This is a genomic window from Empedobacter sp. GD03865, assembly GCF_029840775.1.
Taxonomy (GTDB): domain Bacteria; phylum Bacteroidota; class Bacteroidia; order Flavobacteriales; family Weeksellaceae; genus Empedobacter; species Empedobacter falsenii_B.
This window is the reverse complement of the sequence record NZ_JAOCDF010000026.1, coordinates 1-52,693: the sequence shown is the minus strand read 5'-3', so window position 1 is coordinate 52,693 and position 52,693 is coordinate 1. Positions and strand designations below refer to the sequence as shown.

Annotated in this window: 50 protein-coding genes and 2 pseudogenes; 33 read left to right on the top strand and 19 right to left on the bottom strand. The window is 31.2% G+C overall.

From position 1 onward, the window contains the following. Window positions 1-500: 500 nt before the first annotated feature. The 3 genes from N5D46_RS10515 to typA all read left to right on the top strand — a co-directional run bounded on the left by N5D46_RS10515 (window position 501) and on the right by typA (window position 3,780). Window positions 501-905: a hypothetical protein gene (locus N5D46_RS10515; RefSeq protein ID WP_038334505.1), complete on the top strand. Its 405-nt coding sequence runs from the start codon at window positions 501-503 to the stop codon at window positions 903-905. Between the two features lie 6 nt (window positions 906-911). After that, the gene (locus N5D46_RS10510) at window positions 912-1,883 is read left to right on the top strand and encodes a hypothetical protein (protein ID WP_038334506.1); all 972 of its coding nucleotides are present in this window, start codon (window positions 912-914) and stop codon (window positions 1,881-1,883) included. 94 nt (window positions 1,884-1,977) lie between these two features. Then, window positions 1,978-3,780 (top strand): translational GTPase TypA, encoded by a 1,803-nt coding sequence (gene typA / locus N5D46_RS10505; RefSeq protein WP_221854374.1) that lies wholly within the window; start codon window positions 1,978-1,980, stop codon window positions 3,778-3,780. A 56-nt stretch (window positions 3,781-3,836) separates the two neighbouring features. On the opposite strand, the gene N5D46_RS10500 is transcribed toward typA, so the two are convergent. The 3 genes from N5D46_RS10500 to N5D46_RS10490 form a co-directional block, all read right to left on the bottom strand. Then, the gene (locus tag N5D46_RS10500) at window positions 3,837-4,157 is read right to left on the bottom strand and encodes a hypothetical protein (RefSeq protein WP_125348788.1); all 321 of its coding nucleotides are present in this window, start codon (window positions 4,155-4,157) and stop codon (window positions 3,837-3,839) included. Next, window positions 4,157-6,448, bottom strand: coding sequence for a choice-of-anchor L domain-containing protein (locus N5D46_RS10495; protein WP_280049920.1), 2,292 nt, complete (start codon window positions 6,446-6,448; stop codon window positions 4,157-4,159). Before N5D46_RS10495 ends, N5D46_RS10500 begins: the two co-directional genes overlap by 1 nt. A 93-nt stretch (window positions 6,449-6,541) precedes the next feature. Further along, a complete protein-coding gene (locus N5D46_RS10490; protein ID WP_280049919.1) occupies window positions 6,542-6,940 on the bottom strand; it encodes a hypothetical protein in 399 nt (132 codons plus the stop codon). Between the two features lie 41 nt (window positions 6,941-6,981). Between N5D46_RS10490 and N5D46_RS10485 the strand changes: the two genes are divergently transcribed. The 5 genes from N5D46_RS10485 to N5D46_RS10465 all read left to right on the top strand — a co-directional run bounded on the left by N5D46_RS10485 (window position 6,982) and on the right by N5D46_RS10465 (window position 9,402). Further along, window positions 6,982-7,578 carry an NUDIX domain-containing protein gene (locus tag N5D46_RS10485; protein WP_125348791.1) on the top strand — a complete coding sequence of 199 codons (597 nt, stop codon included), beginning with the start codon at window positions 6,982-6,984 and terminating at the stop codon, window positions 7,576-7,578. An 11-nt stretch (window positions 7,579-7,589) separates the two neighbouring features. Beyond that, on the top strand, window positions 7,590-8,156 hold the full coding sequence (locus N5D46_RS10480; RefSeq protein WP_280049918.1) for a DUF4920 domain-containing protein: 567 nt from the start codon (window positions 7,590-7,592) through the stop codon (window positions 8,154-8,156). 54 nt (window positions 8,157-8,210) lie between these two features. Beyond that, window positions 8,211-8,660 (top strand): hypothetical protein, encoded by a 450-nt coding sequence (locus N5D46_RS10475; protein ID WP_280049917.1) that lies wholly within the window; start codon window positions 8,211-8,213, stop codon window positions 8,658-8,660. A gap of 53 nt (window positions 8,661-8,713) precedes the next feature. After that, window positions 8,714-8,908 carry a hypothetical protein gene (locus N5D46_RS10470; RefSeq protein ID WP_280035537.1) on the top strand — a complete coding sequence of 65 codons (195 nt, stop codon included), beginning with the start codon at window positions 8,714-8,716 and terminating at the stop codon, window positions 8,906-8,908. A gap of 107 nt (window positions 8,909-9,015) precedes the next feature. Beyond that, window positions 9,016-9,402: a hypothetical protein gene (locus tag N5D46_RS10465; protein ID WP_038334515.1), complete on the top strand. Its 387-nt coding sequence runs from the start codon at window positions 9,016-9,018 to the stop codon at window positions 9,400-9,402. 49 nt (window positions 9,403-9,451) lie between these two features. Here N5D46_RS10465 and N5D46_RS10460 read toward each other — a convergent pair whose 3' ends face one another. Together N5D46_RS10460 and N5D46_RS10455 are read right to left on the bottom strand one after the other, a co-directional pair. Beyond that, window positions 9,452-10,054 carry a hypothetical protein gene (locus N5D46_RS10460; RefSeq protein WP_280049916.1) on the bottom strand — a complete coding sequence of 201 codons (603 nt, stop codon included), beginning with the start codon at window positions 10,052-10,054 and terminating at the stop codon, window positions 9,452-9,454. Window positions 10,055-10,058: 4 nt separating this feature from the next. After that, complete coding sequence (locus N5D46_RS10455; protein WP_280049915.1) at window positions 10,059-11,285, bottom strand: DUF1343 domain-containing protein; 1,227 nt, start codon at window positions 11,283-11,285, stop codon at window positions 10,059-10,061. A gap of 74 nt (window positions 11,286-11,359) precedes the next feature. Here N5D46_RS10455 and N5D46_RS10450 point away from each other — a divergent pair, with 74 nt between their 5' ends. The 4 genes from N5D46_RS10450 to N5D46_RS10435 all read left to right on the top strand — a co-directional run bounded on the left by N5D46_RS10450 (window position 11,360) and on the right by N5D46_RS10435 (window position 15,686). Then, window positions 11,360-12,589: an FtsX-like permease family protein gene (locus N5D46_RS10450; RefSeq protein WP_280049914.1), complete on the top strand. Its 1,230-nt coding sequence runs from the start codon at window positions 11,360-11,362 to the stop codon at window positions 12,587-12,589. A gap of 33 nt (window positions 12,590-12,622) precedes the next feature. Continuing rightward, complete coding sequence (locus tag N5D46_RS10445) at window positions 12,623-13,984, top strand: pyridoxal-phosphate dependent enzyme (RefSeq protein ID WP_280035549.1); 1,362 nt, start codon at window positions 12,623-12,625, stop codon at window positions 13,982-13,984. A 30-nt stretch (window positions 13,985-14,014) separates the two neighbouring features. Continuing rightward, the gene (gene lptB, locus N5D46_RS10440; protein ID WP_125348857.1) at window positions 14,015-14,743 is read left to right on the top strand and encodes an LPS export ABC transporter ATP-binding protein; all 729 of its coding nucleotides are present in this window, start codon (window positions 14,015-14,017) and stop codon (window positions 14,741-14,743) included. 163 nt (window positions 14,744-14,906) lie between these two features. Next, window positions 14,907-15,686, top strand: coding sequence for a polysaccharide deacetylase family protein (locus N5D46_RS10435; protein WP_038334520.1), 780 nt, complete (start codon window positions 14,907-14,909; stop codon window positions 15,684-15,686). 31 nt (window positions 15,687-15,717) lie between these two features. Here the strand turns inward: N5D46_RS10435 and N5D46_RS10430 are convergent, their stop codons facing one another. The 3 genes from N5D46_RS10430 to N5D46_RS10420 form a co-directional block, all read right to left on the bottom strand. Continuing rightward, a complete protein-coding gene (locus N5D46_RS10430) occupies window positions 15,718-15,957 on the bottom strand; it encodes a hypothetical protein (RefSeq protein ID WP_038334521.1) in 240 nt (79 codons plus the stop codon). A gap of 127 nt (window positions 15,958-16,084) precedes the next feature. Then, window positions 16,085-16,603, bottom strand: coding sequence for a nucleoside 2-deoxyribosyltransferase domain-containing protein (locus tag N5D46_RS10425; protein WP_125348795.1), 519 nt, complete (start codon window positions 16,601-16,603; stop codon window positions 16,085-16,087). A 127-nt stretch (window positions 16,604-16,730) separates the two neighbouring features. Then, window positions 16,731-16,865 carry a 30S ribosomal protein THX gene (locus N5D46_RS10420; protein WP_084106891.1) on the bottom strand — a complete coding sequence of 45 codons (135 nt, stop codon included), beginning with the start codon at window positions 16,863-16,865 and terminating at the stop codon, window positions 16,731-16,733. 153 nt (window positions 16,866-17,018) lie between these two features. Between N5D46_RS10420 and N5D46_RS10415 the strand changes: the two genes are divergently transcribed. The 3 genes from N5D46_RS10415 to N5D46_RS10405 are packed head-to-tail and all read left to right on the top strand — an operon-like array spanning window position 17,019 to window position 21,423. Continuing rightward, window positions 17,019-17,174 (top strand): hypothetical protein, encoded by a 156-nt coding sequence (locus N5D46_RS10415; protein WP_185144078.1) that lies wholly within the window; start codon window positions 17,019-17,021, stop codon window positions 17,172-17,174. A 2-nt stretch (window positions 17,175-17,176) separates the two neighbouring features. After that, window positions 17,177-18,382 carry an exonuclease subunit SbcD gene (sbcD, locus tag N5D46_RS10410; protein ID WP_280049922.1) on the top strand — a complete coding sequence of 402 codons (1,206 nt, stop codon included), beginning with the start codon at window positions 17,177-17,179 and terminating at the stop codon, window positions 18,380-18,382. Then, on the top strand, window positions 18,382-21,423 hold the full coding sequence (locus N5D46_RS10405) for an SMC family ATPase (protein ID WP_280049912.1): 3,042 nt from the start codon (window positions 18,382-18,384) through the stop codon (window positions 21,421-21,423). The genes sbcD and N5D46_RS10405 overlap by 1 nt, the downstream gene beginning before the upstream one ends. 73 nt (window positions 21,424-21,496) lie before the next feature. Here N5D46_RS10405 and N5D46_RS10400 read toward each other — a convergent pair whose 3' ends face one another. Further along, a complete protein-coding gene (locus N5D46_RS10400; RefSeq protein WP_280049911.1) occupies window positions 21,497-22,576 on the bottom strand; it encodes a TerC family protein in 1,080 nt (359 codons plus the stop codon). A gap of 111 nt (window positions 22,577-22,687) precedes the next feature. Between N5D46_RS10400 and N5D46_RS10395 the strand changes: the two genes are divergently transcribed. The 4 genes from N5D46_RS10395 to lon all read left to right on the top strand — a co-directional run bounded on the left by N5D46_RS10395 (window position 22,688) and on the right by lon (window position 29,370). Further along, complete coding sequence (locus tag N5D46_RS10395) at window positions 22,688-24,436, top strand: glycoside hydrolase family 3 protein (RefSeq protein ID WP_260391930.1); 1,749 nt, start codon at window positions 22,688-22,690, stop codon at window positions 24,434-24,436. Between the two features lie 2 nt (window positions 24,437-24,438). Further along, window positions 24,439-25,569 (top strand): serine hydrolase, encoded by a 1,131-nt coding sequence (locus N5D46_RS10390; RefSeq protein ID WP_125348799.1) that lies wholly within the window; start codon window positions 24,439-24,441, stop codon window positions 25,567-25,569. Between the two features lie 23 nt (window positions 25,570-25,592). After that, complete coding sequence (gene bshA, locus N5D46_RS10385; protein WP_280049910.1) at window positions 25,593-26,729, top strand: N-acetyl-alpha-D-glucosaminyl L-malate synthase BshA; 1,137 nt, start codon at window positions 25,593-25,595, stop codon at window positions 26,727-26,729. Window positions 26,730-26,931: 202 nt separating this feature from the next. Continuing rightward, window positions 26,932-29,370, top strand: a complete 2,439-nt coding sequence (lon, locus tag N5D46_RS10380; RefSeq protein WP_280049909.1) for an endopeptidase La — start codon at window positions 26,932-26,934, stop codon at window positions 29,368-29,370. A 60-nt stretch (window positions 29,371-29,430) separates the two neighbouring features. Here lon and N5D46_RS10375 read toward each other — a convergent pair whose 3' ends face one another. The 4 genes from N5D46_RS10375 to rlmD form a co-directional block, all read right to left on the bottom strand. Further along, window positions 29,431-29,712 carry a GIY-YIG nuclease family protein gene (locus N5D46_RS10375; protein ID WP_125348802.1) on the bottom strand — a complete coding sequence of 94 codons (282 nt, stop codon included), beginning with the start codon at window positions 29,710-29,712 and terminating at the stop codon, window positions 29,431-29,433. Window positions 29,713-29,917: 205 nt separating this feature from the next. Continuing rightward, on the bottom strand, window positions 29,918-30,604 hold the full coding sequence (locus N5D46_RS10370; protein WP_280035559.1) for a DUF6048 family protein: 687 nt from the start codon (window positions 30,602-30,604) through the stop codon (window positions 29,918-29,920). Then, window positions 30,558-31,175 (bottom strand): DUF6452 family protein, encoded by a 618-nt coding sequence (locus N5D46_RS10365; RefSeq protein WP_280049908.1) that lies wholly within the window; start codon window positions 31,173-31,175, stop codon window positions 30,558-30,560. Before N5D46_RS10365 ends, N5D46_RS10370 begins: the two co-directional genes overlap by 47 nt. A gap of 17 nt (window positions 31,176-31,192) precedes the next feature. After that, window positions 31,193-32,611 (bottom strand): 23S rRNA (uracil(1939)-C(5))-methyltransferase RlmD, encoded by a 1,419-nt coding sequence (gene rlmD, locus N5D46_RS10360; RefSeq protein ID WP_221856669.1) that lies wholly within the window; start codon window positions 32,609-32,611, stop codon window positions 31,193-31,195. A gap of 419 nt (window positions 32,612-33,030) precedes the next feature. Here rlmD and cysD point away from each other — a divergent pair, with 419 nt between their 5' ends. The 6 genes from cysD (at window position 33,031) to N5D46_RS10330 (ending at window position 41,016) form a co-directional block, all read left to right on the top strand. Continuing rightward, window positions 33,031-33,939, top strand: coding sequence for a sulfate adenylyltransferase subunit 2 (cysD, locus tag N5D46_RS10355; RefSeq protein ID WP_280049907.1), 909 nt, complete (start codon window positions 33,031-33,033; stop codon window positions 33,937-33,939). 51 nt (window positions 33,940-33,990) lie between these two features. Next, a complete protein-coding gene (locus N5D46_RS10350; RefSeq protein WP_280049906.1) occupies window positions 33,991-35,226 on the top strand; it encodes a GTP-binding protein in 1,236 nt (411 codons plus the stop codon). A 196-nt stretch (window positions 35,227-35,422) separates the two neighbouring features. Then, window positions 35,423-36,235 carry a uroporphyrinogen-III C-methyltransferase gene (cobA, locus tag N5D46_RS10345; protein ID WP_280035564.1) on the top strand — a complete coding sequence of 271 codons (813 nt, stop codon included), beginning with the start codon at window positions 35,423-35,425 and terminating at the stop codon, window positions 36,233-36,235. Next, a complete protein-coding gene (locus N5D46_RS10340; RefSeq protein ID WP_280049905.1) occupies window positions 36,225-37,883 on the top strand; it encodes a flavodoxin domain-containing protein in 1,659 nt (552 codons plus the stop codon). The genes cobA and N5D46_RS10340 overlap by 11 nt, the downstream gene beginning before the upstream one ends. An 18-nt stretch (window positions 37,884-37,901) precedes the next feature. Further along, a complete protein-coding gene (locus tag N5D46_RS10335) occupies window positions 37,902-39,554 on the top strand; it encodes an NADPH-dependent assimilatory sulfite reductase hemoprotein subunit (RefSeq protein WP_280049904.1) in 1,653 nt (550 codons plus the stop codon). A 19-nt stretch (window positions 39,555-39,573) separates the two neighbouring features. Beyond that, window positions 39,574-41,016, top strand: coding sequence for a TSUP family transporter (locus tag N5D46_RS10330; RefSeq protein WP_280049903.1), 1,443 nt, complete (start codon window positions 39,574-39,576; stop codon window positions 41,014-41,016). Window positions 41,017-41,074: 58 nt separating this feature from the next. Here N5D46_RS10330 and N5D46_RS10325 read toward each other — a convergent pair whose 3' ends face one another. Then, on the bottom strand, window positions 41,075-41,857 hold the full coding sequence (locus N5D46_RS10325) for a hypothetical protein (protein ID WP_280049902.1): 783 nt from the start codon (window positions 41,855-41,857) through the stop codon (window positions 41,075-41,077). A 574-nt stretch (window positions 41,858-42,431) separates the two neighbouring features. On the opposite strand from N5D46_RS10325, the gene N5D46_RS10320 reads away from it, so the two are divergent. Then, window positions 42,432-44,132, top strand: coding sequence for a tetratricopeptide repeat-containing sensor histidine kinase (locus tag N5D46_RS10320; RefSeq protein ID WP_280049901.1), 1,701 nt, complete (start codon window positions 42,432-42,434; stop codon window positions 44,130-44,132). 14 nt (window positions 44,133-44,146) lie between these two features. Continuing rightward, window positions 44,147-44,812, top strand: a complete 666-nt coding sequence (locus N5D46_RS10315; RefSeq protein ID WP_219035053.1) for a response regulator — start codon at window positions 44,147-44,149, stop codon at window positions 44,810-44,812. On the opposite strand, the pseudogene N5D46_RS10310 reads toward N5D46_RS10315, so the two are convergent. The 5 genes and pseudogenes from N5D46_RS10310 to N5D46_RS10290 form a co-directional block, all read right to left on the bottom strand. Beyond that, window positions 44,809-45,336, bottom strand: a pseudogene (locus N5D46_RS10310) (LysR family transcriptional regulator); the annotation flags it as partial. The gene N5D46_RS10315 and the pseudogene N5D46_RS10310 sit on opposite strands and share 4 nt — an antisense overlap. 21 nt (window positions 45,337-45,357) lie before the next feature. Then, window positions 45,358-45,492 carry a hypothetical protein gene (locus N5D46_RS10305; RefSeq protein ID WP_280035573.1) on the bottom strand — a complete coding sequence of 45 codons (135 nt, stop codon included), beginning with the start codon at window positions 45,490-45,492 and terminating at the stop codon, window positions 45,358-45,360. Window positions 45,493-45,582: 90 nt separating this feature from the next. Further along, window positions 45,583-46,239 (bottom strand): SCO family protein, encoded by a 657-nt coding sequence (locus tag N5D46_RS10300; protein WP_280049900.1) that lies wholly within the window; start codon window positions 46,237-46,239, stop codon window positions 45,583-45,585. After that, window positions 46,232-46,528: a YHS domain-containing protein gene (locus N5D46_RS10295; RefSeq protein WP_038332307.1), complete on the bottom strand. Its 297-nt coding sequence runs from the start codon at window positions 46,526-46,528 to the stop codon at window positions 46,232-46,234. The genes N5D46_RS10300 and N5D46_RS10295 overlap by 8 nt, the downstream gene beginning before the upstream one ends. A 68-nt stretch (window positions 46,529-46,596) precedes the next feature. Beyond that, window positions 46,597-46,902: a hypothetical protein gene (locus N5D46_RS10290; protein WP_125348816.1), complete on the bottom strand. Its 306-nt coding sequence runs from the start codon at window positions 46,900-46,902 to the stop codon at window positions 46,597-46,599. Window positions 46,903-47,111: 209 nt separating this feature from the next. On the opposite strand from N5D46_RS10290, the gene ppk2 (N5D46_RS10285) reads away from it, so the two are divergent. From ppk2 (N5D46_RS10285) to N5D46_RS10260, 6 genes and pseudogenes are all read left to right on the top strand, one after another. Then, window positions 47,112-47,963, top strand: coding sequence for a polyphosphate kinase 2 (ppk2, locus tag N5D46_RS10285; RefSeq protein ID WP_125348817.1), 852 nt, complete (start codon window positions 47,112-47,114; stop codon window positions 47,961-47,963). Between the two features lie 17 nt (window positions 47,964-47,980). Then, on the top strand, window positions 47,981-48,799 hold the full coding sequence (gene ppk2 / locus N5D46_RS10280; protein ID WP_125348818.1) for a polyphosphate kinase 2: 819 nt from the start codon (window positions 47,981-47,983) through the stop codon (window positions 48,797-48,799). 17 nt (window positions 48,800-48,816) lie between these two features. Then, the gene (gene ppk2 / locus N5D46_RS10275) at window positions 48,817-49,620 is read left to right on the top strand and encodes a polyphosphate kinase 2 (protein ID WP_221854808.1); all 804 of its coding nucleotides are present in this window, start codon (window positions 48,817-48,819) and stop codon (window positions 49,618-49,620) included. Between the two features lie 115 nt (window positions 49,621-49,735). Beyond that, window positions 49,736-50,086, top strand: coding sequence for a 50S ribosomal protein L19 (rplS, locus tag N5D46_RS10270; protein ID WP_019975296.1), 351 nt, complete (start codon window positions 49,736-49,738; stop codon window positions 50,084-50,086). Between the two features lie 290 nt (window positions 50,087-50,376). After that, window positions 50,377-50,895 carry a TonB-dependent receptor plug domain-containing protein gene (locus N5D46_RS14785; protein ID WP_347881026.1) on the top strand — a complete coding sequence of 173 codons (519 nt, stop codon included), beginning with the start codon at window positions 50,377-50,379 and terminating at the stop codon, window positions 50,893-50,895. A 112-nt stretch (window positions 50,896-51,007) separates the two neighbouring features. Further along, a pseudogene (locus tag N5D46_RS10260) lies at window positions 51,008-52,693 on the top strand (TonB-dependent receptor); the annotation flags it as partial.

Here is a 52,693-nt window from a genome sequence, read left to right as displayed (position 1 = left end):
ATTAATCCCCACATAAACTAAAATTGTTAATAGTAATAGATATAAAATATAGTAACCTTTAAAAAAAAAACTTTGGAACCAATATATAAATATTAATATATGTTTTTAATACAAATACTACAAATAGTAAAAGAATAACATAATATCTATATACACCATAATAATTAGATGCAAACGTAGAACTATATATCACTAATAAAAATCCAACTATAAAAAGTAAATGACGAGAAAATCTAAACTTTTTATCTACTAAAAAATTTATGATTTTTTGATTTTTTGATTGAGGTAACAATGAATTCATTTTTATAAAAATCTTATCTATAACAAAGGTAATTGATTAATCTATTCCATTATTAAAGTTTATACGAACCAACGTTTTTATTATACTTCTTCTTTTTTTTTCTGGTTGGTATAAAAAAATCTAGTGTTGGTATAAAAAACGATCAAAACTATTTTTTTATACTTTTCTTAGCTATTCAATTTACAAAACATGAAATACTATGAGTGTGAAAAATTTTAATTTTTGGGTAAATAAGTTAAATCTTCTAAATTTTTCTGCAACAGAAAAAGAAGATAAAATTATTCAAATAACAGATTTAAATCGTTTTATACAATGCTACGATCCGACATTAGAAATTGTAGATTGTATACATCATGATTTTTGTATTATTGAGAAGAATGAACATATTAAAGAAGTAAAGTTAATGGATATTTCTAATCTTAAAAATAACGAAACAATTTCTATAAATAGAAACAAAGAATCTTGGTTTGTTCTTGTAAATGACAAATTAGACACAACCTTAAAATCAATTTTAAAAACAATAGAAGAACACAATATCAGTAAGATTTATGATAAGGTATTTGTCTTCAATTTTTTCCAATCGAGTATTCACGAAATCAAATAAAAATTAATGCATTCAATACAACAAAAAGCAATTACAAGCTTATTGCTTTTACTTTCAACTTTGTCATTCGCTCAAAAAAAAGATAGTATTCAAAAAAGAGCTGTCGTTTTTGTTGCAGATAAATTCCCCTCTACCCGTGTTCTTAATGTAGAATATACAAATCTTACACCTTATAAATTTTCTCAAAAGTTAGAAGATAGCAACTTTAATTTACCCGAAAGTAAAGTGAAAAACTTTCAACAAATAAAGGCAAATGCGAATTTATATTTTTTCAAAAAAGAAAAATGGACGATATCTACAGCACTTAATTATAAGTACACGACAGCAAATATAGATAACCTTAGTTCTACTATGAATGAAACGAAACAAAACTTTCATTATCATTCGGAAGCTGTAACTGCAAGTCATATTTCTAAACTATGGAAAAAAACAGCAATTTATTCAGCTACTCTATCAGTTGATGGTAACGAAAATAGTTTTGAAAGATTCCGTGGTTTACTAACAGGTAGTATAATGATTACAGCAAACGAAAGAACCAAATTACTTTTAGGTTTAGCTGTAATTATAGACCCTAGTTCGCAAGTACCTACATTCCCCATTATTTCTTATGAGCATAAATTTAAAAATGGTTGGATAGCCGATATCATACTTCCAAAAAGAGTAATGATGAAAAAAAATGTATTTAATAATGGTCGATTTTCTCTTGGTAGTGAAATGGATGTTACATCATTCTATTTTAACCAATCGAATAAAACATTTGAATTTAGACAAACAGAAATTAATAGTGGTGTAATGTATGAACATAGAATTGGTGATTTTATTGGTACTGTAAAAACAGGACTACGTAGCATTCCTACTGGAAGAATCTTTGAAAAAAATGAATCTTTTAATGACTATATATATGAGTATAAACCAAAATCATCTTTCTATTTCAACTTTGGTATATCATACAACCCATTTGGTAATAAAAAACGATAAATAACATACGTTTGTTGCGATTTCATTAAATAAAATAAAAAGTATAGTAATAAAAAATAAATTTGTCGTAAATTCGCACCCATAAATTTCAAGGATGCAAAACATTAGAAATATTGCGATTATCGCACACGTTGACCACGGTAAAACTACATTGGTTGACAAAATTCTTCACAGCGGAAACGTTTTTAGAGAAAACCAAGAGTCTGGTGAATTAATCATGGATAACAATGATATCGAGCGTGAGAGAGGGATTACGATCTTTTCTAAAAATGCTTCGGTAGATTATAAAGGTGTAAAAATCAATGTGATTGACACTCCTGGTCACGCGGATTTCGGTGGAGAAGTTGAGCGTGTGTTGAAAATGGCTGATGGGGTTATCTTATTAGTAGATGCTTTCGAAGGACCAATGCCACAAACGCGTTTTGTTTTGAGTAAAGCATTAGAATTAGGATTAAAACCATTAGTTGTAATTAACAAAGTTGACAAAGAAAACTGTCGTCCTGATGAGGTATATGACAAAGTTTTCGAATTATTCTTCAACTTAGATGCAACAGAAGAGCAATTGGAGTTTCCAGCATTCTATGGTTCATCTAAACAAGGATGGTTCAATACAGAAAATGTACGTGTAGACGATATTTCTCCATTAATGGATGGTATTCTTGAACATGTTCCTGCTCCAGAAGCTTACGAAGGTTCTTTACAAATGCAAATTACATCTTTAGATTATTCTAAATTCTTAGGACGTATTGCAGTTGGTAAAGTAAGCCGTGGTGTTATTAAAGAAGGGGATTGGGTTGCTTTAACAAAACCTGATGGAACGTTCAAAAAACATAAAATCAAAGAATTATATACATTTGCTGGTTTAGGTAAAGTAAAAGCTACTGAGGTAAAAGCGGGTGATATTTGTGCTGTTGTTGGTATCGATGGTTTCCAAATTGGAGATACAATTGCAGATCCAGAAAATCCAGAAGCATTACCAGTTATGCATATCGACGAGCCTACAATGAATATGTCTTTCGGAATTAACAACTCTCCATTCTTTGGTAAAGATGGTAAATTTGTTACTTCTCGTCACTTAGTAGAGCGTTTAGAAGATGAGTTAGAGCGTAACTTAGCTTTACGTGTAGAACCAACAGAAGATTCTAATACACAATTAGTTTACGGACGTGGTATCATGCACTTATCTGTATTAATCGAAACGATGCGTCGCGAAGGTTATGAGTTAACAGTTGGGCAGCCACAAGTAATCTTAAAAGATATTGATGGTGTAAAATGTGAACCATATGAAACATTAGTAATTGATGTTCCAGATGATTATTCTTCTAAAGCAATCGACTTAGTAACTCAACGTAAGGGTGATTTATTAGTTATGGAGGCGAAAGAAGGAATGCAACACTTAGAATTCGAAATTCCATCTCGTGGATTAATCGGATTACGTTCTCAAATGTTAACTTCTACTGCTGGTGAAGCTGTAATGGCACACACTTTCTTAGAATATAAACCATTCAAAGGAGCAATCGCTGGTCGTTCTGCAGGTGTAATTATTTCAAAAGATCAAGGTACATCAACTCCTTATTCTATTGATAAATTACAAGATCGTGGAAAATTCTTTATCGAGCCAGGTGAAGAAGTTTACGAAGGAATGATTATCGGAGAGCATTCTCGTAACAATGATTTAGTAGTAAATGTTGTTGAAGCTAAAAAATTGAACAATATCCGTGCAGCTGGTAAAGATGATTCATCTTCTATCGCTCCAAAAACAGAAATGACTTTGGAAGAATGTATGGAATATATCCAAGCTGATGAATGTATCGAGGTAACTCCAAATTTCATCCGTTTACGTAAAATTCACTTAAAAGAAGTAGATCGTAAGCGTTTCGAAAAATCAATGAGCTAATCATTTGAAATTATATATCACAAAAAAACCAGAAGTTAATCTTCTGGTTTTTTGTTTTAAATAGATTCGATTTTATTTTTAAGTGCTTTAATTGCGAAATTTAATTCATCTTTAGAAGCGTTATATTCTACTATTTCACCTTTAATTTTGAATCTCGAAACATTAAAACCTTCTTCAATATCATTGTACCAAATCAAATAATTTTCGTATACAGCAACTACCCAAAAATTATCCTCAATAACATCATCACATTTCCATATTTCAGGAGAAATTTTAATTTGATTCCAAAATAATAAAGTTTTGTCCTCCATATTTTGTTCCGAAAAATAAATTTCGAGCATCAAATCCTTTTTAGGAAAATTTATCCAATTATTCATTAATAAGTACTTTTTAATAAAATCCAATCTTCAAATTTTTGAGTTTGAGTTGAATTTGGTTCAGTCCATTCGATAATATACCAATAACTATCGGAAGGTAGCGCTTTTCCATTCAATTTTCCATCCCATGTATAATTGTTTGCTTCCGAACCTGTAAATAATAATTTTCCTTTTCGATTATAAATGACAAATTTCGGATTGATTTTACTTTTTAATTGCGAATAATCCAACACATCATTTTTACCATCACCATTTGGAGAAATAAAATTGATTAGTTTAATCAGCGAAAATTCTTTCGAAATAGGCAAACAATTATCTGCCGATTTCACAGAAATTGTATGAGTTCCTAAAGTTACATTTGTGAAAATATTTGAAGATTGAAAAGTGCCATTATCCAATGAATACAGATATGGAGGCGTAGATCCAGTGACTTTTATGGTCACCGTAGAACCTTGAATTTCGATAGATTGAATAGTTGGATCTTCGGCTTCAATAACTTTTACTTCTTGTGTATAAAAACAACCATTCAATCCTAACTTCACATAATAAGTTCCAACAGGAACATTTGTAATTGATTGATTTTTGTCGCCATTATGTAACCATTCGTAAGTTTTAAATCCTGGACCTGCGTCTAAAGTCGTCGTTGTTCCTTTGCAAATTGTAAGATCTTTTAAGGTTGATGATTTTCCTGATTGTTTGAAAATAAAATGAATTGGAGCAACGTTTTCGCATAAACCATTTTGTCTAAATCTTATCCAAAATGTTTGATCAGAATTGATAGTTCGTGTTGCGTTGATTGTATTTTGTCTATTTTTTGCATCAGCTTCGCTTAAATAATAAGTTGGAGATCCATAAATACCTGTAACCAAGTCATCAACATAATCTGATAAATTGATTTCTTCATTATTACTTAAATCCTCATCACAAATTTCTATTGGAGGAATTATGTTTGCAACACTTAAATGATTTAATGTAAAAGTAATTTCTTTAATAATAGGCTTACAAGTTTCGATTTGAACACGAATCCAAACTTCTTTAGATGTCTGAATTTCATTTAATTCGAAATTCGTTATTTCAGCAGAAATATTATCATTAGCATCTTGTTCAGTTTCAAAATATTTCACTTGATGATTAGAGTAATCTTCTACAATTCTATCAGTATAGTCATTTAAATTTATTTGTGCTTTTCCATCTAAATCATCATCACAAATAGAAAAACGATTTTGATATATTTGCGGTTCTTTTTGTACAGAAACATTAATATGTCCTTTCAAAGAACAACCTGTATTTTGTGTAATTTCTACTTCGTAATAACCAGTTTCGGTTACTATTAATTTTCCGTTTGTTTCACCAATAATTTCTTCACCATTTTTGTACCATTTATAGGCTGTAGCATTGGTAGTTGTAGCATCTATTGTTGCAGATGTTCCAGAGCATAATATAACATCAGAACCTAAACTTTTTGACCCTACAAAACTTCCAGCTTTCAAAAAAACGGCAGAATCATAACGACCTCTTGAATCTCCATGATCGGCAATAACCAATTTGATGTGATATTTTGTATCAGCTTCTATTTGTGCGTTTGCTTTCAAAACTTTTGTTTGTCCATTGAAATTCGTTGGACTATTTGCAGAATTAAAACCTCCAAAATATGATATATTTCGAGGGCAATCTCTTGCGCCATTTATAGTTAATGAAGTAACAGGAATAGTTGTATTTGGAATTAATGCAATGTTTTGATAAGGTTCAGAATTATCTGCTTTTTTGATTAAGAAGGCAAAAGCATCAGAGTATTGGCAATTACTTGATTGATATTCTTCTGAAAGAAACATATATTCGAAACTAATTTGATTTGTTGTAAGGTTTGATACAAAATCAAATTCAAGAGATGTTGCATTTAAAATATTATCATGAGGTAAATTAGATTTTATCAAAATATCAATTAAATCTTGATCTCCTCCCCAATTACTTCCCCAAAAATCTTGCAAAGATGAATTTGGACCTTCAGCAGCTTTTGCTTTTCCTGTAGATAAAATAATTCCTTCGGAAAGATCAAAATTACTAGTTCCTTTTGTAAAATAACCATAGCTTATTTCATCATAAGCTCTATTGTAACCAGAAATATTAATATTAGAAATAGTAATACAACCTGTGTTTGTCCCAATAAATTTATCAATTAATTGTTCTTTCGATAAAGATGTATCTACCTGAATATATTGACCAAATAAAAAACTATTTAGTGTAAAAGTAAAAAAGAGTAGGAGAATTATTTTTGAATAAAAGTGTTTCATGAAAAAATAATTTAGACAAAAAAACTGCTAAATAACTTTAAAATATAAAGTTTATTTAACAGTTTTAGGAATTTTATTTATCGAAAAATAGTCTTAACCTATTTTTCCTAAATTTTCTGCAATAGTTTCAATGAAAGATGTCAATGGTTTTTTTGCCATCATTTCGATCATCATATTGAAATTTCCATCAAAATCTAACGTAACATCAGATGAATTATCGTCAACTGCATCAATAGAAATTGTCAAAGTATATTCAAAAGCAGGTGCAGGAGATTCGAAAACAATTTTCGATGGCTCAACTGTCTCTTTCAAACGCATTCCAACCTTTGGTAAAGCACCAACACCAACTGTAAATCCTTTTCCAGATTCGTGAATTTCAAACGATTTTGTGTCCTCTGGCATCAATTGCTCATAATTCTTCATATCCAACAAAAAAGTGTATGCTTCTTGTTGATTTTTTTCAAAACGGACTTTATTTGTATTTACCTTCATATCCTTGTGAGTTTTTTATAAATTTGTAACAAATCGTTCAAATGTACAAAGTTTTTTTTAATGAAAGTTTGTTAACTTTCAGCAACCAATCTAATCCAGAAGCAAAAAATATTTTGTTTCAAAATGAAGCTCAATTTGATGAATCTTTTCATTTATTATCATCAAAAGCAGCAACTTTAGTCAATATTTTTAGTGAAGATATTGATGATGTTTGGACGAAATTCTTAAAATATTACAAACATATTCAAGCTGCAGGCGGAATTGTTCGTAATCCGCAAGACGATTATTTGTTCATTTTCAGACTTGGAAAATGGGATTTGCCAAAAGGGAAAATGGAGAAAGGAGAATCGAGAGAACAATCTGCAATTCGTGAAATTGAAGAAGAGTGTAGTTTGACAAATTTGGAGTTGAAACGATTTTTAATACCAACTTTTCATATTTATTTTTTGAGAGAATATATTATCAAAGAAACATTTTGGTTCGAAGTTTTTTATGACGGTGTTGAATTGCCTTTGCCACAAACTGAAGAAGGAATTGAGTCGGTTGAATGGAAAAAAGAGAATGAAATTCCTGAGTTATTAGAAAATTCTTATCCAAATATTAAATTATTGATGGATAATTATTTAAATTTGAACTAAATAAAATTAATATGAAAAAATATATATTAACTTTTTGTGCCTTAACATCTTTTGCTTTGACAACTAATGCTCAAACGAAAAAAGAAACCAAGGTTAAAACTGAAAAAGCTTCTAAATCTCAATCAAAAATTTTAGATAACGGAACCGCAAAAATAGACGATTTATATGCGTATCAAGTGTATGGAGAATCGTTTGATATCAAAAATACATTAACAAAAAACGAGCTTGGAAAGTTATATGATAACATGAAAAGTGGTGATTCTTTGGAAAATGTTCAGTTTGTTTCGACGATAGAATCTGTTTGCAAAAAGAAAGGTTGTTGGATGAAAGTTGATCTTGGAAAAGGCGAAGAACAGTCGTTTGTGCGTTTCAAAGATTATGGTTTTTTTATGCCTTTAGATGGTGAAAAAGCGAATGTTGTCGTGCACGGAAAAGCTTTTGTTAGTGAAATTTCTGTTGAGAAATTGCGTCATTATGCAGAAGATGCAGGACAATCGAAAGAAGAAATTGCGAAAATTACAAAACCTCAGTTGCAATATAATTTTGAAGCTGATGGAGTTTATTTGAAAGAAAACTAAGATTTTTAACTCAATAATTAATCAAAACCTTTCTATTTTTTGAAAGGTTTTTTTATGAAATCAATTCTATACAATATGACAAACTTATTTCAAGCCAATCCAAATCAGTATTTTTCATTGATCGGAAAATCGATGAATGATGAATTATTTCAATCATTTCAAAATGAATTTGAATCTGACATTTCAGAGCAAAATATTCCTCAAGGAAAAATTGTGTTGTACAAAGAAAAAGGTATTTCGGTGAAAATTGTTGATGAAATGATTGTTTCGATTAAATTTTATCTTTCTCCAAATCCAATTTGTAAGGTGTATGAAGGTCAAAATATTTTTGATTTGAATCGAAATATTGATGAAACTCAAGTTCGTAAAAGTAATGATTATCAAAGAATTATTAATAATGATCCAAATCGTTTAGCAAATGATTATAGTCGTTTAAATTGTTTATTCTCTTTTGATTCGATGACAGGAGAATTCTTAACGATTGAAATATTAAACAAATTATAAGATGTTTTTCTGCTGAAAATTTTAGATATTTATCGTTTAATAATAAACCTTAAATGAAAAAATCTTTAAGTATTGTTCTGTTTATGTTAACTCTTTCAGCTTTTGCGCAGTTGAAAGTTAATAATACAGTATCTTATTATTCGATGAAAGCAACTTTTAATCTAGATAATCAAGAAATTGTAGATAAAATTAAAAATCTTGGAGACAAAATTCTTGCGACAAAAAATATAAATAATACGAATACGTAAAAAATGAGCTACAATTATTTTGTAGCTTTTTTTGTGTTAACGCTTCGTTAACCGTTCATTAACCTACGCAAATTAATCTTTTTCAGAATTTTATAAAAAATAAAAATATGAAAAAGATACTATTAATTGGAGCTATTTTGATAACAGCTTTTACTTGTCAAGCCCAGACTGCAACTGCGGTCACGAAAACAAAAACATCGGGGACAACAACTCATTCTACAGTTTCGATAAATGTGAGCGATAGCAACGAAGTTTATTCGTATTCGGCAATTTTTGATAAACCAAAATCTAAAGCTGCAATAAATGAAATAGAGAAATCTTTTGGAAAGCCAACGACTGAAGGAAAAAACTATGTTTGGAGAGAAGGAGAATCTTTAGAAATAAAGGCTCGTGAAGGAAAAATTTCGATAGAGTTTGAAAAAGGTTCTACAAAATTATATGAAAAAGTAAAAGAATTGGGTGAATCTATTTCTGTGGTTGTCGGAGAAAAATAATCATTCTAAAACATAAAAACGGAAGTCAAATTTGACTTCCGTTTTTTTATTATTTTAATTCTCTATACTTAAAATCTTTTCCAAAAAAGTAATTCCATATCAAGCTAATAAGAATCAAATTTGCTATTCCACGAATTGTTATAAATATCCCGAAATTACCAAAACGTTTGTATTTAATATGTGATAATTCTTCTTGATGATTAACTATATATTCGTATAAATAATAATCAAAAACTAACATCGAAAGGCTAAAAAGAGCTAAAATAACATAATGAAAGCGTATTATGTCTTTAATTTTTTTTAGATTTTTATACAATAATACAGCTCCAATAAAAGAAAAAAATACGCTTGAATGAAAAACAATTTCAGTTATAGTATGAAGTTTCGGAACCTCATTATTTTCTTCAATATCTTCAACTAAATTTGGCTCGAAAGAATTCTTCTTTTCTTCTTTTTCGTGATAAATAATTTTAGATGAAATTAAATTTTTAATTCGAGTTGTTTCAATTTCAGAAAACTGAACATTTCGTTCATTTTTTAAAATTTCGAAAGCCATTTTTATTGCTTCAGGAACAAATCTAGAATCATCTTTGATATAAGAATTTAATTCATTTGTAGACAGCTTCTGAAGAACGCTTCTTTTAACTTGCATTAATTTAATCCTTATAAATCAAATATTTTGTTCTTATTTTCTTGAAAGCTTCCAAATCTTTTTGCCAAGTTGCTTTTATTTCTTCTTCTGATAAACCTGCTTCTATTTGTTTGCGCAATTCATCAGTTCCAGAAAGTTGATCAATCCACAACTTTTTACCATTCATCGTCCAAAAAGGTTGTTTCGTATTGTTTTTATACGCATTAATAAGCCATTTTAAATTGATGGCAGATTGATACGGAACATTCGATAAATCTTCACCGTAACAAACTTCATCTTTGAATTTTGGACTTGTTGCACCAGGTTTTGAAGTTGGCGTATATTGATAAGGCATATTTTTTAGGAATGGTGAACCATAAACTTGAAACTGAATATCTGTTCCACGACCTTCGTTGACGTTTGTTCCTTCAAACAAACATGTACTTGGATACAAATTGATCGCATGAGCATTTGGTAAATTTGGTGATGGTTTTACTGGTAAATTATACTTGGATTGATGGGTATAATTGATAAGTGGAATAATTTCCAAATCTGCTTTTACACCATTTGCTAGCCAACCTTCACCGTTTATCATTTGTGCATATTCGCCAATCGTCATTCCATAAACAATCGGAACATTGTGCATTCCAACAAATGATTTGTACTCGTTTTTCATTACAGGTCCGTCCACATAATGTCCGTTCGGATTTGGTCTATCCAATACAATTACTTTCTTACCATTTTCAGCCGCAGCCTCCAAAACATAATGCAAAGTAGAAATATATGTGTAAAAACGCGCACCAACATCTTGCATGTCAAAAATCAAAACATCTACATCAGCAATCTGATTAGTTTTTGGTTTTTTATTATCACCATAAAGCGAAATAATTGGCAAGTTAGTTTTTGCGTCAACACCAGATTTTACTTTAGCACCAGCATCAGCATCTCCACGAAAACCGTGTTCTGGCGAATATAATTTTATAACATTGATGTTATTTTTTAATAACAAATCAACTGTATGCATCGTTGTTCCATTAATTGTTGCAATGCCTGTTTGATTAGAAACTAATCCAACTTTTTTACCTTTCAATTTCGAAAGATAGTTAGTTGTATTTTCTGCTCCAACAAGAATAGTTGAATGATTATCTATCGTTTTTGATGTATTATTTTGAGCTAAAATTGGAGTAGAAAAGCCGAAAAAAATAACTGAACTAAGTAAACCAATTGATGTATATTTGACAAAGTTTTTCATTTCGTTTTGAATCATTTGAATTTAGACGAATTTAAAGCCTAAAGTTAGTTTTAATCTTATAAAAAATATATAATTTGAGTTTTTCTTGGTGGTTTTCAAAAAAAATTGCGCTTGGTAAAAATACTAAAAATAACTTATCGAGTATTATTATTCGAGTAGGTCAAATTGCGGTAGCATTAGGGTTGATTGTTTCTTTGGTGACAATTTCGACTGGTGTTGGAGCAAGAATGGCAATCAAAGAAAAATTGGCCGATTTTAATGGTCATATTACGATTAGAAACTATAATAGTAATACGTCATTAAATTCCGATTCATTATCACTTCATCAAGCTTTTTATCCAAAGTTTAAATCGATTCCAGAAATAGAACATGTACAAGCAATTGCCAATAAAAGTGGTGTTATCCGAACGGATGAAAACTTTAGTGGTGTGGTGTTCAAAGGAGTTGGAACAGATTATGATTCGGTTCGTTTCGAGAAATTTATGGTAAAAGGACATTTTCCACGAATCAATAAAGATTCGATAATGGATGAGGTTTTATTATCGAAAAAGATTGCGGACGAAATGAAATTGGATGTGGATAGTTCGTTTGTGATGTATTTTATTCAAGAGGATACGAAGCCAATTTATCGTCGATTTACCATTTCTGGATTATTCATAACAGATATCAAAAACTTTGACGATCAAATAATGTTTGGTGACATCAAGCATGTACAACGTCTTAATCGCTGGGATTCGAATACAGTTGGCGGTTTCGAATTATTTGTAAAAGATGTCGAAAATATTGATCCTGTTGCAAAGCGTGTGCAAGAAAATATTCCATACAATTTATATGCAGAATCTGCTACGGCTTCATTTGCTCAGATCAACGATTGGATTTCTATTTTCGATAAAAATATTGTCATTATTCTTTTTATCATGCTTTTTGTGGTGGTGATTAATATGGTGATGGTTTTATTGATTTTAATTTTAGAACGAACACATTCAATTGGAATTTTAAAAGCATTTGGTGCGACAAATTGGCGAATCCGAAAATTATTCATTAATTACGCATTATTTATTATGTTACCAGGATTAATTGCTGGAAATGCAATTGGACTTGGATTATTATTCATTCAGAAATATTTCGGAATTATCAAACTTCCGGCAGAAAACTATTATTTATCAACAGCTCCAGTCTATTTAGATGTTGGCACAATTGTTTTATTGAATGCAGGAGCGTTATTAGTTTGTGCAATTGTATTACTTTTGCCTTCGTATATGATATCTAAAATTACACCTGCAAAAGCGATTAATTTTAGATAAAATTTAATGTTTTAATTTAAAAGTTAGAAAAAAATGAAATACGCAAACAATATATTAGAAACGATTGGGAATACACCTTTGGTTAAAATTAATAAGATTACAAAGGATTTACCATGTACAGTTTTAGCAAAAGTTGAATATTTTAACCCTGGTCATTCTTGTAAAGATCGTATGGCGTTAAAAATGGTTGAAGATGCCGAAAAAGATGGTCGTTTAGTTCCAGGAGGTACAATTATCGAAGGTACTTCTGGTAACACAGGAATGGGATTGGCTTTGGCTGCTGTGATCAAAGGTTACAAATTAATTTGTGTGATTACAGACAAACAATCGAAAGAGAAAATGGATATTTTGCGCGCTGTTGGAGCAAAAGTTGTCGTTTGTCCTACAGATGTTGAGCCAGATGATCCACGTTCTTATTATTCAGTTTCGAAACGTTTGGCACAAGAAACGCCGAATGGTTGGTATGTCAATCAGTACGATAATCCATCGAATGCACAAGCGAATTATGAGCAAACTGGACCAGAAATTTGGGAACAGACAGAAGGAAAAGTAACGCATTTTATTGTTGGAGTAGGAACTGGAGGAACAATTTCAGGTGTTGGAAAATACTTGAAAGAAAAAAATCCTAACATTAAAATTTGGGGAGTTGATACGTATGGATCAGTTTTCAAAAAATATAAAGAAACTGGAATTTTCGATGAAAATGAAGTGTATTCTTATGTAACAGAAGGAATTGGTGAAGATATTTTACCTGAAAACGTAGATTTTGATATTATTGATGGATTTACAAAAGTGACTGATAAAGATGCAGCGGTTTATACGCGTCGTTTAGCTTTAGAGGAAGGTTTGTTTGTCGGAATGTCTTCGGGTTCTGCGATCAAAGGATTATTACAAATGAAAGACGAATTCGGACCAGATGATGTTGTAGTGGTTTTATTCCACGATTCAGGTTCTCGTTACGTAGGAAAAATCTTTAATGATGATTGGATGCGTGACAGAGGATATTTGGACGAAGAAATCAAAACGGCTGTGGATTTGATTAAAGAACATGTCGATAAACCTTTGGTAACGGTTCGTACAGAGGAATTGGCTTCTCATGCAATTGATCGTATGCGTCGTTTCAAAATTTCTCAAATTCCAGTAATGGATGTAAATGGAATTGTTGGTTCTTTGGATGAATCAGATTTGTTTCAAGCATTTTTAGAAGATAGAAATGTTGCTGAAAAACCTGTTCATGAAATTATGGGAAAACCTTATCCAGTTGTTAAAGCAGGAACATCTATTGAAGAAGTTTCGAAGTTAATTACAAAGGATAATCAAGCTGTTTTAATAGAATTAGAAAACGGAAAATATCATATCATCACAAAATATGATATTATTAACTCGATTAAATAACAAAAATCCTATCTTTGAAGCGATATGGGAATTGTATTAAAAGGTCAGAATTTAGTAAAAGATTACGGTAAAAAACACGTCGTAAAAAATGTGTCTTTTCAAGTAGAACAAGGAGAAATTATTGGATTATTAGGACCAAATGGTGCTGGTAAAACGACTTCTTTCTATATGATTGTTGGTTTAGTAAAGGCTACGCAAGGAAAAGTTTTTTTAGATAAACAAGATATCACAAACGATGCGATGTACAAACGCGCGCAAAAAGGTATTGGATATTTGGCGCAAGAAGCCTCTGTTTTTCGTAAACTTTCTGTAGAAGATAACATCAAATCTGTTTTACAATTCACGAAACATTCCAAAAAAGAACAACAAATGCGTACAGATGCTTTGATTGAAGAGTTTTCGTTAGAGCATGTTCGTAAAAATCGTGGAGATTTACTTTCTGGAGGTGAGCGTCGTCGTTGCGAAATTGCACGTTGTTTGGCAACAGAACCTAATTTTATCTTATTAGATGAGCCTTTTGCTGGAGTTGACCCAATTGCGGTTGAGGATATTCAGAAGATTGTACGTTCGTTAAAAGATAAAAATATCGGAATCTTAATTACCGATCATAATGTATCGCAAACGCTTGCAATTACCGATAAAACGTATATTATGTTCGAAGGTAAAATCTTGAAAGAAGGTTCGCCAGAAGAATTAGCAAATGATGAAGATGTTCGTCGCGTTTATCTAGGTGAAAACTTTATGTATCAGCAGATATAAATTACAATATAGTATTTTCTAAACCACTCAATTTTGAGTGGTTTTTTTTTGTTTTAAAAAACTTCAAAATCATCTAAAATTAAAATTTGCTTAATTTTAAAAATTTCTGATTTTAATAGTTGCTTTTTCGATATATTTAACTACTAAAACTTACTGATAAAGAATGCTAAAACTTAATTATTATTTTATTTGCTTAATTTCAATTTTTGTGTTGAATAGCTGTACACACGAAGAAGATGCGATAAAAGAACCAAAAAAATCTACAAATAGAGCAGGAGTGGTGCTTACGTTTGATGATGATTATGTGGACGAATGGTTCAATGCGAATATAAAATTGAAACAATACAATTGGAAAGGAACGTTCTATGTAACGCATTTTGATAAGCTTTCGGAGAGTCAAATACGTGAGTTAACTTATCTGCAACAAAACGGAAATGAGATTGCTGCGCATGGTTTAAATCACGTTCATACAACAAAGTATATAAAAGAATTTGGAGGAAAAGAATTTATTGATAAAGAAATCGCTCCAATGCTAACTTTGATGAAAAACAAAGGTCTTGATGTAACCGATTTTTCTTATCCTTATGGCGATCGAAGTGTAGAATCGGATCAATTACTTTTCAATCATTTTAAAACATTAAGAGGAACAACTTATGGAAACGAAGCGCCTAATTTTCAGAACTGTTATTATCAAAATAAACCTCTATTTTTTGGTTTAGGAATCGATAATAGTTACGCGCATTTTAGTGTACCTTATTTTATTTCGTTGTTGCAATACGCAAAGGATAACAATAAGATAGTCGTTTTTTATGCGCATAAAACAGTTGCAAAAGCAACTAATAATTATGAAACTGAATTTAAAACCTTAGAAGAGATTTGCAAGTTTGTAAAGAACAATGATATGAAGTTTTATACGGTTAATGACTTACAAAAATTGAAATAAAAAAATGCTCAAATTCTTGAGCATTTTTCGTTTATTCTATAAAAAGTAAATCTCCTTTTTGGTTAACAGCTTCTTTGAAATAAAGATAAACATCTTGTATATCAAAACGTCTAAAATTGATTGCATTAGAAATATTTTGTTCAGGAAGTTGATAAATCATTTCAAAATTTAACATGCTACCAAAACCAGAACTCTCGATTTTTTCGACCAAAATTCCTAAAGATTCTAATCGTTCAATCAACCGATTAATTTCCAAATCATTATGTTTCATAATCTCTAAAACTTACTATTAAAGCGGTTTCAAAGCTAAAACATAAATTTTTAAAATAAGATTTTGAGAAATAAAATTATATGTTAAACCTTTTAGGTTTCAACTTAATTATCTCTTTTTTAATTAATTATTTTAGAATATTTTTTAAATAATCTAACACATTTTCTATCGAATCAAATTGTTTTACACCATATTTTTCTGCTGTAATATCAACATTCCCTTTTCGCCAAAAACCATCTGGACAAATCACCAAAAGTTTTCCACTTTTTGCATACAATCCCATTTCCAACAAACTAATTGGACTTTTAGAATCTTTTCCAAAAAACATAATAATATAGTCTGCATTTTCCAATGCATTCAATTCCCATTCCACTTGTTTGCGAAATTCGGGCTCTTCTTTCACAGGCTTCCAAGCGGTATTCCAATCATCACGACGAGGATTTAGCAAGATGACTTTTTCATTTTTCAGTTCTTTTGAAACTTTCGCTTGCCAATCTTCAGAATTTCCCATATCAATCGTTCCTCCCAAAAATATCTTTGTACGTTGATCATTTTTAGGAAGTTCATTCGGTGATTTTATTTCAAGAGATTGTGCAAAAATTGTAGTATTCAATAATAGAAATAAGGCAAATAAAATTGCTTTCATGTTGTTTTTGTTTCTGTAAATATAATGAGGTTGTTGATTTTGTATTCAATGACTTTTGTTAGAATGTCTAAAAATTCAATAAAATAAAAAAGCTGAAAATCAATCGTGATTTTCAGCTTCAAAAAAATTACTTTTTAGCTTTTTTGGTTGGTTTTTCTTCAACCACATCTTCCTCATAATAATACTTATGTCTCAGACGTTTTACACCATAAGAGCCATTCACAATTTTTCCTCTTCTCGATTTTTTATCGCCTTTTCCCATTATAAATGTTTTAAAATTAATAAATTCGATTACTTTCTACCCAAGTTAATAATTTCAATTTAGTTAGACAAAAGTTTTACAATTCTTTATCATTTAATCTAACTTTGCGACATCATTTGGCGTGGAGAAAAATTAATTTTAAACCAAATAGAAATGAGTAGAAATACAGATGCAAATAAAAAAGCGCACAAGAAAAAGTTAGATCAAAAGAAACGTAAAGCGCAAGAAGCCGAAGCTGAACGCAAAGCTCGATTGAAAGCAATCAATCAACGATTTAATGATAAAAATAAACCAGAAACGGAAGAATAATGATAAAAATTCTACATACAGCCGATTGGCACTTGGGCAAAAAATTGGATAGTTTTTCGCGATTAGAAGAACAAATTTTAGTGATGAACGAGATTATCGAAATTGCAGATCAACAACAAGTCGATTTGGTACTTATTGCGGGCGATTTATTTGATAATTTTAATCCAAGTGTGGAAGCTGTAGAATTATTTTATAAAACATTAAAAAGACTTTCGAATAACGGAAAACGTCCTGTTGTAGCGATTTCTGGTAATCACGATTCTCCACGTTTGATTGATGCGCCAGATCCGTTGGCACGCGAATGTGGAATTATTTTGATTGGTTATCCAAATGCAAAAATTCAGGAATTTGAATTAAATGATTTCAAAATTTTAAAATCTGTAGAAGGAATGATTGAATTGAAATTAAATTCTTTCGATTACCCGATTCGAATTATTCATACGCCTTATGCAAACGAAATTCGTTTGAAACAATATTTTGGAGAGAATAAAGAAGATGCATTGAATGAAGTTTTAGCGACAAATTGGAAAAATATTGCGGATGAATATTGTGACGAAAATGGTGTTAATTTATTGATAGCACATTTGTATATGAACCAAAAAGGTGCTGAAATTTTAGAGGAACCAGAAGGCGAAAAACCGATTAAAATTGGAAATGCAGATATGATTTTTTCCGAAGCTATTCCGCCTCAAATTCAATATACAGCGCTTGGACATTTGCATGGTTTTAAGAACATCGGAACAGAAGAAAAACCTGTTGTGTACAGCTCTTCGCCTTTGTGTTATAGTTTTTCCGAAGCTGGTCAAACCAAGTATGTTTCGGTAATAGAAGCAGAACCAAATCAAACTATTTCTTATCATAAAATTGAATTAAAGCATGGAAAACCGCTTATTCGAAAAACTTTTGATGATATAAATTTAGCTGTAGAATGGTTGAATGAAAATCAAAATGCGTTGGTTGAATTGATTTTAGAAAGTGATTCTTTTTTGAAAGCTGATGAACGAAAATTGATTTATCAATCACATGATGGAATTATTCATTTGATTCCGAAAGTTAAAAATCAAGAGGTTGAAATGGTTGAGTATAAGTTTGCAGATCAAACAAAAGATATGAAGGAATTGTTTGCAGATTATTTCAAATCGAAAAATGGAAATCAAGAACCAAACGACGAAATAAAGGATTTGTTTAACGAAATTTTGAATTCATAATGATTCCAGTAAAATTAACCATAGAAGGACTTTATTCGTATCAAGAACGTCAAACAATTGACTTTTCTGAATTAACAGAAGCAGGATTATTTGGAATTTTCGGGAATGTAGGTTCCGGAAAATCGTCAATTTTGGAAGCGATTATGTACGTTTTGTATGGCGAAACAGAACGTCTAAATTCCAAAGATAAGCGTGCTTACAATATGATGAATTTGAAATCGAATTTGGCATATATCGAGTTTGATTTCTATAATTTTGAACAAAAATTATTCAGAGCAACACGTGAATTTAAAAGAAATTCGAAACGTTTTGAAGATGTAAAATCGCCAATAGTTGTTTTTTATGAACAAAAAGACAATGAATGGATTCCGCTTAATCATTCGAAAGCAGAAGAAATAATTGGGTTGAGTTACGAAAATTTCAAACGAACAATTATTATTCCGCAAGGGCAATTCAAGGAATTTATTGAGTTGGGTGCAAAAGATCGAACACAAATGATGAAGGAAATTTTTGGACTTCATCGTTATGATTTACAAGATAAAGTTGCAGCTTTAAATTCTCAAAACTTAACGAATTTGAATCAACTAGAAGGGAAATTATCTGGATTTGAAGAAGTTTCGGAAGAAAAAATAAAAGAGCTTGAAGAAAATTTGATTGAGCAAACAAAAGTTACCAATCAAGTTCAAGAAGAATATAATCAAATGAATGAATCATTTCAACGTTTAAAAGCGTTGAAATCAGATTTTGAGACTTTAAAACAAAAGAAAATTGATTTTGAAAAAGTTTCAGTTCAGAAAAATGAAATGGATCAACGAAAACTTGAAATTGAGCGCTATGAATTGATTTTTAATGCGTTTTCTCAACTTTTAGAAAATCATAAAAAACTTTCAAATCAGATTGAAGAAAAGTCAATTTCAGTTGAAAATCAACAAAAACAACTGACTTTAATCGAGAATCAAATCAAAGAAATTTCGAACCAAATTGAAGCGATTAAAACTGATTATGAAACTTTACCAATAAAACGAAAAGAAGAAACAGATTTAGAATTAATAGTTCAAATTTTAACTTTTTCAGAGGAGATAGAAAAGTTAAAAGTAAGAACAGCAAAAGGTTTGAAAGAAGTTGAAGAGGTTCAGAAAAATGAACAGAAAATTGAAGCTTCAATCAAATTATCTGAAAAAGAAGTCAAAACTTTAGCTGAGTCAAAAATAGATGCGCAAACATTGATGGAGGTTGGAAATTGGTTTGTTCAGAATCAAAATTTGCAACAATCTATTCAGAAACAACAAACTAAAATAGATGAGCAAAAGCAACAAATTAATGTTTTCGAAGCTCAATTCAAAACAGATAATATTGAAATTTCAAGTTTTGAAAATTGGTTTAGTTCTGAATTTGAAAAGCTTGAATCAACTAAAAAATCAATTGAAAAACAGAAAAATGAATTAGAAGTTCAGCAAAAGTTGGTTCATTTTGCACATAATTTACACGAAGGTGAATCTTGTCCGCTTTGTGGCGCTTTAGAGCATCCGAATATTGTTGAAATTGATGATATTTCCACGAAATTTGAAGTTGTAAATAATGAATTAAATCAAATTGATGAAAAGTTAAAATCGCTTCAGAAAAAACAAAATGAAGTTCAGAAAATGATTGATCAAAAACAGTTTATTGAAAAACAAATTGCACAAGAAAATCAAGTTTTGAATGATCTGAAAATTGAACAAGAAAATCATCTGAATTTGTTTGTTTGGAAAGATTTTGATTCGAAAAATGTTGAATTATTTGAAGAAAAAAAGAAAGCAGCTATTGCTTTGGACAAAACAATTTCGAATAAAAATAAAGAGATTGAAACTTTTCGTGAAACTTTAGAGAAAGAACGTGAATCTGTTGAAAAATATAAAAATGCTTTAGAAAAATTTAGATTAGAAGAAGCTGAAAAAGCTTCTCAAATCAAGCAAAATCAAGCAAATTTAAAAGTATTGAATTTTGAAGATTTTCAAAGTAAAACAACAGAAAATGTGCTACAGAATTTGAATAATTTAAAACTTAATAATGCGAAAATTGAACAAAATTATATTCAATTTATAGAAAGTTTAAATCAATTAAATCCAAAATTAGCTTCTCAAAAAACTTCAATCGAATTGATTGAAAAACAAATCATTGAGTTGAAAGAAGAATTGGCTATTAATCAAAATCAATTAGAAAAATCATTAGAAAAAAATCAAATACAAAATATTGAAGAAGTTCAATTAGTTTTAAATCAACAGTTTAATGTTTCTGAAATCAGAAAAGAATTAGAAGATTTTAGAATTTTGTTCGAAACTTTGAAAAGTTCAATTCATGAATTAGAGCAGAAATTAGCGGATGTTTCTTTTGATGAAATGATTTATAAAACACAAGAAGAAAAATTAACTTTTGTAACAAATCAATTGAAAGAAGCGAGCGAAATTGTAACAAAAATAAAAACTGAAATTGAGCGATTAAATAAATCTTTTGCAGAAAAGAAAGATTTGTTAATTGAATTGGAAAAATTACAAAAACGAGCGACGAATTTACAAACGATGCGAAATTTGTTTAATTCAGCTGGATTTGTGCAATATGTTTCGTCTATTTATTTGAAACAATTATGTGATAACGCAAATGTGCGATTTCATCGAATGACGAGAAATCAATTGAGTTTACAAATGAATGACAACAATGATTTTGAGATTATAGATTATTTGAACGAAGGTCGTTCACGTAGTGTGAAAACGCTTTCTGGAGGACAATCTTTCCAAGTTTCGTTGTGTTTGGCTTTGGCTTTGGCAGAAAGTGTGCAAACAAATGCGAAGTCGGAAAAGAACTTCTTCTTTATTGATGAAGGTTTTGGAACGCAAGACGCAGATGCGGTAAATATCGTGTTTGAAACGTTGATGAGTTTACAAAAAGAAAACCGAATTGTCGGAATTATTTCTCACGTAGACGAATTAAAAGATCGAATTCCAGTTGCTTTGCAAATCACAAAAGATGAAGAAAGAGGTAGTTTGATAGAAGTTGTTTCGTAAGGTATAATGATTATAAAATAAACCCCAAGATTGAATTTAATCTTGGGGTTTATCATTATATGAAGATAATAATCTATTCCTTAACCTCTGATTTATTCGAAATTAACGACCAAATAATTGTTATTAATAAAACTCCACCAATTATTGACAATGAGATAGTCGATTCAAAATGATAGAATGGCATAATAATCATTTTAATTCCGATAAAACTTAAAATAATCGCTAAGCCGTAATGTAGTTTATTGAATTTATCCATTGAATTTGCCAACAAGAAATACAACGATCGTAGTCCTAAAATTGCAAAAATATTAGATGAATATAGAATAAAAGGATCGTCTGGAGCAACAGCGAATATAGCGGGAATACTATCTACAGCGAAAACCAAATCAGTTACTTCAATTACCATTAAAGCGACGAAAAGTGGTGTTGCCATTTTAATTCCGTTTTGTACAGAAAAGAATTTATCTCCATCAAAATTTGGTGTAACTTTAAAGAATTTGTGTACCAATTTAACACCAAAATTTTGTGATAAATCTTGATTTTCATCATCATCACTTGATTTCCAAGATTTGATTCCGGCGACAATTAAGAAGAAACCAAACAGTGTTAAAACGACATTTGGACGGAAGAATTGTTTTGCTTCAAAATTTGCATGAGTTGCTTCATCACCAAGATTAAAGTGCCAATCTCCAATAGAAAAAGCTGGTAAATAAGTCATTTTAATTAATTCAACTCCTGCAAAAATAAAGATTGCTCTAAAAAGAAGAGCACCTAAAATTCCCCAAAAAAGGACTTTATGTTGATATTCTTTTGGAATTTTAAAGAATCCAAAAACGAGTATGAAGACGAATAAATTATCTACGGATAAGGCTTTTTCTATCCAATACGCCGCCTGGAATTGCGAAAATTTATTGATGGCAAATGCATGTCCATCTGCTTCTTTAAAAACGAAATAAATCACTCCACTAAAAATCATCGCCAAGGAAATCCAAACGATGGTCCAAGTAAGCGCTTCTTTGTTCGAAACCACGTGCGCATTTTTATTAAAAACACCTAAATCAAGTAGTAACATAATAATTACTGCAACCCCAAAAACAGTTATTAGTCCAGGATGATTCAACATGCTATCCTGTACAACACTGAAAATACTCATATAAATTTATTTAATTTGACAATTTACTATAAATTTACCAATCCTAACTTGATTGGCCTTTAAAAAATGTTTCTAAAAAAGAAAAAACAAGCAAAATTAATTTATTCCGGAATGAAAAGAGTAATCGCATACGTATTCTTAACAATTATTTTACCTATAGCTTCGAAAGCGCAACACGTTTCGCCATTGTACAAAGATTCTATTCAGATGAAATGGGTGAATGAGAAGTATAATTCAATGTCATTGGAAGAAAAAGTAGGTCAGTTATTTATCGTTGCAGCCTATACAAATAGAGATGTGGTGCATGAAAATGATATTCAAAAATTAATTGAAGAAGAACATATCGGAGGATTAATTTTTATGCAAGATCAAGCGGCTCATCAAATTGAGTTGACAAATAAATTTCAATCTATTTCTAAAATTCCATTGTTAATTGGAATGGATGCAGAATGGGGATTGGCAATGCGTTTGAAAGGAGTGGAGCGTTTTCCTTGGAATATGACGCTTGGTGCTCTACGCAATAATAAGTTGGTGTATCAAGTTGGAAAACAAATTGGTATACAAGCGAACAGAATGGGTGTTCAGTTTAATTTTTCACCTTCAGTTGATGTCAATGTTAATCCAAATAACCCAATTATCGGGAATCGTTCTTTTGGTTCAAATCCAGATCGAGTTGCAGAAAAAGGAATTGCTTATATGGATGGAATGCGTGCGCAAAACGTATTATCGTCTGCAAAACATTTTCCTGGACATGGAAATACAGATCAAGATTCGCACAAAGTTTTGCCGTTGATTCCAGATAATAAAGCAGATTTAGAGAAATATCACATTGCACCTTTCAAGAAAATGATTGATGAAGGTGTACAGTCAATTATGGTGGCGCATCTAAATGTTCCAGCTTTAGAACCAGATCCAAAAATACCTTCAACTTTATCTAAAAATATTATTACAGATTATTTGAAAGGAGAATTACAATTCAAAGGAATTGTGATTACAGATGCGTTGAATATGGATGGTGTAGCAAAAATGTTTCCTGCTGGTGATGTAGATTATAGAGCATTTGTAGCGGGAAATGATATTTTATTGTTTTCGCAAAATGTACACGTTGGGAAACAAAAAATTATTGATGCAATAAATAAAGGTCAGATTTCTGAAGCACGTTTAGAAGAAAGTGTGAAGAAAATTTTGATGGCAAAATATATTACAGGTTTAAATGAAATAAAAACTTTAAATTCTGCAAATGTTTTAGAAGATTTAAATTCTCCTGAAAATTTAGCGTTAACAACTAAAATTTTTGAGAAAGCTTCGACAGTTGTAAAGAATGAACACAAACTTTTACCAATTAAAAAATTGAATCAAAAAATAGCTTTTGTTCCCCTTGAACAAACAGATTATGATCAATTTTTGAGACATTTACAAAAATATACAAATGTTGAGTTGGTGAAGATTTCAAATCCAAATCAGATCAATTTATTGAATGATTATGATGTGATTATTTCGGGAGCGTTTTTATCGAATGAAACGGTTTACAAACCATATAAATTGTCAGATAACTCGAAAGCAATTTTGAAAGCATTACCAAAAGATAAAAAGAAAATCTTCTCATTATTCACAAGTCCTTATGGTTTGAAAGATCTTGATTTATCAAATTTAGATGCGGTTACAGTTCATTATCAAAATACAAAAGATGCGCAAGCAGCTGCTGCGCAAGTTATTTTTGGAGCAATTGATGCAGATGGAACATTTCCGGTAGATATCAATCAAAACTTGAAAGAAGGGCAAGGAATTGTAACAAAACACATCAAACGTTTAGGATTTACTGCACCTGAAAATGTGAATTTAGGAAAAAAAAACTCTTAGAAATAGATAAACTTGCCGAAGAAGCAATTGCAAATCATTACACGCCTGGAATGCAAATTTTAGTCGCAAAAGACGGGAAAATCGTGTATGATAAAAGCTTTGGAACTCAAGATAAAAATTCTTTAAAAAAAGTGAAGTGGACAGATTTATATGATGTCGCTTCTGTAACAAAGGTGACGGCGACGTTGCCTTTGTTGATGCTGGAGGTAAACGAAGGAAAATTAAACCTTGAGCAAACAATTGGAGAAATTGATAATGATGCAAAAAACTCGAACAAATCTTCCTTAAAAGTTCGTGAAGTATTAGCGCATCAAGCTGGTCTTAAGCCATGGATTGGTTTTTACAATGAAACTGTCAATGTAAAAAATGCGCGATTATATTTAGATTTCTATTCGAGAAAGCAAGATGAGGAACATCAGATAAAAGTTACAGATAACATTTATATTATCAACTCTATTAAAGATACGATTTACGAAGATATTTATAAATCATCTTTAGGCCGTAAATCATACGAATACTCAGACTTAGGCTATTATATTTTCAAGAAGAAATTAGAAAAGGATTTTGGGAAAGATTTGAATCAACTGACACAAGAAAAATTTTATCAATCATTGGGAATGTATCGCACAACGTTTAATCCAAAAGAAAAATTTAGTTTAGAAGATATTATTCCAACCGAATACGACAAAACCTATAGAAATCAATTGGTACATGGTTTTGTACACGATCAAGGAGCTGCGATGATGGGCGGAATTGCTGGTCATGCTGGTTTATTCTCTAACTCGATTGATTTGGCAAAATTGATGCAAATGTATTTGAATGGTGGAGAATATGGCGATGAGGTTTATTTGAAGCCAGAGATAGTTGCGGAATTTACAAAACAACAATTCAAAGGAAATCATCGTGGAGCTGGTTTTGATAAAATGCAACATATTTCTAAAGTTGGCCCATCTGTCGAAAGTTTTGGTCATACAGGTTTTACTGGATCTATGGTTTGGGCTGATCCTAAATATAATATAGTGTATATTTTTCTTTCGAATCGTGTCAATGAAACCGTCGAACCAAATTATCTTTCCATTAAAAAAGTGAGAGAAAATATTCGACAAGTAATTTATGAAGCAATTTTACCTTAAATTTGTCTAAATAAAAATCGCGAATGAAAATAGGAATTGTATGCTATCCAACCTATGGAGGAAGTGGAATTGTGGCAACAGAACTGGGAATGGATTTAGCAGAAAAAGGTCATGAAGTACATTTTTTTAGCACAAATGTTCCTGCGAGATTAAACATCAAATTACCAAATATATACTTTCATCGAATTCATGTCGAAACGTATCCATTGTTTCAATATCAGCCATACGATTTGGCGTTGAGTACAATTTTGTATGATAAAGTTTTGCATTACGAATTAGATTTGGTGCATGTACATTATGCGATCCCGCATGCGTATGCGGCGTATTTTACGAAACAAATGTTGGCTCGAAAGGGGTATAAATTACCAATTGTAACAACGTTGCACGGAACAGATATTACGTTGGTAGGGAAACATCCTGTGTATAAAACGGCTGTTGAATTTTCGATCAATGAATCGGATGCCGTAACATCGGTTTCCGAAAGTTTGAAACAAGATACTTTATGTGCATTTGACATTACAAATGAGATAGAAGTTGTCCCAAACTTTATTGATAATGATCAATATTTGCCAGAGAAATGTGTGTGTTGTCGTGATAATTTTGCGCAACCAAAAGAGAAGGTAATTTTGCACACTTCAAACTTGAGAAAGGTAAAACGTATTGAAGATGTAATTGGAACGTTTAATTTGATCCAGAAACAAATTCCATCGAAATTGATTATTGCTGGAGAAGGTCCTGAATGGGATATGGCGGATCAAATGATTCAAGAATTTGGAATTCAAGATAAAGTGAAAAGTCTTGGAATGGTAAGTGACTTGAATGATGTTTTGAAAGCGGCAGATTTATTCCTTTTACCGTCTGAACAAGAAAGTTTTGGATTGGCAGCACTTGAAGCTATGGCGGCAAGTGTTCCGGTTATTTCGTCCAATGCAGGCGGAATTCCAGAAGTAAATATTAACGGAGTCACTGGTTTTGTTTGCCCAGTAGGAGATATCGAAATGATGGCAGAAAAAGCGATTTATATTTTAGAGGACGAAAAGCGTTTGGCAGAGTTTAGTTATCAAGCAAAAGAACAAGCGATACGATTTGATAAAACGAATATTCTTCCGCAATATGAAGAATTGTACCGCAAAGTAATTGCAAAATCTAAAATCGGGTAAATCCCGATTTTTTTTATTCATCCTCATTCAAAACCTTTATTGAAAAACTGACAATATATTTTATTGGCATAACGTTTGACTTATTTATACTCGCTTTTCTAAATGCTTTAGACAAGATTCAAATCTTAATAATGTTGTTATTATGAAAGGCTTTCGTCAGTTAAAAATAGTTTTACTGACACTTTGAACGTATAAAAAAATTATGAACATAGACAATTTGTCATTAGCACAAGTAATGGAAGAAGAAATCGAATTAATTCCTTTGATGAGTAAAGACGAAGAAAGTAAGCTAAATAAGCAAGATATTTCTTCGGTATTGCCTATTTTATCGTTAAGAAACACTGTCTTATTTCCGGGTGTGGTTGCGCCAATTACCGCGGGTAGAGATAAATCTATACAACTTTTAACACAAGCTTACAAAGAAGATCGCATTATTGGAGTGCTTTCGCAGAAAGAAATTGCTGTGGAAGATCCTACACAAGACGATTTGTATACAGTTGGTACAGTTGCGAAAATCATGCGAATGATAAAATTGCCAGATGGAAACATTACGGTGATTTTACAAGGGATGAAACGCTTCAAAGTTAAAGAATTTGTATCAAATGATCCTTATTTCAAGGCTGAAGTAGAAATTTTGACAGAAAAAGTTCCGACATCACGCAACAAAGAATATCCAATTATTATTGAATCAATTCGTGATTTAGCTTTTCAGATTGTAGAAGAAAATCCAATGTTGCCTTCGGAAGCTGCAGGAGCTATAAAAAGTATCGAAAGTAATACATTTCTAATCAACTTTGTAGCGTCTAATTTGACGTTAAGTTTAGATGAAAAACAGTTGTTATTAGAAATTTCTGATATGAAACTTCGGGCAATGGAAGTGATGCGTTTTATGAATGTTGAGCTTCAGAAATTGGAATTAAAGAATACGATTCAGAATAAAGTTCGCAAAGAATTAGATCAACAACAAAAAGAATATTTCTTAAATCAACAAATCAAATCGATTCAAGAAGAATTAGGAGGGAATTCGACAGAAGAAGAAATTAATGAAATGCGCAAACGTGCTTTAACGAAAAGTTGGAGCGAAGATGTAGCAAATCATTTTGATAAAGAAATCAACCGTCTTTCTCGTCTAAATCCGCAAATGCCAGAACATAATATTCAGCGTAATTACCTTGAATTTATGTTGGATTTACCTTGGAATACCTTAACGAAAGATAACTTTGATATCAAGAATGCAAAGAAAATTTTAGATCATGATCATTATGGTTTAGAAGATGTGAAAGAGCGTATTTTGGAACATCTTGCAGTCTTGAAATTGAAAGGAGATATGCGTTCGCCAATTCTTTGTTTATATGGACCTCCGGGTGTTGGTAAAACATCGTTAGGAAAATCTATTTCAGAAGCGATTGGACGAAAATATGTACGTATGTCGTTGGGTGGTTTACACGACGAATCTGAGATTCGTGGTCATCGTAAAACCTATATTGGAGCGATGCCAGGAAGAATTTTACAGTCAATCAAAAAATCTGAATCGTCGAATCCGGTTTTTGTTTTAGATGAGATTGATAAAATGTCGGCTAGTGCGCATGGAGATCCTTCATCAGCAATGTTAGAGGTTTTAGATCCAGAGCAAAATTCAACTTTTTATGATAATTTCTTAGAAATTGGCTACGATTTATCGAAAGTATTTTTCATAGCGACAGCCAATAATATTGGAGATATTCCAAGTCCGTTACGTGATCGTATGGAGATGATTAATATTGCAGGTTATACAATCGAGGAAAAATCTGAAATCGTAAAACGTCACCTTTTACCAAAACAACTAACAGAACATGGCTTGAAAGAGAAAGATGTTGTGTTAGGAAAAAAAGAAATCGAATATTTAATAACAGGTTATACGCGTGAATCTGGTGTTCGTAAATTGAATCAGAAAGTTGCGAAATTAGTTCGTTCAGCTGCAAAACATATTGCGTTGGAAGAAGAATTTAATACTAAATATTCAATTGAAGATATTTCGAAAATCTTAGGTCCTTCTATTACGCCAGATCAATACGAGAACAATGAAGTTCCAGGTGTTGTGGTTGGTTTAGCTTGGACAAGTGTTGGAGGGGATATATTGTTTATCGAATCTATTTTATCGAAAGCAAAAAATGGTGGACTTTCTATCACAGGAAATTTAGGAACTGTGATGAAAGAATCTGCAACAATTGCATTAGAATACATCAAATCGCATGCGGATGAATTGGGAATTAAACCAGAAGTTTTCGAGAATTATAAAGTTCATATTCACGTTCCGGAAGGAGCAACGCCAAAAGATGGACCATCTGCCGGAATTACAATGTTGACGTCTTTGGTTTCGTCTTTTACACAACGAAAAGTAAAAGCAAAATTAGCAATGACAGGTGAGATCACGCTTCGTGGAAAAGTGTTGCCAGTTGGCGGAATTAAAGAGAAAATTTTAGCGGCAAAACGTGCAAATATCAAAGAAATTATTTTGTGCGAAGATAACCGAAAAGATATTGAAGAAATTAAAGCAGAATACGTAAAAGGAATGACTTTTCATTTTGTAAAAGAAATGAAAGAAGTTTTGGATATTGCTTTAACGAATCAAAAAGTAAAAGGAGCAAAGGTTTTGGATTAATCTATAAATCTTTTTAGAACATATAAAAAGGAACTCAATTTAGAGTTCCTTTTTTGTTTATTATAGAATACTAATATCTTCTAAATTTGGATTTTTAGATTTAATTAAATTAATTTTCCATTCCCGTTTCCAATTTTTCAATTGCTTTTCTCTTAACATATCTTGACTAATTGAAGTAAAATCTTCAAAATAAATTAATGATTTTACATTGTATTTTTGAGTGAAAGCTGAACCAATTCCTTCTTTATGAGCTTCTATTCTTTTAATTAAATTGTTGGTAACTCCAATATAGAAAACAGTTCGATATTTGTTTGTAAGTATATAAACATAATATATTTTCATAAGAATTCCTTATATGATATGTTCCTGAAACGAGTTCAGGATGACTTCGTTAGATAAACTAATTTAAGGATTATTAATGATAATGTAGAGAAAGAATGTCAAGCTGAATTCATTTCAGCTTCGCATCAACATAAAAGGAACTCAATTTAGAGTTCCTTTTTTTGTATACTTTATCTTAACTTTAGTCTAAATCTTAACCTTAGTTTTACTTTATCTTATAAGCAATTCCCCAAAAAACAGGCATATTAAAAGGACCACTATATTTCCCATAACCAGGAATAACCAAAGGATCAATTCCTTGATCTTTTTTACCACCAATATAAGCTGCAGGATGTAAGGCTAATTCACCATAAAAATTCTTAAAAATCTCTACACGTCCACCGACAACAGCTTCTATCCAATAACTACTTACATTCGCTTTTGGCAAACTTCCTGTCCCTATAATCTCATTTGATTGTAAATCTCTAATCGGATAACTATTGATGGTTTGCGAATATTTAGAATACGCAATTCGTCCACCAATGTAAATTCCGTTCGATTGATTTTCGATATCTTGCGTTATAAACCAGTTTGCACCAAGTTTTGCAAAAACGCCGTCAACATCAACATCCCAATTGATTTCATTGAAATTATTTTTCTCGAAACCAGCTTCTACAACGGCATGCCACTTATTATTGATTTGATAAGAAGCATAAGCGCTAACTCCTTTTTTATCGTTGAAAGCAGAAACAATTGGATTGAAAACGTCTACACCGATAAAAATATCGTGGTATTTTTTTTTGAGAATAGAATCTGTAACCGAAACTTTTGTTGAATCAGTTTTATTTTCTTGACCAAATGCAAAATTAATTGCGCTCGTCAGCAAAAAGCTTAATAATAGTTGTCGAACCATCTTTAATTTCAGTATTTACAGTTTCTATTTTCTTTATCCAATTTCCAGCTCCATTTCCAGTTTTTGTTACCAATTTTACATCAACTCCTTTAAAAGTTAATCCAAAACCACAAGCTTTAGAAGTATAGCCATTTCCAAGCGTATCGTATTTTAAAATCAATCGATCACGTTTTGCAGGAATTGTTCTGATGACTTTACCCGTTATAGAATCTTTTACATCTATATCTGGACCTTGCGCTATAGTATAGTAAATCTCTTTTTTACTATTTTGACGCAAAGCAATTCCGAAACTCGTTTTTCCTAAAGCAGAATTTTTTTCGATTAAGACAGTATCTTTACTCGTTCCTGTAGCTTCTCTAATTCCTTTCGTAATCGAATCATTATAAACATAAGCCCAATAATAAATAGAATCTTCCAAAGGAACATTTGTTCCATCATAATACATATTAGCAACCATGCGTGGAACATCACCTTCGTCGGTACAAATATCATCATCTTCGCAACTATAAAATGCTAAAGAAATTATAGAAGCAAAAATTGAGTAGGCTAGAAAACGTTGAATATTTTTCATTTTTTTTTGATTGAATTTTAAATTCGCTCTAAAAGTACAATATTTTCTACATGATGTGTTTGTGGAAACATATCAACTGGTTGAACTTTAACAATTTTATATTGATCTTTCATCAATTCTAAATCGCGCGCTTGTGTAGCAGAGTTACACGAAACATAAACAACACGTTTAGGATTCATAAACAAAATATTTTCAACCACTTTTTTATGCATTCCATCACGTGGAGGATCAGTAATAATTACATCTGGAATTCCGTGTTCGTTAATGAAATCTTGATTCAAGACATCTTTCATATCACCACAATAGAAATCACAATTATCAATTCCATTAAATTTTGCTGCCGCTTTTGCTGCATCAATTGCTTCTTGAACAGATTCTACACCAACTACTTTTTTCGCTTTTTTCGAAACGAATTGCGCAATTGTTCCAGTTCCAGTATATAAATCGTATACTAATTCATCTCCAGTTAAACCTGCAAAATCACGTGTTAATTTATATAATTCGTAAGCTTGTTCTGGATTTGTTTGATAGAAAGATTTTGGACCAATTTTAAAGTTCAAATCTTCCATCTTTTCCATAATATGATCATCTCCAGCAAAAACTTCGATATCTAAATCATAAACAGAATCGTTTTGTTTTGGATTAATCGCATACAATAAAGATGTGATTTCAGGGAATTTATCTTTCAAGTTTTGTAAGAAAGCTTCACGATTTTCTTTCTCTTCTCGGAAGAATTGAACCAAAACCATTACTTGTCCATTCTGAGAAGTACGAATCATTAATGTTCTTAATAAACCTTCTTGATTTTTTAAGTCAAAGAAATCCAAGTGATGTTCTAATGCAAATCGTTTTGCTTCGACACGAATCGCATTCGAAGGATCACGTTGTAAGTGACATTTTGTAACATCCAAAACTTTAGACCAAGCGCCAGGAATATGGAATCCAACTACGTCGCGGTCGTCAAATTCTTTACCTGATTGAATTTCTTCTAACGTTAACCAACGTGCATTAGAAAAAGTAAACTCTAATTTATTACGGTAAAAATATTGTTCTTTAGAACCTAAAATTGGAACAATTTCAGCATCTAAATCTTTGAAACCTCCGATACGAACCAAATTGTTAACCACTTCGTCATGCTTAAATTTTAATTGCGCATCATAGCTCATATCTTGCCATTTACAACCACCGCAAACACCAAAATGCTCACATTCTGGCTGAACGCGATAAGGAGATTTTGTGTGAATTTCGATTGCTTGTCCTTCTAAATAGCTGCTTTTTTTCTTCAAAACGTGTACATCTACAACGTCTCCTGGAATTGCGCCTTTTATCAGAACCGTTTTCCCTTCCTCTGTTTTACCAACCGATACACCTTTTGCACCAGCACGTAAAACTTCTATATTATTTAATATGATTTTTTGTTTCGCTTTTCTTGACATTTTGCAAAGGTAAGGAAGTCCCCGAAATATTCAATTTTTTATCTTTTTTTGGAATCAATCTTTGTATTTTAAATAAAATTTTTACTTTTACAACATAAAATCTATCGGTTTTATAGATTATTATTTTATTGAATAAATTTATTTAGGATAATTTTCTTTAAATTGTTTAAAAAATAGGTTTGTTATTTAAATTATTCTATTAATTATATTTATTTAGAAAAATAATATAATTTTGAACTCAGAAATGAAACAAGAAAAATGAAAAAAATAGTATTTAATATGTCAATGTATATGTGTCGCTCTTTACAAGAGGAGGAATATGTTGTGATGTATTAATTACGAAAATAATAGTTCATGAACTCCTCCAAAATTTTGAGGAGTTTTTTATTGTCAAAAAATAAGTTAGAAAGTTAGAAAGAATGTCAAGTCAAGAAAAAAATTATTTAAATCAATTAGAAGACGAAGCAATCTATATTCTGAGAGAAACAGCTGCTCAATTTGAGCGTCCAGCATTGTTATTTTCAGGAGGAAAAGATTCGATTGTTTTGATTCATTTAGCTTTGAAAGCCTTTCGTCCAGGGAAATTTCCTTTTCCTTTGGTACACGTAGATACAGGACACAATTTTCCTGAAGCGATAAAATTTAGAGATTATTTGGTTGATAAAATCGGTGAAAAATTGATTGTAGCCTCTGTAGAAAATGCTATAAAAAAATATAATCTGAAAGAAACTTCTGGCCGTTTTCCTTCTCGTAATGCCTTACAAACGTATGCGTTATTAGATGTGATTGAAGAAAATGAATTTGATGCATGTATTGGAGGAGCTCGTCGCGATGAAGAAAAAGCACGTGCAAAAGAGCGTATTTTCTCAGTTCGTGATGATTTTGGCCAATGGGACCCGAAACTTCAACGTCCAGAATTGTGGAATATTTTGAACGGAAGAATTGAAAAAGGACATAATGTACGTGTTTTTCCGATTAGCAATTGGACAGAATTAGATGTTTGGAATTACATAAAACAAAATAACATCGAATTACCAAATTTATACTTTGCCCACGAGCGCGAATGTATTGTTTACAATGATAAATTAATTGCGACTTCAGATTTTATTCAGCCAAATGCAGACGATGAGGTTGTCGTAGAAAAAGTACGTTACAGAACGGTTGGTGATATGACGTGTACAGCGGCTGTACCTTCGGATTCTTCTACGATTGACGATATCATTACTGATATTATTAATACAAGAATTAGCGAAAGAGGACAAACTCGTTTGGATGATCAATTGTCAGAATCGGCGATGGAAGAACGTAAAAAACAAGGTTATTTCTAAGTCAAAATTTTTTTAAACAAAACTCTATAATATCTATAGGAATTAAGTAAAATGAATGCATTAAAATTTATAACAGCAGGAAACGTAGACGATGGTAAAAGTACTTTAATAGGGCGTTTACTTTACGATTCGAATAGTATTCACACCGATCAATTGGGTGTTTTAGAAAAACGTAAATCAAATGAAGACGACGAAATTGATTTGTCTTTGATTACAGATGGTTTACGTGCCGAGCGCGAACAAGGAATTACAATAGACGTAGCGTACAAATATTTTTCGACTGCAAAACGAAAATTTATTATTGCAGATGCGCCTGGACATGAGCAATACACGCGAAATATGATTACAGGAGCTTCAAATTCAGAGTTGATTATTATTTTGGTTGATGCACGTAAAGGAATCACTTCTCAAACAAAACGTCATGCAAGTATTGGATCGTTAATGGGAATTAAAAAAGCAATTATCGCCATTAATAAAATTGATTTGGTTGATTATTCACAAGATATTTTCGAAAAGATAAAAAATAATTTTCAACAAATTCAAGATCAATTGAATTATGATGAAGTAACTTTTATTCCAGTTTCTGCTTTGGTTGGCGATAATATTGTCGAAAAATCTGCAAAAACGCCTTGGTACAATGGAGAAACATTATTGCATCAATTGGAAACAATTTCGATTGAAACAGATAAAAATTTAGCAGCTCGTTTTCAGGTTCAATGGGTAATTCGTCCAAAAGATGAAGAGCATCACGATTATAGAGGTTATGCGGGGCAAATTTTGAGTGGAGCCTACAAAGTTGGGGATTCTATTAAAGTTTATCCATCAAATATCGAATCAAAAATTGTTAAAATAGAACGTCATTTGGAAGAAGTACAACATGCTGAAGCAGGAGAAAATGTTGTGATTCATCTCGAAAATAATATAGATATAAGTAGAGGAAATACAATTGTAAAAGCTTCCGAAGAACCGCAAACGACAAATGAACCAAAGGCTTGGATTTGTTGGCTAGACAATAATGCTTTGCAACAAGGAAAAACGTATGTGTTGCAACATCGTTTTCATTCAGTTCGTGCAAAAATCAAAACAATCGATCAACAATGGGATATTAATAATTGGGAATTTATTCCATCTGAAGAAATCAAATTAAATGATATTGGACAAGTGGTTTTAAAAACAAATCAACCTTTATTTTTCGATTCTTTCAAAGAAAATATTCATACAGGAAATGCCATTTTGATTGACGAAACAACAAAAAATACAGTCGCAGCTTTAATGTTTATTGACTAAAATTCGTCAGTTCGAGTGATTTTTAGAAATGAATTTATAAAAATTATATCGAGAACTAAGATGAATTTTATTTTCCATAATTTTTTATTGATACAAAATTCCACTCGAATTGACGATTTCATTAATAAAATTATCTAAAATATAAAGGTTTCAAAATATCAATTCAATCTTATCAATCAACTAATTTATTACAAACATGCAAACAACAATAGGAAAAGTAATTTTGGCCGGTGCTGGTCCAGGAGATCCAGAATTGGTGACACTCAAAACATTAAATTATATCAAAAAAGCCGATGTTATTTTGACAGATCGTTTGGTTTCTCCAGTGTTAATAGATGTATATGCGGCGAAAGATGCCTTAGTTATTTATGTCGGAAAACAATGTTCGAAAGGAATTCACACGCCTCAAAAAGATATCAACGACTTGATGATTGAGTTTGCAATGCAAGGAAAATTAGTGGTTCGATTGAAAGGAGGTGACGCTTCGCTTTTCTCTAATATTTTGGACGAATTAGAAACCTTGAAAAAAAATCATGTTCCGTACGAAATAATTCCAGGGATTTCGGCTGCTTTTGGTGCTGCTGCTTACACGGGAATTCCGTTGACAGCACGAAATCATTCGAAAGGAGTTCGCATGTTGACGTTGTGCGATTTGAAATCTATTGACGATAAACAATGGAAAGATTGGGCAAAAACGTCAGATACATTGGTTTTTTATATGAGTGGACAACGTTTACAAACTTTAGCCGATCAGTTAATTTTGAATGGAATTGATACCGAAAAAGGTTTAGCAGTTATTCAACAAGCGACAACTCCAGATCAGAAAACGCAAGTGTTTACTTTTGAAAATATTGTAGAAAATCATTTACCAACCTTTGATTTTGTACCAACTTTAATTATCGTTGGTCATGTTGTCAATTTGCATCAATCATTCGCTTGGTTAGATGAACAACCAACTTCCAATTCATATTTTGATAACTATAAAACAACAATTTCTTATGCTAGCTAACGAAAAATTGAACTTAGTAAAAAGTTTAGTCAAAGAATTATCACGTGACGAAATTATTTGGACAAATGGTTATTTGGCTGGATTAGTTGCAAATCAAACACAAGAAGTACCGCAAGAACAAAGAGTTTTAACCTCAATCAAACCTACAATAATCTATGGAACTGAAACAGGAAATGCGAAGAAATTAGCTAATCAATTACTTGGAATTTTTAAGAAGAATAAAATTCAAGCCAAAGCGATTGATGCGTTTCAATATCCACTGGAAAAAATTGAAAAAGAAGAATTTTTAATTCTAATTTTTAGTACGCAAGGAGATGGAGATTTACCTCAAAATGCACAAAAATTTTATGATAATTTGAGCAATTCTGACCTAAAATTAAATCAAACAAAGTTTGCTGTTTTTGGTTTGGGCGATACGTCTTATCCGTTTTTTTGTAAATCAGGAGAAGAAATTGATGAATTATTCGAAAAACTTGGTGCGCAACGCGTTTTTGATTTGGTAAAAGTAGATTTAGATTATCAGGAAATTGCCGAAAATTGGTTTGCTGAAATTTTAAAAACTATTCAATCAGAAAGAAGTTCAACAAATGTTCAACCTCAAAAATTACAAAGTTCTTCTACGCAGAAAAAATCGTACGAAGGAATTGTAAAGCATAAAATTGTTTTGAACGATAGAGGTTCAAACAAAGAAACATATCATATCGAAATTGCAGTTGATGAGCAAGTAGATTACGAACCTGGTGATGCTTTGGGTGTTTATCCAAAAAATAATCAAACCGAAATTTTAACGATTGCAAAATTTTTCAATGAAGAAAATCGCGCAAAAGAACTTGAAGAAAAAAATATTAGAGCACTTTCTAAAAAATCAATCGATCAATTTGCAACGATTTTGAATGTAGAAATTCTTGAAACTAAGAATGATTTAATTGATTTATTATCAAAATATTATTCGTCAGAATCTACAATGAAATTTGATGATATTTTAGATCTTTTGCATCCGATTGCGCCACGTTTATATTCGATTTCATCATCGAATGAAGCACATGATAACGAAATTCATTTAACGGTTAGTCTGAATACTTTTTCAGTTTCAGATCAACAAAAAACTGGATTATGTTCTCAGTTTTTAGCAGATTTTGAGCAAGATAAATTCATAGAATTTTACATTCATAAAAATAAAAATTTCAAACTTCCAGATGAAAATCAATCGGTAATTATGATTGGTCCGGGAACAGGAATTGCACCTTTTCGTAGTTTTTTGACACATCGTGATGCAATTGGCGCAGAAGGTAAAAACTGGTTGTTTTTTGGTGAACAACATTTTGTTTCGGATTTCTATTATCAAACTGAAATTCAGGAATGGCTTTCGACAGGAGTTTTGAGCAAATTAGATACCGCTTTTTCGAGAGATCAAAAATATAAAATTTATGTACAAGATCGAGTGAAAGAACAAGGAAAAGAGCTTTACAATTGGTTAAAAGATGGTGCGTATTTGTATATCTGCGGTCAAAAAGACGGAATGAGTACAGATGTAGAAAGTGCTTTGATCGAATTAATTGCAAAAGAATCAAATCAAGATGAGGTTTCAGCGAAAAATTTTCTGGAACAATTAGAAGAAGAAGGTCGCTATCAAAAAGATGTTTACTAATCAACCAACAACTAAAAAATGAGTACAGAAAAACAATCTCCTATAGAAGGAATTAAAATAAAAAGTGACGGACTTCGCGGTACGTTAAAAGAGAGTATAGAGCTGGATAATCACACCGGAAATGTGCGTGCAGATGACGAAGCTTTGGTGAAATTTCACGGAATGTATGTGCAAGATGATCGCGATAGACGAGAAGAACGCGCAGAAAAAAAGTTAGACAAATTGTATTCGTTTATGATTCGTTTGCGTATTCCGGGTGGAATTATTGACGCTGATAAGTGGTTGGCAATTCACGAAACTTCTGAACAATATGGAACAGGTGTTTTGAAAATTACAACGCGTCAAACCATTCAATTACACGGAATTTTGAAACATCAATTGCGCCCAACTTTACAATCTTTTGACCAAGCAAAGTTAGATTCTATTGCGGCTTGTGGTGATGTGAACAGAAATGTAATTGCGAGTTCTCACCCTTTGGTTTCACCTATTCACGCTCAAATTCATGCGTATGCAGATAAGTTATCTAAACATTTGTTGCCTAAAACCCAAGCGTATTACGAAATTTTTGTAGATAATGAAAAGATTTATGAGCGAGAAACTGAGAAAGATGAGTTATACGAAGACCGCTATTTACCTCGAAAATTTAAAATTGCAATCGCTATTCCGCCAACTAATGATGTAGATGTTTTTGCAAATGATTTGGGACTGATTGCGATTATCGAAAATAATGAATTGAAAGGTTTCAATATCGCTGTTGGTGGAGGTTTGTCTACAACTCACGGAAATCCAAATACATATTCGCGTCTAGCAACCGAAATTGGTTTTGTAGATTCTGAAGAAAAAGTGTTGAAACTGGCTTATGAAGTATTGACAATTCAGCGTGATTTTGGTAATCGTGGCGATCGAAAATTAGCACGATTAAAGTATACAGTTGATAAGTTAACAGTTGATGGTTTCAAGTCTGAATTAGAAAAACGTATTGGTTTTAAATTAGCACCTTCTCAGTCCTATCAATTTACGGAGCGATCGGATATTTATGATTGGCGACAAGTGAATAACGGAACGTGGTATTACACTTTATTTGTGGAGAATGGAGTTGTACAGCCCAATCAGAAAGCATTTTTACACGAATTGGCTTTATTGAATATCAATAATTTCATTTTTACAGCGAATCAAAATTTATTATTAGGTGAAATTTCGACTGATAATAAAGCTAAAGTTGAACAGCTTTTAGAGAAATATTCTATTCACAAAGATATTAGTGAACTTCGAAAAAATTCGATGGCTTGCGTGGCATTACCAACTTGTCCATTGGCTTTGGCAGAAGCACAGCGTTATTTACCAGAGTTAATCACTAAAATAGAGCCTTTGCTAGAAAAACATCAACTTCAAAATGATGATATTTCTATTCGTATGACGGGGTGTCCAAATGGTTGCGGTCGTTCGTATGTTTCGGAGATTGGTTTTGTAGGGACTTCTGCTGGACATTATAATTTGATGTTGGGAGGTGATCGATATGGTGTTCGTTTGAACAAAATTTACAAAGAAAAAGTAAATGAAGCAGAGATTTTGAATGAATTAGATCAAGTTTTCGAAAGTTATACAAATGAAAAAATAGACAATGAAACATTCGGAGATTTTACCTATCGAAAATATTTTTCGGTTAATTAGTTAAATCCCTTTAAGAACAATGAAAAATAATTTATTCCCGATATTTTTAAAAACAGAACATTTGCGCTTCCTGATTGTTGGCGGAGGAAATGTAGGATTAGAAAAGGTTACGACGCTAATCAAACAAAATCCTTCGATCAATTTGAAAGTTGTAGCAAAGGATTTTAAACAAGAATTGAAAGATATTTTTGCTCAACATTCAACAATTAAACACGAAACTCATGCGTTCGAATCGAGTGATTTGGAGGATGTAGATTTAGTGATTGTTGCAACCGATAACAAAGAAACTTCGCAAGAAGTGAAGCAAAAAGCAAATGAAAAAGGAATTTTGGTTAATGCAGCTGATCAGCCAGATTTGTGCGATTTTTATTTAGGTTCGATTGTGAATAAAGGTCATCTTAAAATTGCAATTTCTACAAATGGACAATCTCCTATAATGGCAAAACGTTTGAGAGAGTATTTTTCTGATGTTATTCCAGATTCAATTGATGAAAACATTGAAAGTTTAAATAAAATCAGAAATAATCACAAAGGAGATTTTAATCAAAAACTAACCGATTTGAATCATTTAACCTCTTCATTTGAAGGAAAAAAATCGAATAAAAAATACAAACGTTTAGTAACCGAAATTACATTGATATTTTTTGCTTTATTCTTAGGATATGCTTTGTCATCAATCGTAAGTTTTTCGGAAGCGAAAGATTTTGTGATTCACATTCCGAATGTTTTTTACATTATGTTGGCGGTTGGTTTTTTCGCTCAAATGGTCGACGGAGCCGTTGGTTTGGGATATGGTGTAACGTGTTCTACAAGCATGATGTTGTTTGGTGTTAATTTACCTTCAATAAGTGGTAGTATTCATACTGCCGAAATGTTTTCGAGCGGAATTAGTGGTTTTTCGCATTATAGATTTGGAAATGTAAACAAAAAATTATTGTTGGCATTGGCTATTCCAGGCGTTATTGGAGCAGTTTCGGGATCATTATTATTGGTTTATTTGGGAAACAAATACGAAACCATTACTTACGGAATATTGGCTTCGTACACCTTAATCATCGGAATTCGATTAATTATTTTAGCATTCAGAAAAAAAATCGAACGCAAAAAAGTAAAACGGGTTGGATTTTTAGGATTTGCTGGAGGTTTTTTAGATGCTTTTGGTGGTGGAGGTTGGGGACCTGTCGTGACATCAACTTTATTAGCAAAAGGAAAAAAATCAAACTTAGTAGTAGGAACAGTTAGTTTAGCCGAGTTTTTTGTGACACTTTCTGCATCGTTGACTTTTTTTGCAGCTTTGGGCGTAAGTCATGGTTTTATCATTGCAGGTTTAATAATTGGAGGAGCTTTAGCAGCGCCAATTGCTGCGAAATTAGCAGGCAAAATACCTCAGAAAGTTGCTATTTTGGCTGTAGCTTTTTTAGTGATCACATTTAGTATTCGAATTCTTTTTAAAATTTTCTAAATTTTATATATCATTTCTAACAATCAAAACACTCTTCATCTCGCATGTTGAGTGTTTTTTATTGTTCATTATTTAAGACATATTTAGTTAAAATATATTTTGTGACAGGTTTCAATGTTTTACCATTTTCGGAATGTAAACCATAATTGGTAAAAAATTCTACTTCACCATTTTTCTTTGTATACCAAACTTTATCAAGTGCATTTTTAAAATTTAAAGTATCAGGTTTTGTGATTTTCTTCAATTGAAAAACAGCTTCGTTATATGGAACAGCATTCATTTGTGGCGAAGTTTTTTCGCATTCTATTTCTTCATAATGATTTTCTTTCCAAACCATACAAGACGAATTTTGATTCATTGAATTAAGAAATAATCCTCCGCTAGCCAAAATCATAGCAATACCACTTCCAGCAATTACTTTATTTCGTTGAAGTTTTATTTTCTGAAAGAAATTATTCTTTTTTGATGGAAGATTAATTATTGATTCTTCTTCAGAAATATTATTATCTATTATTGGTTCTACGGATGCGATTTCTTCTACATTAACTTCTTTTTCTTCACTTTTTATCAGTTGATTTTTTTGATTAAAATCTCCAAAACTTTTATAACCGATATAATGAGCAAGAATATTTAATATATCAATAGAGATATTCTTATCATTAATTTCATTTTTCTCGAATGCTTCATAATATCTCGAAATCGTTTTTGTGCTAATCGGGAAATTATAATCATCAATAAAAATTGTATTTAGATAAGTTGATAAAGCATTTTTACTTGAACTCCCACATTCATTTTTTGCTTTCTCAAAAACTTTTTCGAATAGATCTTTTTTCGTAGACATTTCACTTTTAATTCTTCTACAAAGTAGACAAATTTTGGACAAAATAAATTACGGTTTCCCGTAAAACGGGCTGTCCGATAATTGTCCAAAACTTGTCCATTGTTTGTCTAACAGCGACTTTATGTTCTGTATTTACTTTGCAATAGAAATCAAAACAAAAACAAAAAACTTGATTTCTGAAAACGTAGTCTCGAAAATAGTTGAGGTGATTTGAAGGGAAGCATTTTTCCTGAATTGTTCTCAAGGCTACAAAAAACTTCCCACTAAAGAAGCGCTTCTTTTTTTCTCGTGTACACTACTCGCAATCTGTTTTGTGAGGAAGAGCACCTATATCAAAAAATTAAAAATTTAAGCTATGTTACAATTATTATTCGCTTTATTAGGATTCTTTTTTCCAAATCAAAATGCAAACACAATTTAACAAGATCAACATCCAGTTGTACAAACTTCATCAGATAGTATAGACGGTGATACAAATGGAGAAAAAGGGGATGTTCCTGTGAAAAAATAAATCATCAACGGATAGAGTAATCTATCCGTTTTTTGTTTAGCTTTAGGTTGTAAATATGGAGATTTGAGAAAAATTTTATTTTTTGGTTTTATACTTTTAATAGCTTCATGTCAACAATCTAAAAACAAAGAGATTGAGCAGGATAATTTAGATAATAAAGCTTATGATAAAGCATGGAAGTTTTATGAAAAGCAAGAGAATGATAGTGCTTATGTTTATTTTAATAAAGCTTATTCTGAATTTAATAAACTGAATAACAAACATCAAGCATCAAAATGTTTGATAAATATGGCTTTTATTTCTAAAGATCAAGGAGATTGGTTTGGAAGCCAAGAATTAATTATTTCTTCGATAAAATTATTAAACCCTAAAATAAGTGAAGAAAAAGAAACACTTTCTAGTGCATATAATATTTTAGGGCAAACTTCTCATGATTTGGGAAATTTTAATGATGCTATAGATTATTATCAAAAAGCAATTGATTTTTCTAAAGAAAAAAATGTTTATATTATCAATCAAAATAACATTGCAAATAGTTATCGTTACGATAAGCAGTATGATGAAGCGATAAAGATTTACCAAGAATTACTAAAAGATAAGAATACAATTGAAAATCCAAAAGAATATGCGCGAATTACTGATAATTTAGCATATACCAAATGGTTAAAAGACAATAAGTCCAATGTTATAAATGAATTAAATAAAGCGTTAAATATTAGATTAAAGGAAAATGATTTGTGGGGACAAAATGCAAGTTATGCGCATTTAACAGATTATTTTTCAAATTTAGATCATAAAAAAGCCTTGGACTATGCTTATAAAAGAAAACAAATTGCTTTCGAAAATAAGAGTGTGGGCGATAAATTAGAAGTTTATCAACAACTTATTTTATTAGAAAATCCTACAAATGCAAAACAATATTTTGAAGCTTATCAAAAGCTAAACGATAGTATTCAGTTAGAACGTAACAGAGCGAAAAATCAATTTGCGTTGGTGCGTTATGATTCGGAGAAAAATCGTGCAGATTTTTTGAAAGCTGAAGCAGAGAATGAAAAGAAGAAAAATGATATTTTAAAACTTTATATTCTAATCGGTTTATTGATCGTTTTGTTTGTTTTTGGATATTTTTTGTACAGAAAAAGAAAGCAAAAATTAGAGCAAGAGAAAGTTTTGTTGCAACAAGAAAAGGTTTTGGAAGTCAAAAAAACAGAATTGAAATATTCTAAAAAAGTACACGATAAAGTGGCGAACGGAATTTATCATGTGATGTCTGATATTGAGAATAAATCAGAATTTAATCGTGATCAAATTTTAGATAAATTGGAAGTTGTTTATGAAATTTCGCGCGATATTTCTTATGACAAAATCGATGAAAATCAACAAGAAAATTTTGCAGAAAAATTAGCACAATTGATAAGTTCTTATGATTCGGAACAAGTCAAAATATATTTGATTGGAAATGAAAAAGAACTTTGGAGAAACGTAAAAGATTATGCTAAAACAGAGGTTTTCTTAGTGATGCAAGAATTGTTGACGAACATGAAAAAACATAGCGAAGCTTCACGAGTTATACTAAATTTTAAAGAAGAAAACCAACAAATTATTATCAATTATTCAGATAATGGAATTGGGATTTCGGACTTAAAACCTAAAAATGGTTTGCAAAATACGGTTTCACGTATTTCTAATCTAAACGGAGATGTTATTTTTGAAACTGAAAATGTGAATGGTCTAAAAATTAAGATCATATTTCCAATTCAATAACCTAAATAAAAAGTATGTTTAAAAAAGTATTAATTGCAGAAGATTTTGAGAGTTTTAATATTTCAATTCAGAAAGTTTTAAAAGATTTACATGTAGAAAATCCTGATTATGCTTTTTATTGTGATGATGCATTCTTGAAAGTGAAAAAAGCATTGCACGACAATCAACCTTATGATTTATTGATTTCTGATTTGTCTTTTGAAGAAGATCACCGCGAGCAAAACTTGAAAGGAGGAAGAGATTTAATTGAAGCTGTAAAAGCAATTCAGCCAAATTTGAAAATGATTGTTTTTTCGGTAGAAAAGAAAGCGGATATGGTGGATAATCTTTTCAAGGAATACCATATAGATGGGTTTGTGGCGAAAGGAAGAGAAGATTCGAAAGAGTTGAAAAAAGCGATACAAACTGTTTTTGCGGGCGGAATGCATTTGGAATTGGACATGAAACGTAGTATCAAACAAAAAAATACGTATGAAATAACTTCGTATGATGTTACGTTAGTTTCTTTGCTTTCGAATGGAATTTTGCTAAAAGATATTTCAAATCACTTAAAACAAAATAATATCAAACCTGCAAGTCTAAGTAGTGTAGAAAAGAGATTGGGCTCATTAAAAGAGTCGCTACAAATTACAAGTAATCATCAATTGGTTGCGTTTTTCAAAGATTTGGGAAGTATTTAACCCAAATCTTTACACCATTTATCTACAAAAATCTGTTGCAATTGCTCAATTTCTTTTTCGTAAATCGTATTTTTTCGTGAACCAAAATAGAGTGTATTTTCCAACGGTTTTTCACCTTGCCAAACCAATTTTATTTTACCAGAATTTAGTGCTTCTTGACATAAAAAGTCGGGAACAATAGAAAAGCCATTTCCATCGCTCAAACAACGAATAATAGAACTGATATTTGGGACAATATAATTTGGTTTGAAATCTGGATGTTCTTTAAAATTTTCTTTCCAAAAATGTTGCTCCGCAGCAGCTAATTTTTGAATCGGTTCTAAAATAAAATTATACAAAATTTTTCCTTTTTCAGTCGGAACCATTTTTCGCGCCGATCGATCAAATAATTTGTAGCCCGTATAGGCTTCTAACGAATTGAGATGTAAGCTAAAACCAGGTTGTGAAATAAATAATTGTTGCGCAGCAGCAGATAAAGTCCCAGTTTCATAAATTGCTTTAAACGTTCTGAACCATTCAAGATTTGATTGCTTAACTTCTAAATTTTAATTTTCATCATAAGGTAAATCGTCAGGATCTACATCAATATAATCGGGGTTTGGTAAGGTCGAAAGTCGATACGCTTTTATTGTTTTCAAATCCAATAAATTTGCTTTTACAACATGATGCATTCCGTCCATCAATTTTCCATAAGGACAAACAATAATTTGCTGTGATTTAGAAAATTATAATTAAAACAAAACCCTCCATTTTTAGGAGGGTTTTAAATTTTATTCTGCAAGAAGTTTTTTTATATCTTCTTTTAAAAATTCTATTTCAGGATGATATTTTCCAGCTAGAGAAGGTTCTTTTCCTTCAGGATCTTTGTAATTCAGTCCCGAATAAAACAGTATTGGAACACCCATTTTATCATATCGACTTCTGATATTTCCTTGTTTATCAACCAATGCAAGTTTTCCGCTGTGATTTAGACCTTCGGCAGTTGTTTCGTCTTTTCCAACATAAATATTGAATTTATCCGAAAGTTGCTCAATTTCTTCTCGATCCGAAGTCAAATAATGCCAATTCGGTGATTTTACACCAATTTGTTTTGCATATTCTAACAATCGTGCAGGTGTATCTCGTTTTGGATCAATTGTAATCGAAATAAAACCAAGGTTTGCATCATTTATTTCATCTTCTATTGTGCGTAAATTGTTACTCATTACTGGGCAAATCGTTGGACAACTTGTAAAGAAAAATTCTACAACGTACACTTTTCCTAACATATCACGATTTGTAATCGTTTGATTATTTTGATTTGTCATCGAAAATTCCGGAACTTTCATTACCATGTAAAGTTCATCTTTAGGCTTATTTTTTAACCAAAAAACAGTTCCTATAACGCCTAAAATAATAACAATAACGGCTATTAATTGTTTATTCATGGATATGTTTTTCAGGATTTTTTAGAAACTCTTCTTTGCACATTGTCGAACAAAAACCATACGTTTTTCCTTGGTAATTAGCTGTGTCACTCAAATGATCTGCAGTTTTCATTCCGCAAATTGGATCAACTTCGTTCACAACCGCAATATCCAATTTAGTTACAGCTTTCATTTCTTCGTGAGAAACATGCTTTACTTCAAAATTCTCTTGTTTTGTTTGCTCTTTATTACAAGAAAATAATGCAAACCCTAATACTATTAAAGAGAATATATTTTTTAAATTTTTCATTTTAAATTGTTTATTTGTTTTTAATTAATTGTTATCTGATTCTATAGTTTAGATTTATTAAAGAAAAATTAAACAATTGGAGGATGAAAAACTAAACGAATAATATAGTTAGAATTAATATCTTGATAATGATCAGTTGATAATTTATTTTTTTGCGTAAAATACTTTTTTGGAGAAATAATTTGTTTTTGAGGAACAATCGCATCTAAAATTTTGACCGAATTTTTGACAAAATGATTTTCTGGCTGATTCTTTTCACTTTTCGAAATTTCTTCTTTCAAATAGCAAAAACCATTACAAAGTAATTCAGGTTTTTCTCGATTTTCACAAAGTTCATTTGCGATTTCTTCATAATTCAAAACATAATCTATCATCGGCATTAAAGGACGAAATGCGATAGAAAATATGAGTGATATGAAAAATAGTATGCGCAAAAAACTAATTTATTGTCAAATTTAACCAAATTGATTGAGGTTGAATATGATAAAATTTATGATTTTAAAAGAAAGATTTATCATAATCTTCACTTTTATGTTCTGTAAAATTTTTACCTTAAAAAAGATTTTACAATCTATAAATATTTATGAAAAAAAGTAAGATTTTAGATTTTACAACAACCGAAGAACTAATGCATTTTTTGGTCGAAAATCAAGAAGAAAATCCTCTCTATAAAAATGTGATAAAGAAGTTTGAATATGAAAATGAGTTACTAAAACTGCAATCAGAGTTAGTAAATCTTCAAAATTGGATTTCGACAGAAAAGAAAAAAGTTGCAATCATTTTCGAAGGACGAGATGCTTCAGGAAAAGGAGGTACAATTCGCCGTTTTCGCGAGCATCTTAATCCGCGTTCTATGCGTGTTGTTGCATTGAATAAACCTACAGAAGTCGAACAAAATCAGTGGTATTTTAATCGTTATATCAAAGAGTTACCAAATGCTGGTGAAATTGTTTTTTTTGACAGAAGTTGGTACAACAGAGCAGTTGTAGAGCCAGTTATGGGATTTTGTACCGAGCAACAATATGAGCAATTTATGGTGCAAGTTTCAGAATTTGAACATATGTTGTACGAATCAGGGACATATATTGTCAAATTGTGGTTTTCTGTGACTAAAGAGGAGCAGCAAACACGTTTTGATTCGAGGTTAAATAATCCGCTTAAAAAGTGGAAATATAGTCCAGTCGATGCAAAAGGACAAGAGCTTTGGGATGAATTTTCGCATTATATCAATCAAATGTTTACGCGCACGCACAACTCTTTTTCGCCTTGGATTATTGTCAACGCAAATGATAAAAATACGGCAAGATTAGAATCTATTCGTTATGTGCTTTCTTTGTTTAATTATAAAGGAAAAGAGGATGCCGAAGTAAATTTAATGGTAGATCCAAATGTGATTGAACGTTATTATCGAATGGTAAAAGAATTGAATCATTAATTTTAAATTGTAAGAAAATGGAGCTAAAACCGAAAGATTTAAAATTAATCGAAACCAAAAAAGGTCTTGTTGGACTTTTACAATCTGATCATGGAAAGTTGAATTTTGCGAAAGCCTTGCGTACTGTAAAATATGAAAATAGGATAGAGCAATTACAAGAAGAATTGATAAAATTACAAACTTGGGTAGCCGAAAATAAACGAAAAGTTGTGATTGTTTTTGAAGGTCGAGATGCAGCTGGGAAAGGAGGTGCAATTCGTCGAATTGTAGAACATCTAAATCCTCGTGAACATAGAATTATAGCACTGCCAAAGCCTAATGAAGTAGAACGAGGACAATGGTATTTTCAACGTTATGTTCGTCAGTTACCACGTGCAGGAGAAATTGTTTTTTTTGATAGAAGTTGGTACAATAGAGCTGTTGTAGAGCCTGTAAATGGGTTTTGTACACAAGAGGAATATGAAACTTTTATGAACGAGGTAAATGATGTCGAGAAAATGTGGATTAATTCGGGAATATATTTGATTAAAATTTATTTTTCGATTACAAAAGAACAACAAGCGAAACGTTTTGCAGATATTGTAAATTCACCAACCAAACGATGGAAGTATAGCTCTGTAGATCAAAAAGCGCAAGATTTGTTTGATGTTTATTCAGCTTATAAAGATGTAATGTTTACGAAAACAAATACAGATTTTGCTCCTTGGAAAATCATTGATGCCAACAAAAAGTACAAGGCTAGAGTAGAGGCGATGGAATATATTTTGTCTAAAATACCTTATGATGATAAAAATAAACGTATTTTGAAACATCAAAACTTAGAAGAAGAAAATTAATTATCAAACCTAAAACTATGGCTGAATTTGATTTAAATGATTTAGAAAAAATAAATAATAAGCAAGAAATCATTGATTTTTTGGTTAGACATGATATTATAAAAGAAAAGAAGTTCAAAGAACAACTCGCTTATGAGAAAGAATTAAAAGAACTTCAAGAAAAATTGTTAGAAATACAATCTAAAGTTATTCAAGAGAATAAACGTGTGTTAATTATTTTTGAAGGTCGTGATGCAGCTGGAAAAGGAGGAACAATTTCGAGAATAACAGAATTTCTAAACCCTAAAAAATATCGTGTTGAAGCATTACCAAAGCCGACTGAAATAGAACAAGGACAATGGTATTTTCAGCGATATTTTAAAGAATTACCAAATGCAGGTGAAATTGTATTCTTTGATCGTTCTTGGTATAATCGTGCTGTTGTAGAGCCTGTTTTCGGATTTTGTACGGAAGAACAACATACAAAGTTTATGAAACAAGTAGTAGAAGTAGAAAAGCTTTTGCAAGATGATGGAATTATTTTGGTTAAAATTTTCCTGTCGATTTCGAAAGAAGAACAAGCAGAACGATTACAAGATCGGAAAGATGACGAAATGAAACAATGGAAATTAGGAACATTGGATCAAAAGGCACAAGAGTTATGGGATGTTTATACCAATTACATTGACAAAATGTTTCAGCAAACAGGAACAGAAAGTTCATCTTGGCTAGAAATTGTGACAGATGATAAAAAAACTGCTCGACTTTTAGCGATGAAATCAGTCGTAGCACAATTAACAAATCAATCTTTTGAAGATGATTTAATAAAAAATCATTCATAAAAGAAAGAGAATCATTTGTATAATCAAGATTTTTGATTAATTTTGCACCCACATTGTTCAACCTCTGACGAAAGACGTTTAAGTTGCTCAATTCAAATAAATTGAAATTATAATAATGGAAAATTTAGTAAAATACGTACAAGAGAAATACGTAGCTAAAAAAGAGTTCCCAGCTTTCGCAGCAGGTGATACTATTACAGTTTATCAAGAAATTACAGAGGGTGGAAAAACTCGTGTTCAGTTCTTTAAAGGGGTTGTTATCCAAAGAAGAGGACAAGGAACTACAGAAACTTTCACAATCCGTAAAATGTCTGGAGATGTTGGTGTAGAGCGTATCTTCCCAGTTAACATGCCAGCGTTACAAAAAATTGAAGTAAACAAAAAAGGTAAAGTTCGTAGAGCTCGTATCTTCTACTTCAGAGCATTACGTGGTAAAAAAGCTCGTATCAAAGACGCTGCTTACTAAAAACTGCTTTTTTAGGAAAAATATAAAATCCGTTCGATTATCGAACGGATTTTTTTTGGCTGATTTTGAAAGTTTAATATAAAATATTAAATTTTACCATTTCTTAACATTCTATTAAGAGTTGAAAAAATAGTTTAATATTTTATTGAAACAAGTAATTCCTAAAATTATTCTATATATTCTTTTATTACTTGGTTTATTTTTGTATTTGAATTGTAGAGTAATTCTTAAGTGTTTTTTTTAAATACTTTTATTATTAACAATTTTAACACAAGAGATGAGAAAAAAAAATTAGAATTTTTAGTCTTCTTTTTGTTCTTGGATCGTTTGCTTATGCTCAAACTACAGGTCATGTAAAAGATTCTGTTGGTTTTCCAGAAGCAGATGTAGAGGTAAAAATAAAAGGGACTGATAAGGTAGCTTACACAGATGAAAATGGAGATTTTAATATTGATGCCAAAATCGGTGATATTTTAATTATTAAAGGCAAGGAAATTACTGTTACTTCTGGAAATTTAGGAGATTTATCTAGTTATTTTCAACAAGATAAAGTTGTAGATTTAGGAACTGCAGTTGTAATTGGATATTCTACACAGCGTAAAGAAGAAGTAACCACAGCAGTTTCAGTTGTAAGTGCAAAAGATTTAGTTGATACAAAATCTCCAAATATTACAAATTTATTGCAGGGTAAAGATGCAGGCTTACGAATTACAAGTGGTTCTGGACGTCCTGGGGCTACTGCTTCTATGCGTTTAAGAGGAAGATCAAGTATTTCTGCAGGAACAGACAGATGCTTTATGGGTAGTTGACGGTGTGATTTATCATGGTACACCAAATATTAATCCAAATGATGTTGAAACAGTTTCAGTATTAAAAGATGCTGTGGCAACTGCATAATACGGATCTCGTGGAGCAAATGGAGTGCTTGTAATAACAACGAAAAGAGGTCGATCTAAAGGATTAAGTGTAGGTGTTGACTATTCAAATAGCTGGAATTTTTTCAATCTTGGTAAATTTAAAGTAATGAATAGCCAACAAATGTATGATACATTTATGGGAATGAGTAATTTACCTGCAAGTCAAGCTCCTCCAAAAGAATTAGCTACGCGAAATTTTGATTGGGTAAAAAATGGAACAACTGTAGGTGTTGTACAAGATGCTTCAGTTAGCATTGCTTCTAATACAGAATCAACAAATCTTTATTCAACGATTAATTATTATGATGAGAAAGGAACTGTAAAAGGCTATGAATATGAACGATTATCTGCAAGAATTAATCTTGATCATAAACTTTCTGATCGTTTAACTTTCAAACCAAAATTAAACGCTACCTATACGACAGAGAAAGATCGTGAGCATTCATTGTATGATATGTATCTAAATATGCCTTGGGATAGTCCTTATGATAAAAATGGTAAGTTAATTAATCCAAATACTTGGGACGGAGGTACTTGGTATGGAAGAGATTATTCGAATTATTATTATGATTTGAGTACTAATTATGGTGAAGGAAATAAATTTGATATTCAAGCAAATATGGATTTTGAATGGAAAATTTCGAATTCATTAACTTTTCAATCAACAAATAATGTACAGTATTACTCAGAAACATCTATGTATTATGTAGATCCTAAATCTATCTCAGGAGCAGATTATGATGGATCTATTTATCAATATTCAGACAGAAGAATTGTACGCTTGTTTAACCAAATGTTACGTTATAACCGCAAATTTGGTTTACATAGTTTATCTGGATATGTAGCTTATGAGTATTCTGATTATGATTATAAAAATTTAGGAGCTACAAAACAAGGTGTTCTTCCTGGAACAACAGTTTTAAATAATGGTGTTACTCCGTTTAAATCTGAAGGTTTAAGAAATGATTATGCATTCCAAGCTGGTTTAGCACAAGTGAATTATGGTTATGATAATCGTTATTATGCGCAAGCTTCTTATCGTTATGATGGATCATCTAGATTTGCAAAAGGTAATCAATACAAAGGTTTTTATGCAATTAGTGGAGGATGGAATGTTAGCAATGAAGCTTTTTTGAAAGATTCTAATACAATTTCGAACTTAAAATTAAGAGCTTCTTATGGTATTGTAGGTAATGTTGGTCCAGACAACAATCTATATATGTATTATCAATTATATTCTAACTCAGGGCAATACAATAGTTTGCCTGCATTAACACAAGGGCAGTATGGAAATAATGCAGTTTCTTGGGAAACATCTAAGGATACAAATATAGGTTTAGACATAGGTTTATTTAACCGAATTAATATGACTCTAGATGTGTATAATAAGAACACAGATGGATTATTGTTCTTCGTTAAATTCCCTGATACATCTGGATGGTCAGGCTATTGGGATAATGTAGGGGTTGTAAATAATAAAGGTATAGAATTCTCTATTAATGCTAACTTATTTAAGCCTTCTAGCGAATTTCAATGGAATTTAGCCTTCAATATAGCGAAGAATAAAAATAAAGTAAAAGAGTTGTATGGTGGTACTCCAATATTTGTAGATGCTACTGCAAATGGATACATGAAACGTATCGAAGAAGGATACGATATGGATACTTGGTATATGCGTAAATGGGCTGGT

What these genes read in the sequence shown, in the direction of transcription:
- N5D46_RS10515 (WP_038334505.1), top strand. Translation starts at nt 501, where the DNA reads ATGAGTGTGAAAAATTTTAATTTTTGGGTAAATAAGTTAAATCTTCTA.
- N5D46_RS10510 (WP_038334506.1), top strand. Translation starts at nt 912, where the DNA reads ATGCATTCAATACAACAAAAAGCAATTACAAGCTTATTGCTTTTACTT.
- typA (WP_221854374.1), top strand. Translation starts at nt 1,978, where the DNA reads ATGCAAAACATTAGAAATATTGCGATTATCGCACACGTTGACCACGGT.
- N5D46_RS10500 (WP_125348788.1), bottom strand. Translation starts at nt 4,157, where the DNA reads ATGAATAATTGGATAAATTTTCCTAAAAAGGATTTGATGCTCGAAATT.
- N5D46_RS10495 (WP_280049920.1), bottom strand. Translation starts at nt 6,448, where the DNA reads ATGAAACACTTTTATTCAAAAATAATTCTCCTACTCTTTTTTACTTTT.
- N5D46_RS10490 (WP_280049919.1), bottom strand. Translation starts at nt 6,940, where the DNA reads ATGAAGGTAAATACAAATAAAGTCCGTTTTGAAAAAAATCAACAAGAA.
- N5D46_RS10485 (WP_125348791.1), top strand. Translation starts at nt 6,982, where the DNA reads ATGTACAAAGTTTTTTTTAATGAAAGTTTGTTAACTTTCAGCAACCAA.
- N5D46_RS10480 (WP_280049918.1), top strand. Translation starts at nt 7,590, where the DNA reads ATGAAAAAATATATATTAACTTTTTGTGCCTTAACATCTTTTGCTTTG.
- N5D46_RS10475 (WP_280049917.1), top strand. Translation starts at nt 8,211, where the DNA reads ATGAAATCAATTCTATACAATATGACAAACTTATTTCAAGCCAATCCA.
- N5D46_RS10470 (WP_280035537.1), top strand. Translation starts at nt 8,714, where the DNA reads ATGAAAAAATCTTTAAGTATTGTTCTGTTTATGTTAACTCTTTCAGCT.
- N5D46_RS10465 (WP_038334515.1), top strand. Translation starts at nt 9,016, where the DNA reads ATGAAAAAGATACTATTAATTGGAGCTATTTTGATAACAGCTTTTACT.
- N5D46_RS10460 (WP_280049916.1), bottom strand. Translation starts at nt 10,054, where the DNA reads ATGCAAGTTAAAAGAAGCGTTCTTCAGAAGCTGTCTACAAATGAATTA.
- N5D46_RS10455 (WP_280049915.1), bottom strand. Translation starts at nt 11,285, where the DNA reads ATGAAAAACTTTGTCAAATATACATCAATTGGTTTACTTAGTTCAGTT.
- N5D46_RS10445 (WP_280035549.1), top strand. Translation starts at nt 12,623, where the DNA reads ATGAAATACGCAAACAATATATTAGAAACGATTGGGAATACACCTTTG.
- N5D46_RS10435 (WP_038334520.1), top strand. Translation starts at nt 14,907, where the DNA reads ATGCTAAAACTTAATTATTATTTTATTTGCTTAATTTCAATTTTTGTG.
- N5D46_RS10430 (WP_038334521.1), bottom strand. Translation starts at nt 15,957, where the DNA reads ATGAAACATAATGATTTGGAAATTAATCGGTTGATTGAACGATTAGAA.
- N5D46_RS10425 (WP_125348795.1), bottom strand. Translation starts at nt 16,603, where the DNA reads ATGAAAGCAATTTTATTTGCCTTATTTCTATTATTGAATACTACAATT.
- N5D46_RS10420 (WP_084106891.1), bottom strand. Translation starts at nt 16,865, where the DNA reads ATGGGAAAAGGCGATAAAAAATCGAGAAGAGGAAAAATTGTGAATGGC.
- N5D46_RS10415 (WP_185144078.1), top strand. Translation starts at nt 17,019, where the DNA reads ATGAGTAGAAATACAGATGCAAATAAAAAAGCGCACAAGAAAAAGTTA.
- N5D46_RS10405 (WP_280049912.1), top strand. Translation starts at nt 18,382, where the DNA reads ATGATTCCAGTAAAATTAACCATAGAAGGACTTTATTCGTATCAAGAA.
- N5D46_RS10400 (WP_280049911.1), bottom strand. Translation starts at nt 22,576, where the DNA reads ATGAGTATTTTCAGTGTTGTACAGGATAGCATGTTGAATCATCCTGGA.
- N5D46_RS10395 (WP_260391930.1), top strand. Translation starts at nt 22,688, where the DNA reads ATGAAAAGAGTAATCGCATACGTATTCTTAACAATTATTTTACCTATA.
- bshA (WP_280049910.1), top strand. Translation starts at nt 25,593, where the DNA reads ATGAAAATAGGAATTGTATGCTATCCAACCTATGGAGGAAGTGGAATT.
- lon (WP_280049909.1), top strand. Translation starts at nt 26,932, where the DNA reads ATGAACATAGACAATTTGTCATTAGCACAAGTAATGGAAGAAGAAATC.
- N5D46_RS10375 (WP_125348802.1), bottom strand. Translation starts at nt 29,712, where the DNA reads ATGAAAATATATTATGTTTATATACTTACAAACAAATATCGAACTGTT.
- N5D46_RS10370 (WP_280035559.1), bottom strand. Translation starts at nt 30,604, where the DNA reads ATGGTTCGACAACTATTATTAAGCTTTTTGCTGACGAGCGCAATTAAT.
- N5D46_RS10365 (WP_280049908.1), bottom strand. Translation starts at nt 31,175, where the DNA reads ATGAAAAATATTCAACGTTTTCTAGCCTACTCAATTTTTGCTTCTATA.
- rlmD (WP_221856669.1), bottom strand. Translation starts at nt 32,611, where the DNA reads ATGTCAAGAAAAGCGAAACAAAAAATCATATTAAATAATATAGAAGTT.
- cysD (WP_280049907.1), top strand. Translation starts at nt 33,031, where the DNA reads ATGTCAAGTCAAGAAAAAAATTATTTAAATCAATTAGAAGACGAAGCA.
- N5D46_RS10350 (WP_280049906.1), top strand. Translation starts at nt 33,991, where the DNA reads ATGAATGCATTAAAATTTATAACAGCAGGAAACGTAGACGATGGTAAA.
- cobA (WP_280035564.1), top strand. Translation starts at nt 35,423, where the DNA reads ATGCAAACAACAATAGGAAAAGTAATTTTGGCCGGTGCTGGTCCAGGA.
- N5D46_RS10340 (WP_280049905.1), top strand. Translation starts at nt 36,225, where the DNA reads ATGCTAGCTAACGAAAAATTGAACTTAGTAAAAAGTTTAGTCAAAGAA.
- N5D46_RS10335 (WP_280049904.1), top strand. Translation starts at nt 37,902, where the DNA reads ATGAGTACAGAAAAACAATCTCCTATAGAAGGAATTAAAATAAAAAGT.
- N5D46_RS10330 (WP_280049903.1), top strand. Translation starts at nt 39,574, where the DNA reads ATGAAAAATAATTTATTCCCGATATTTTTAAAAACAGAACATTTGCGC.
- N5D46_RS10325 (WP_280049902.1), bottom strand. Translation starts at nt 41,857, where the DNA reads ATGTCTACGAAAAAAGATCTATTCGAAAAAGTTTTTGAGAAAGCAAAA.
- N5D46_RS10315 (WP_219035053.1), top strand. Translation starts at nt 44,147, where the DNA reads ATGTTTAAAAAAGTATTAATTGCAGAAGATTTTGAGAGTTTTAATATT.
- N5D46_RS10305 (WP_280035573.1), bottom strand. Translation starts at nt 45,492, where the DNA reads ATGGACGGAATGCATCATGTTGTAAAAGCAAATTTATTGGATTTGAAA.
- N5D46_RS10300 (WP_280049900.1), bottom strand. Translation starts at nt 46,239, where the DNA reads ATGAATAAACAATTAATAGCCGTTATTGTTATTATTTTAGGCGTTATA.
- N5D46_RS10295 (WP_038332307.1), bottom strand. Translation starts at nt 46,528, where the DNA reads ATGAAAAATTTAAAAAATATATTCTCTTTAATAGTATTAGGGTTTGCA.
- N5D46_RS10290 (WP_125348816.1), bottom strand. Translation starts at nt 46,902, where the DNA reads ATGATAGATTATGTTTTGAATTATGAAGAAATCGCAAATGAACTTTGT.
- ppk2 (WP_125348817.1), top strand. Translation starts at nt 47,112, where the DNA reads ATGAAAAAAAGTAAGATTTTAGATTTTACAACAACCGAAGAACTAATG.
- ppk2 (WP_125348818.1), top strand. Translation starts at nt 47,981, where the DNA reads ATGGAGCTAAAACCGAAAGATTTAAAATTAATCGAAACCAAAAAAGGT.
- ppk2 (WP_221854808.1), top strand. Translation starts at nt 48,817, where the DNA reads ATGGCTGAATTTGATTTAAATGATTTAGAAAAAATAAATAATAAGCAA.
- rplS (WP_019975296.1), top strand. Translation starts at nt 49,736, where the DNA reads ATGGAAAATTTAGTAAAATACGTACAAGAGAAATACGTAGCTAAAAAA.